General features: G+C 41.4%; 50 protein-coding genes and 1 tRNA gene (1 of these 51 running past the window's edge). 18 read left to right on the forward strand and 33 right to left on the reverse strand.

The annotated features are described in order from the left end of the window. From GQR55_RS07330 to deoC, 14 genes are all read right to left on the reverse strand, one after another. Nucleotides 1–314, reverse strand: a 314-nt coding sequence (locus GQR55_RS07330) for a GTP-binding protein (RefSeq protein WP_240916835.1), incomplete at its 3' end; no start/stop codon positions are given. 62 nt (nucleotides 315–376) lie between these two features. After that, nucleotides 377–2491: an elongation factor G gene (gene fusA, locus GQR55_RS07335; protein ID WP_165728275.1), complete on the reverse strand. Its 2115-nt coding sequence runs from the start codon at nucleotides 2489–2491 to the stop codon at nucleotides 377–379. A gap of 27 nt (nucleotides 2492–2518) precedes the next feature. Continuing rightward, nucleotides 2519–2989, reverse strand: a complete 471-nt coding sequence (rpsG, locus tag GQR55_RS07340; RefSeq protein WP_010392135.1) for a 30S ribosomal protein S7 — start codon at nucleotides 2987–2989, stop codon at nucleotides 2519–2521. A 97-nt stretch (nucleotides 2990–3086) separates the two neighbouring features. Next, nucleotides 3087–3461, reverse strand: coding sequence for a 30S ribosomal protein S12 (gene rpsL / locus GQR55_RS07345; protein ID WP_008165517.1), 375 nt, complete (start codon nucleotides 3459–3461; stop codon nucleotides 3087–3089). Nucleotides 3462–3655: 194 nt separating this feature from the next. Continuing rightward, nucleotides 3656–7831, reverse strand: a complete 4176-nt coding sequence (rpoC, locus tag GQR55_RS07350) for a DNA-directed RNA polymerase subunit beta' (protein ID WP_166420076.1) — start codon at nucleotides 7829–7831, stop codon at nucleotides 3656–3658. A gap of 104 nt (nucleotides 7832–7935) precedes the next feature. Continuing rightward, nucleotides 7936–11961: a DNA-directed RNA polymerase subunit beta gene (gene rpoB / locus GQR55_RS07355; RefSeq protein ID WP_165740515.1), complete on the reverse strand. Its 4026-nt coding sequence runs from the start codon at nucleotides 11959–11961 to the stop codon at nucleotides 7936–7938. Between the two features lie 271 nt (nucleotides 11962–12232). Next, nucleotides 12233–12595 carry a 50S ribosomal protein L7/L12 gene (gene rplL, locus GQR55_RS07360; RefSeq protein ID WP_002958882.1) on the reverse strand — a complete coding sequence of 121 codons (363 nt, stop codon included), beginning with the start codon at nucleotides 12593–12595 and terminating at the stop codon, nucleotides 12233–12235. Between the two features lie 74 nt (nucleotides 12596–12669). Then, on the reverse strand, nucleotides 12670–13164 hold the full coding sequence (gene rplJ / locus GQR55_RS07365; protein ID WP_002958881.1) for a 50S ribosomal protein L10: 495 nt from the start codon (nucleotides 13162–13164) through the stop codon (nucleotides 12670–12672). Between the two features lie 322 nt (nucleotides 13165–13486). Next, nucleotides 13487–14191: a 50S ribosomal protein L1 gene (rplA, locus tag GQR55_RS07370; RefSeq protein ID WP_165728276.1), complete on the reverse strand. Its 705-nt coding sequence runs from the start codon at nucleotides 14189–14191 to the stop codon at nucleotides 13487–13489. 3 nt (nucleotides 14192–14194) lie between these two features. After that, entirely contained in the window at nucleotides 14195–14623 is a 429-nt protein-coding gene (gene rplK / locus GQR55_RS07375; protein WP_002958879.1) for a 50S ribosomal protein L11, read from the reverse strand. 214 nt (nucleotides 14624–14837) lie between these two features. Further along, nucleotides 14838–15401, reverse strand: a complete 564-nt coding sequence (gene nusG, locus GQR55_RS07380; protein WP_166420077.1) for a transcription termination/antitermination protein NusG — start codon at nucleotides 15399–15401, stop codon at nucleotides 14838–14840. 4 nt (nucleotides 15402–15405) lie between these two features. Next, nucleotides 15406–15783, reverse strand: a complete 378-nt coding sequence (gene secE, locus GQR55_RS07385; RefSeq protein ID WP_002958877.1) for a preprotein translocase subunit SecE — start codon at nucleotides 15781–15783, stop codon at nucleotides 15406–15408. Between the two features lie 132 nt (nucleotides 15784–15915). Continuing rightward, nucleotides 15916–15992, reverse strand: a tRNA-Trp gene (locus tag GQR55_RS07390). 148 nt (nucleotides 15993–16140) lie between these two features. Next, the gene (gene deoC, locus GQR55_RS07395) at nucleotides 16141–16884 is read right to left on the reverse strand and encodes a deoxyribose-phosphate aldolase (protein WP_166420078.1); all 744 of its coding nucleotides are present in this window, start codon (nucleotides 16882–16884) and stop codon (nucleotides 16141–16143) included. A gap of 286 nt (nucleotides 16885–17170) precedes the next feature. Here deoC and cysG point away from each other — a divergent pair, with 286 nt between their 5' ends. Genes cysG through cysQ form a run of 6 tightly spaced genes read left to right on the forward strand, consistent with a single transcriptional unit; the run spans nucleotide 17171 to nucleotide 24133 of the window. Further along, on the forward strand, nucleotides 17171–18598 hold the full coding sequence (gene cysG, locus GQR55_RS07400; RefSeq protein ID WP_166420079.1) for a siroheme synthase CysG: 1428 nt from the start codon (nucleotides 17171–17173) through the stop codon (nucleotides 18596–18598). Nucleotides 18599–18647: 49 nt separating this feature from the next. Then, complete coding sequence (cysD, locus tag GQR55_RS07405) at nucleotides 18648–19547, forward strand: sulfate adenylyltransferase subunit CysD (RefSeq protein WP_166420080.1); 900 nt, start codon at nucleotides 18648–18650, stop codon at nucleotides 19545–19547. Continuing rightward, nucleotides 19547–20971: a sulfate adenylyltransferase subunit CysN gene (cysN, locus tag GQR55_RS07410; RefSeq protein ID WP_166420081.1), complete on the forward strand. Its 1425-nt coding sequence runs from the start codon at nucleotides 19547–19549 to the stop codon at nucleotides 20969–20971. Before cysD ends, cysN begins: the two co-directional genes overlap by 1 nt. A gap of 31 nt (nucleotides 20972–21002) precedes the next feature. Continuing rightward, nucleotides 21003–22727 (forward strand): SLC13 family permease, encoded by a 1725-nt coding sequence (locus GQR55_RS07415; RefSeq protein ID WP_165740257.1) that lies wholly within the window; start codon nucleotides 21003–21005, stop codon nucleotides 22725–22727. A 32-nt stretch (nucleotides 22728–22759) separates the two neighbouring features. Next, the gene (gene cysC, locus GQR55_RS07420; protein WP_007378439.1) at nucleotides 22760–23353 is read left to right on the forward strand and encodes an adenylyl-sulfate kinase; all 594 of its coding nucleotides are present in this window, start codon (nucleotides 22760–22762) and stop codon (nucleotides 23351–23353) included. 9 nt (nucleotides 23354–23362) lie between these two features. Beyond that, nucleotides 23363–24133: a 3'(2'),5'-bisphosphate nucleotidase CysQ gene (gene cysQ / locus GQR55_RS07425; RefSeq protein ID WP_166420082.1), complete on the forward strand. Its 771-nt coding sequence runs from the start codon at nucleotides 23363–23365 to the stop codon at nucleotides 24131–24133. 229 nt (nucleotides 24134–24362) lie between these two features. Here the strand turns inward: cysQ and GQR55_RS07430 are convergent, their stop codons facing one another. Further along, nucleotides 24363–25160, reverse strand: a complete 798-nt coding sequence (locus tag GQR55_RS07430) for an alpha/beta hydrolase (RefSeq protein WP_166420121.1) — start codon at nucleotides 25158–25160, stop codon at nucleotides 24363–24365. 438 nt (nucleotides 25161–25598) lie between these two features. On the opposite strand from GQR55_RS07430, the gene GQR55_RS07435 reads away from it, so the two are divergent. After that, the gene (locus tag GQR55_RS07435; RefSeq protein ID WP_166420083.1) at nucleotides 25599–26888 is read left to right on the forward strand and encodes an aromatic amino acid transport family protein; all 1290 of its coding nucleotides are present in this window, start codon (nucleotides 25599–25601) and stop codon (nucleotides 26886–26888) included. A gap of 105 nt (nucleotides 26889–26993) precedes the next feature. Here the strand turns inward: GQR55_RS07435 and speD are convergent, their stop codons facing one another. The 9 genes from speD to GQR55_RS20170 all read right to left on the reverse strand — a co-directional run bounded on the left by speD (nucleotide 26994) and on the right by GQR55_RS20170 (nucleotide 37202). Further along, complete coding sequence (gene speD, locus GQR55_RS07440) at nucleotides 26994–27806, reverse strand: adenosylmethionine decarboxylase (protein ID WP_024593800.1); 813 nt, start codon at nucleotides 27804–27806, stop codon at nucleotides 26994–26996. 88 nt (nucleotides 27807–27894) lie between these two features. Continuing rightward, nucleotides 27895–28308 (reverse strand): OsmC family protein, encoded by a 414-nt coding sequence (locus tag GQR55_RS07445; protein ID WP_024600073.1) that lies wholly within the window; start codon nucleotides 28306–28308, stop codon nucleotides 27895–27897. A gap of 86 nt (nucleotides 28309–28394) precedes the next feature. Further along, nucleotides 28395–28742 (reverse strand): DUF3802 family protein, encoded by a 348-nt coding sequence (locus GQR55_RS07450; protein ID WP_024593801.1) that lies wholly within the window; start codon nucleotides 28740–28742, stop codon nucleotides 28395–28397. Nucleotides 28743–28867: 125 nt separating this feature from the next. Further along, a complete protein-coding gene (gene astD, locus GQR55_RS07455; RefSeq protein ID WP_166420084.1) occupies nucleotides 28868–30337 on the reverse strand; it encodes a succinylglutamate-semialdehyde dehydrogenase in 1470 nt (489 codons plus the stop codon). 15 nt (nucleotides 30338–30352) lie between these two features. Next, nucleotides 30353–31369 carry an arginine N-succinyltransferase gene (gene astA, locus GQR55_RS07460; protein WP_166420085.1) on the reverse strand — a complete coding sequence of 339 codons (1017 nt, stop codon included), beginning with the start codon at nucleotides 31367–31369 and terminating at the stop codon, nucleotides 30353–30355. Nucleotides 31370–31454: 85 nt separating this feature from the next. Beyond that, entirely contained in the window at nucleotides 31455–32660 is a 1206-nt protein-coding gene (locus tag GQR55_RS07465) for an aspartate aminotransferase family protein (RefSeq protein ID WP_166420086.1), read from the reverse strand. Nucleotides 32661–33039: 379 nt separating this feature from the next. Beyond that, entirely contained in the window at nucleotides 33040–34200 is a 1161-nt protein-coding gene (locus GQR55_RS07470; RefSeq protein ID WP_166420087.1) for an HDOD domain-containing protein, read from the reverse strand. Nucleotides 34201–34243: 43 nt separating this feature from the next. Beyond that, nucleotides 34244–34825 carry an aminodeoxychorismate/anthranilate synthase component II gene (locus tag GQR55_RS07475; protein ID WP_166420088.1) on the reverse strand — a complete coding sequence of 194 codons (582 nt, stop codon included), beginning with the start codon at nucleotides 34823–34825 and terminating at the stop codon, nucleotides 34244–34246. Nucleotides 34826–34928: 103 nt separating this feature from the next. Next, nucleotides 34929–37202 (reverse strand): bifunctional diguanylate cyclase/phosphodiesterase, encoded by a 2274-nt coding sequence (locus GQR55_RS20170; RefSeq protein ID WP_166420089.1) that lies wholly within the window; start codon nucleotides 37200–37202, stop codon nucleotides 34929–34931. Nucleotides 37203–37652: 450 nt separating this feature from the next. On the opposite strand from GQR55_RS20170, the gene GQR55_RS07485 reads away from it, so the two are divergent. Continuing rightward, nucleotides 37653–38564: a LysR family transcriptional regulator gene (locus GQR55_RS07485; protein ID WP_166420090.1), complete on the forward strand. Its 912-nt coding sequence runs from the start codon at nucleotides 37653–37655 to the stop codon at nucleotides 38562–38564. Between the two features lie 128 nt (nucleotides 38565–38692). Continuing rightward, nucleotides 38693–38938 (forward strand): YdcH family protein, encoded by a 246-nt coding sequence (locus tag GQR55_RS07490; protein WP_166420091.1) that lies wholly within the window; start codon nucleotides 38693–38695, stop codon nucleotides 38936–38938. A 58-nt stretch (nucleotides 38939–38996) separates the two neighbouring features. Here GQR55_RS07490 and GQR55_RS07495 read toward each other — a convergent pair whose 3' ends face one another. Both GQR55_RS07495 and GQR55_RS07500 read right to left on the reverse strand, forming a co-directional pair. Further along, the gene (locus GQR55_RS07495; RefSeq protein ID WP_166420092.1) at nucleotides 38997–39353 is read right to left on the reverse strand and encodes an antibiotic biosynthesis monooxygenase; all 357 of its coding nucleotides are present in this window, start codon (nucleotides 39351–39353) and stop codon (nucleotides 38997–38999) included. After that, nucleotides 39353–40183 carry an SDR family NAD(P)-dependent oxidoreductase gene (locus GQR55_RS07500; protein ID WP_166420093.1) on the reverse strand — a complete coding sequence of 277 codons (831 nt, stop codon included), beginning with the start codon at nucleotides 40181–40183 and terminating at the stop codon, nucleotides 39353–39355. The genes GQR55_RS07495 and GQR55_RS07500 overlap by 1 nt, the downstream gene beginning before the upstream one ends. Before the next feature lie 267 nt (nucleotides 40184–40450). On the opposite strand from GQR55_RS07500, the gene galE reads away from it, so the two are divergent. The 7 genes from galE to glpD all read left to right on the forward strand — a co-directional run bounded on the left by galE (nucleotide 40451) and on the right by glpD (nucleotide 49468). Continuing rightward, nucleotides 40451–41464: a UDP-glucose 4-epimerase GalE gene (gene galE, locus GQR55_RS07505; protein WP_166420094.1), complete on the forward strand. Its 1014-nt coding sequence runs from the start codon at nucleotides 40451–40453 to the stop codon at nucleotides 41462–41464. Between the two features lies 1 nt (nucleotide 41465). After that, nucleotides 41466–42530, forward strand: coding sequence for a UDP-glucose--hexose-1-phosphate uridylyltransferase (locus GQR55_RS07510; protein WP_166420095.1), 1065 nt, complete (start codon nucleotides 41466–41468; stop codon nucleotides 42528–42530). Then, nucleotides 42520–43668 carry a galactokinase gene (gene galK, locus GQR55_RS07515; protein ID WP_166420096.1) on the forward strand — a complete coding sequence of 383 codons (1149 nt, stop codon included), beginning with the start codon at nucleotides 42520–42522 and terminating at the stop codon, nucleotides 43666–43668. Before GQR55_RS07510 ends, galK begins: the two co-directional genes overlap by 11 nt. Nucleotides 43669–43687: 19 nt before the next feature. Continuing rightward, nucleotides 43688–44692, forward strand: coding sequence for a Gfo/Idh/MocA family oxidoreductase (locus GQR55_RS07520; protein ID WP_166420097.1), 1005 nt, complete (start codon nucleotides 43688–43690; stop codon nucleotides 44690–44692). 29 nt (nucleotides 44693–44721) lie between these two features. Beyond that, entirely contained in the window at nucleotides 44722–46044 is a 1323-nt protein-coding gene (locus GQR55_RS07525) for a dienelactone hydrolase family protein (RefSeq protein WP_166420098.1), read from the forward strand. Nucleotides 46045–46251: 207 nt separating this feature from the next. Then, a complete protein-coding gene (gene glpK / locus GQR55_RS07530) occupies nucleotides 46252–47748 on the forward strand; it encodes a glycerol kinase GlpK (RefSeq protein WP_032826852.1) in 1497 nt (498 codons plus the stop codon). A 214-nt stretch (nucleotides 47749–47962) separates the two neighbouring features. Further along, nucleotides 47963–49468: a glycerol-3-phosphate dehydrogenase gene (glpD, locus tag GQR55_RS07535; protein ID WP_166420099.1), complete on the forward strand. Its 1506-nt coding sequence runs from the start codon at nucleotides 47963–47965 to the stop codon at nucleotides 49466–49468. A 59-nt stretch (nucleotides 49469–49527) separates the two neighbouring features. Here glpD and GQR55_RS07540 read toward each other — a convergent pair whose 3' ends face one another. Both GQR55_RS07540 and GQR55_RS07545 read right to left on the reverse strand, forming a co-directional pair. Next, nucleotides 49528–50478, reverse strand: coding sequence for a 2-dehydro-3-deoxygalactonokinase (locus tag GQR55_RS07540; RefSeq protein WP_166420100.1), 951 nt, complete (start codon nucleotides 50476–50478; stop codon nucleotides 49528–49530). Nucleotides 50479–50481: 3 nt separating this feature from the next. Continuing rightward, nucleotides 50482–51240, reverse strand: a complete 759-nt coding sequence (locus GQR55_RS07545) for an SDR family oxidoreductase (RefSeq protein ID WP_166378329.1) — start codon at nucleotides 51238–51240, stop codon at nucleotides 50482–50484. Nucleotides 51241–51426: 186 nt separating this feature from the next. Here GQR55_RS07545 and GQR55_RS07550 point away from each other — a divergent pair, with 186 nt between their 5' ends. Then, entirely contained in the window at nucleotides 51427–52128 is a 702-nt protein-coding gene (locus GQR55_RS07550) for a FadR/GntR family transcriptional regulator (RefSeq protein ID WP_165728301.1), read from the forward strand. Between the two features lie 416 nt (nucleotides 52129–52544). On the opposite strand, the gene accC is transcribed toward GQR55_RS07550, so the two are convergent. The 5 genes from accC to cutA form a co-directional block, all read right to left on the reverse strand. Next, nucleotides 52545–53885 (reverse strand): acetyl-CoA carboxylase biotin carboxylase subunit, encoded by a 1341-nt coding sequence (accC, locus tag GQR55_RS07555; protein WP_165728302.1) that lies wholly within the window; start codon nucleotides 53883–53885, stop codon nucleotides 52545–52547. A gap of 26 nt (nucleotides 53886–53911) precedes the next feature. After that, the gene (gene accB, locus GQR55_RS07560) at nucleotides 53912–54370 is read right to left on the reverse strand and encodes an acetyl-CoA carboxylase biotin carboxyl carrier protein (RefSeq protein WP_007580042.1); all 459 of its coding nucleotides are present in this window, start codon (nucleotides 54368–54370) and stop codon (nucleotides 53912–53914) included. Between the two features lie 40 nt (nucleotides 54371–54410). Continuing rightward, nucleotides 54411–54863, reverse strand: coding sequence for a type II 3-dehydroquinate dehydratase (gene aroQ / locus GQR55_RS07565; protein WP_166420101.1), 453 nt, complete (start codon nucleotides 54861–54863; stop codon nucleotides 54411–54413). Nucleotides 54864–55091: 228 nt separating this feature from the next. Beyond that, a complete protein-coding gene (locus GQR55_RS07570; RefSeq protein ID WP_166420102.1) occupies nucleotides 55092–56939 on the reverse strand; it encodes a protein-disulfide reductase DsbD in 1848 nt (615 codons plus the stop codon). Then, nucleotides 56939–57259, reverse strand: a complete 321-nt coding sequence (gene cutA / locus GQR55_RS07575) for a divalent cation tolerance protein CutA (protein WP_002958839.1) — start codon at nucleotides 57257–57259, stop codon at nucleotides 56939–56941. The genes GQR55_RS07570 and cutA overlap by 1 nt, the downstream gene beginning before the upstream one ends. A gap of 178 nt (nucleotides 57260–57437) precedes the next feature. On the opposite strand from cutA, the gene GQR55_RS07580 reads away from it, so the two are divergent. Beyond that, nucleotides 57438–57671: the beginning of an FxsA family protein gene (locus GQR55_RS07580; protein WP_007580034.1), read on the forward strand. It continues 243 nt past the right edge of the window; the window shows 234 of its 477 coding nt (coding positions 1–234); the start codon lies at nucleotides 57438–57440; its stop codon lies off the right edge, out of view.

Below are 57671 nucleotides of genomic sequence, written 5' to 3' on the forward strand. Positions count from 1 at the left end.
ACTAAGATCGCGCCGTCCATTTGAGCAGCACCAGTGATCATGTTTTTAACATAATCGGCGTGACCAGGACAATCTACGTGTGCATAGTGACGTGAAGGAGTATCGTATTCAACGTGAGACGTTGAAATAGTGATACCACGTTCGCGCTCTTCAGGAGCGTTGTCGATTGATGCGAAATCTTTAGCAACACCGCCGTATACTTTTGCAAGTACGTTAGTGATTGCTGCAGTTAGTGTAGTTTTACCGTGGTCAACGTGGCCGATTGTACCAACGTTTACGTGCGGTTTTACGCGTTCAAACTTTTCTTTTGCCATCTTAAAAAATTCCTAATAAAGAAATTAAAGCCTGACTCACTATTGAGCCAGACAAGCTAAAATTATATAACAGCGCGAGCTGAAATTATTGTATCTGCAACATTTTTAGAGGCTTCAGCGTACTTTACAAACTCCATAGAGTATGAGGCACGGCCTTGTGTTGCAGATCGTAAAGCAGTCGCATAACCAAACATTTCAGAAAGAGGAACTTGCGCATTAATTTGCTTAAGTCCACCTAATGCATCTTCCATGCCTTCGATTATGCCGCGGCGACGATTTAAGTCGCCAACTACATCACCCATATTTGAATCAGGAGTGAGTACTTCAACCTTCATTACTGGCTCTAAAAGTACAGGGTCAGCTTTACGCGCCCCATCTCTCATCGCCAATGAACCTGCTATTTTAAATGCCATTTCATTCGAATCTACATCATGGAATGAACCATCATATAAAGTCGCTTTAACGCCAAGTAATGGGTAGCCTGCCAGTACACCTTGAGACATTTGCTCTTGGATACCTTTGTCTACCGCAGGAACGAACTCTTTAGGAACAGAACCACCTACGGTTTCGTTAACGAACTCGTAAATTGGTGACTCATCATCCGTAATGTCCATCGGTTCAAGTTTAAGCCAAACGTGACCATATTGACCACGACCACCTGACTGACGTATAAACTTCCCTTCAACCTTAACAGTTGAACGAATAGCTTCTCGGTATGAGACCTGCGGCTTACCAACGTTACATTCAACACTGAATTCACGTTTCATACGGTCGACGATGATATCTAGGTGAAGCTCACCCATGCCAGAGATTATAACCTGGCCTGATTCTTCGTCAGTTTGTACGCGAAAAGAAGGGTCTTCAGCAGCTAGTTTACCTAGTGCGATACCCATCTTATCTTGGTCAGCTATAGTGCGAGGCTCAACCGCAATAGAGATTACTGGTTCAGGGAATTCCATACGCTCAAGCGTAATAATAGAATTCGGATCACACAGTGTTTCACCTGTTGTTACGTCTTTAAGACCAATAGCTGCCGCGATATCGCCTGCGAAAACTTCTTTGATCTCTTCACGAGAGTTTGAATGCATCTGTACGATACGGCCAAGTCGCTCACGCTTACTTTTTACTGGATTATATACCGTGTCACCCTGTTTAACAGTACCAGAGTAAACACGGAAAAAGGTCAAGGTTCCAACAAACGGGTCTGTAGCAATCTTAAAAGCGAGTGCAGCAAACGGCGCTTTATCATTAGCAGGACGTTCTTCCTCAGTACCATTTTCTAAGATACCTTGGATTTGTTTCACTTGCTCTGGCGACGGCATATATTCAACAACGCCATCAAGCACAGCTTGAACGCCTTTGTTTTTAAATGCGCTACCACAAGTAACTGGAACAATCTCATTAGCTAATGTTCGTTGACGTAAAGCATTTTTAATTTCTGCTTCACTTAACTCTTCACCTTCTAAGTATTTATCCATTAGTTCTTCTGTTGCTTCAGCAGCGCTTTCAACTAAATGAGAGCGCCATTCTTCAGCTAATTCCAGAAGTTCTGCCGGTATTGCCTCATATGAAAAAGTCATACCCTGGTCCGCTTCGTTCCAGTTAATCATTTTCATTTTTATGAGGTCAATAACACCTTTAAAGTCGTCCTCAGCGCCTACAGGCAACTGAATTGGAACAGGCGTTGCTCCAAGACGAGATTTCACCTGACTAACCACAGCTAAGAAGTCAGCGCCCGTGCGATCCATTTTATTTACGAAGATCATTCTCGGAACTTCGTATTTGTTCGCTTGACGCCAAACTGTCTCAGTTTGCGGCTGTACACCAGATGAAGCACAAAGAACAACTACCGCACCATCTAGTACACGTAAAGAACGCTCTACTTCGATAGTGAAATCTACGTGTCCTGGAGTATCAATAATATTGATACGATGGGCGTCAAATTGAGCGTCCATCCCTTTCCAAAAACACGTTGTTGCAGCAGAAGTGATTGTGATACCACGCTCTTGTTCCTGCTCCATCCAATCCATAGTTGCAGCGCCATCATGTACTTCACCGATCTTATGAGAAAGACCTGTGTAGAACAGAACACGTTCTGTTGTGGTGGTTTTGCCTGCATCTACGTGAGCAACAATACCTATATTACGATAGCGCTCAAGTGGAGTTGTACGTGCCATATGATCCTCTTAAAGGTTAAAGACAGATTACCAACGGTAATGAGCGAATGCTTTATTCGCTTCAGCCATACGGTGAACGTCTTCACGTTTCTTAACCGCAGTGCCTTTGTTGTCAGCAGCGTCAACGATTTCTTGAGCTAAACGTAAGCCCATAGATTTTTCGCCACGCTTACGTGCAGCGTCTACTAACCAACGCATACCTAATGCGTTACGACGAACTGGACGTACTTCAACTGGTACTTGATAAGTTGAACCACCAACACGGCGAGATTTAACTTCTACCTGTGGGCGGATGTTATCAAGTGCAGTTTCAAAGATTTCTAGGTGCGACTTGCCTGATTTCTCAGCAGCCACGTCTAGCGCACCATAAACAATTTTTTCAGCAGTAGATTTCTTGCCGTCTAACATTACGATGTTAACGAATTTAGCAAGAAGTTCCGATCCGAACTTAGGATCTGGAAGAATTTTACGTTGACCGATTACGCGTCTTCTAGGCATTTTGTATCTCCGGTTTATTCAGGTTTGCTCTTTCGAGTCAATCACCCAAAACAATAATTATATATATTTAGTGCTTGGCCTTACTAACGGAATACAATTAGCCTTTAGGGCGTTTTGTACCGTATTTAGAACGAGCTTGACGACGATCGCTAACGCCTGCACAGTCAAGTGCACCACGAACAGTGTGAAAACGCACACCTGGTAAATCTTTAACACGACCACCACGGATTAGGATTACACTATGCTCTTGAAGGTTATGACCTTCACCGCCAATGTATGAAGTTACTTCGAAACCGTTAGTTAAACGTACACGTGCTACTTTACGTAACGCCGAGTTAGGTTTCTTAGGTGTAGTTGTATATACGCGAGTACATACACCGCGCTTTTGCGGACACGCTTTTAGTGCAGCTGAGTTACTTTTCGTAACCTTGCTACGGCGTGGCTTACGCACTAGCTGGTTAATAGTTGCCATTTAAATAGCTCCTGAAATTAAAATTACTACTGAAAAAAATAAAAAATCCGCCCTTTATTTACGAGCCTGCATTGAGCACACAAGTAAATGGGTGGCGGAATTTTAATGAGCAAAGTTTAACCTGTCAACCTAAACTAACCGTAAGACAGCATATAACTGTCTCACGATTACTTAATCTATTGATTAAGAACAGTTTATTGATTTCCAGACAAATCAGCATTTAGAGCGTCTGTAAGTGCTTGAGTTGCCTCTTCTGCACTTACTGTTTGCTCTTCTACTACTACTTTGCTTTGTTTACGGCGAGCCATACGTTCTTGATGATACGCAAAACCGGTACCGGCTGGGATCAAACGACCCACAATTACGTTTTCTTTAAGACCGCGAAGCTCATCGCTCTTACCATTCACTGCCGCATCTGTAAGAACACGTGTTGTCTCTTGGAAAGACGCTGCAGAGATGAAAGATTCTGTTGCTAGTGATGCTTTTGTGATACCCATTAACTGGATTTCATACTTAGCTGGTATCTTACCTTGTTTTTCAAGGTCACGGTTTGCGATATTAACGCGCGCCACTTCGATTTGTTCACCGGCTAAGAAGTCAGTATCACCGCCGTGTATGATGGTACATTTACGAATCATCTGACGGATAATTGTTTCAATGTGCTTGTCATTGATCTTAACGCCTTGCAAACGGTAAACCTCTTGCACTTCGTTAACGATGTAGTTAGCAACATGAGTCACACCACGTAGGCGTAAGATGTCATGCGGTGATTCAGGACCATCGGCGATAACTTCACCTTTAGACACTTGCTCACCTTCAAACACGTTAAGTTGACGCCACTTAGGAATCATTTCTTCGTAATGATCACCTTCAGCTGGAGTAATAACTAAACGCTTCTTACCTTTAGTCTCTTTACCGAAGCTAATAGTACCTGTGATCTCAGCTAATATAGCTGGTTCTTTTGGCTTACGAGCTTCAAATAAGTCGGCTACGCGTGGTAGACCACCCGTGATATCACGAGTTTTCGAACCTTCTTGTGGAATACGTGCTAACACGTCACCTGGGTTTGCTGTAACGCCGTCAATAACTTCAATCGTAGTGAATGAAGGAAGACGTGTTTCTTGCAGACCGCGCTCTTCACTTTCGATGATAAGCTTTGGTTCTTTCGTATTTACTTTAGCAAGATCTTTAACAACTACACGGGTTAAACCAGTTAGTTCATCAGTCTGTGCTTCAGTATTTGAATCATCGATATCGCTGAACGATACTTTTGACTTATGCTCAAGAACGATTGGGTGACTATGCGGGTCCCAAGTAGCAACGATATCGTTACCTTGAACTTCCGTATTGTCTTGCACTGTTAATACCGCACCGTAAGGTACTTTATAGCGCTCTTTCTCACGACCATAACTATCAATGATAGTAATTTCCGTAGAACGAGAAGTAATAACAATCTTACCGTCTGTGTTAAGTACGTACTTAGAGTTATGAAGTTTTAATGTACCGTTAGTTTTAACTTGTACATTATTTTCTGCAGACGCTCTAGATGCCGCACCACCGATGTGGAAGGTACGCATTGTTAACTGTGTACCCGGCTCACCGATTGACTGTGCCGCGATAACACCCACTGATTCACCAGCGTTGATGATATGACCACGTGCTAGGTCACGACCATAACAGTTAGCACAAACACCAAAGTCATTATCACAAGTGATAACAGAACGTACACGAACTTCATCTACTGAATGCTCTTCTAAAAGATCACACAGTTTTTCGTCTAGCATGATATTACGTTCAACAAGCACTGTATTAGTACCTGGAATTACAATATCTTCAGCAACAACACGACCTAGAACACGTTCACGAAGTGGTTCTACAACATCACCACCTTCAATAAGCGGTTTCATTGTTAAGCCATCTTTTGTGCCACAGTCATCTTCATTGATTACCAAATCTTGTGCAACGTCTACTAGACGACGCGTTAGGTAACCCGAGTTAGCTGTTTTAAGTGCTGTATCGGCAAGACCTTTACGCGCACCATGCGTTGAGATGAAGTACTGAAGTACGTTTAGACCTTCACGGAAGTTAGCTGTGATTGGCGTCTCGATGATTGAACCATCTGGACGTGCCATTAGACCACGCATACCCGCCAACTGACGAATCTGTGCAGCACTACCACGAGCGCCTGAGTCGGCCATCATAAACACTGAGTTAAATGACGGTTGCTCTACTTCTTCACCTTGTGCATTGATAACTGTGTCTTTCGACAAGTTAGACATCATCTCACGTGATAAGTTTTCGTTTACACGTGACCAGATATCGATAACTTTGTTGTACTTTTCACCAGCCGTTACAAGACCTGATTGGAATTGTTGGTTGATTTCAGTAACTTCAGCTTCAGCTGATTCAATTATCTGTGCTTTAACCGGTGGGATAACTAAGTCATCAATACCGATAGAAACACCTGACTTCATTGCATAATGGAAACCGGTGTACATAACTTGGTCAGCAAAGATAACTGTATCTTTAAGACCTAGACGACGGTAACACTCATTCAATAAGCCAGAAATCTGCTTTTTACCTAGCGGCTGGTTGATTGACGCAAACGGCATGCCTTTAGGTAAAATTAGAGACAGAATTGCACGACCAACAGTTGTATCGATAACAGTGATAGTGTCTTCTACTACGCCGTCTTCGTTTTTAACTGATTGACTAATACGTACTTTCACGATTGCGTGAAGGTCTGCATTGCCACTGCGGTATGCTTTTTCTGCTTCTTTTGGATCTTTAAATATCGCGCCTTCGCCTTTAGCGTTAATGCGGTCACGAGTCATATAATAAAGACCCAATACAACATCCTGTGAAGGAACGATGATTGGCTCACCATTCGCAGGAGATAGAATGTTGTTTGTTGACATCATCAATGCACGAGCTTCAAGCTGCGCTTCGATTGTTAACGGTACGTGTACCGCCATTTGGTCACCATCGAAATCGGCGTTGTACGCCGCACATACTAATGGATGCAAATGAATCGCTTTACCTTCGATAAGCACAGGCTCAAACGCTTGGATACCCAAACGGTGAAGTGTTGGTGCACGGTTAAGTAATACTGGATGTTCACGAATTACTTCGTCAAGTACATCCCATACTTCCGGAACTTCACGTTCAACCATCTTCTTAGCAGCTTTGATTGTCGTAGCCATGCCGCGACGTTCTAGTTTGCCATAGATGAATGGTTTGAATAGCTCTAGTGCCATCTTCTTAGGAAGACCACATTGGTGAAGCTTAAGTGTAGGACCAACTGTGATTACAGAACGGCCTGAATAATCTACACGCTTACCAAGTAGATTCTGACGGAAACGACCTTGCTTACCCTTGATCATATCAGCAAGAGATTTAAGAGGACGTTTGTTAGAACCTGTAATTGCACGACCACGACGACCGTTATCAAGTAGCGCATCTACCGCTTCTTGTAACATACGTTTTTCGTTGCGTACAATAATGTCTGGTGCTGCTAAATCTAGTAGACGCTTAAGACGGTTATTACGGTTAATAACACGACGGTAAAGGTCATTTAGATCAGATGTCGCAAAACGACCACCGTCTAGTGGTACTAATGGGCGTAGATCAGGCGGCAATACTGGAAGTACTGTCATGATCATCCACTCAGGGTTATTACCTGATTGGTGGAACGATTCCATTAACTTAAGACGTTTAGTGATTTTTTTACGCTTAGTTTCAGAGTTAATTGTTGGTAACTCTTCACGCATCTCAGCAATTAATTGAGCAAGATCGAGTTCACGAAGCAAGTCTAAAACTGCTTCAGCACCCATCTTAGCTTCAAACTCATCACCATGCTCTTCTAGTGAATCTAAGTATTCTTCTTCACCTAATAGCTGACCACGCTCAAGCGTTGTCATACCAGGCTCAGTTACTACGAATGATTCGAAGTAAAGAACACGTTCAATATCACGAAGCGTCATATCTAGCATTAAGCCAATACGTGACGGTAATGATTTTAAAAACCATATATGTGCAACTGGGCTCGCAAGGTCGATATGACCCATACGATCGCGTCGCACTTTAGTGAGTGTTACTTCAACGCCACACTTTTCACAGATCACACCACGGTGTTTAAGGCGTTTATATTTACCACATAAACACTCATAATCTTTCACTGGGCCGAAAATACGGGCACAGAATAAGCCATCGCGCTCAGGCTTGAAAGTACGGTAGTTAATAGTCTCAGGTTTCTTTACTTCACCGAATGACCATGAACGAACCATGTCTGGTGAAGCAAGACCAATGCGAATTGCATCGAATTCTTCGGTCTTATTTTGTTGCTTCAGAAACTTAAGTAAGTCTTTCACCTTAGCTCTCCTGTCGGAGTTAATCTTGAGGACGGATAATTTCGTCCCTACATTCTATTCAGCCGTAACAGATGCTGCAGCGTTAACTGCAGCATCTAATTGGCTTAATTTTCTTCCAACTCGATGTTGATACCCAGTGAGCGGATTTCTTTCAACAATACGTTGAACGATTCTGGCATACCTGGTTCCATTTTATGGTTACCATCAACGATGTTTTTATACATCTTAGTACGACCGTTCACGTCATCCGATTTCACTGTTAGCATTTCTTGTAGAGTGTAAGCAGCACCGTAAGCTTCAAGTGCCCATACTTCCATCTCACCAAAACGCTGGCCACCGAACTGTGCTTTACCACCCAGCGGCTGCTGAGTAACAAGGCTGTAAGAACCAGTAGAACGTGCATGCATTTTATCATCAACTAAGTGATTCAATTTAAGCATGTACATGTAACCAACAGTTACTTGACGTTCAAACTGATCGCCAGTACGGCCATCATAAAGTGTAACCTGACCACTACGAGGATAGCCCGCAAGCTCAAGCATGTCTTTGATTTCGCTTTCTTTCGCGCCATCAAATGCAGGAGTAGCTATTGGTAAACCACCTTTTAAGTTTTCAGCTAGACGACGAATTTCGTCATCAGTGAAGCTAGCAATATCTACAACTTGGCGAGATTCGCCAATTTCGTATGCTTGCTTGATGAAGTCACGTAGCTCATGAAGCTCACGTTGTTCTTTCATCATCTCTTCAATACGTTCACCGATACCACGTGCAGCAAGACCCATATGTGTTTCAAGGATCTGACCGATGTTCATACGCGATGGTACACCTAGCGGATTCAATACGATATCTACCGTACGACCTTTGTCATCGTAAGGCATATCTTCTACTGGTACGATAGTCGAGATAACACCTTTGTTACCATGACGACCCGCCATTTTATCACCCGGTTGGATACGACGTTTAACAGCTAGGTATACTTTAACAATCTTAAGTACGCCTGGTGCTAAGTCATCACCTTGGGTAATTTTACGACGTTTGTTTTCAAACTTCTTATCGTATTCAGCTTTAAGCTCATCGTATTGTGCAGCTAGTTGCTCAAGCTCAGCTTGCTTGTCTTCTTCAGCAAGGCTTTGCGTAAGTACTTTTTCAGCATTTAGAGATGCAAGTTTATCTTCATCAAAACCAGCAGCTATAAGTAGCTTACGTGCACGGTCTAAAACGCCTGCTTCTAAAATACGGAACTCTTCGTTGAAGTCTTTCTTCGCTTCGCGAAGCTGCATGTCTTCAACTTCTAACGCGCGTTTATCTTTTTCAACACCATCACGGGTGAAAACTTGCACGTCAATTACAGTACCAGTTACAGAATTTGGTACACGTAAAGAGCTGTCTTTAACGTCAGACGCTTTTTCGCCGAAGATAGCACGCAGTAGCTTCTCTTCAGGTGTAAGCTGTGTTTCGCCTTTAGGAGTCACTTTACCTACTAGGATATCGCCGCCTTTAACTTCAGCACCAATATATACAACGCCTGATTCATCAAGCTTGCCTAGTGCAGATTCGCCCACGTTCGGGATATCTGCTGTGATCTCTTCTGGACCTAATTTAGTATCACGGGCAACACACTGTAGCTCTTGAATATGGATAGTCGTTAGACGATCTTCTTCAACTACGCGCTCTGATAACAAGATTGAATCTTCGAAGTTGTAACCGTTCCATGGCATGAATGCCACGCGAAGGTTTTGACCAAGGGCTAAGTCACCTAAGTCAGTCGAAGGACCATCTGCTAACACGTCACCACGAGTAACCGGTTCGCCAACCATACAAGTTGGTTTTTGGTTAATACATGTATTTTGGTTAGAACGTGTGTATTTGGTTAAGTTGTAGATGTCGATGCCCGCTTCACCAGGGATGCGTTCTTCTTCATGTACATTTACAACGATGCGACTTGCGTCAGCATACATTACTTCACCACCACGTTTAGCAACGATAGTTACACCAGAATCTTTCGCTAGTGTTAACTCAATACCAGTACCTACTAACGGCTTATCCGCTTTCAATGTTGGTACTGCTTGACGTTGCATGTTTGAACCCATCAATGCACGGTTAGCATCATCGTGTTCTAGGAACGGGATAAGTGCTGCCGCTACAGAGATCACCTGTTGTGGTGATACATCCATATACTGCTGGTCCATGCGACCCATAAAGGTAGATTCACCTTTGTGACGACATGGGATAAGTTCATCAACAAACTCATTGGTTTCAGTTAAGTTTGAGTTCGCCTGTGCGATAACAAACTGACCTTCTTCAATGGCTGATAAATAATCAACTTCATCAGTTACAACACCGTCTACCACTTTGCGGTAAGGTGTTTCTAAGAAACCGTAGTCATTCGTACGTGCGTACGTAGACAATGAGTTAATTAGACCGATGTTTGGACCCTCAGGAGTCTCGATTGGACATACGCGACCATAGTGAGTTACGTGAACGTCACGTACTTCAAAGCCTGCGCGTTCACGAGTTAGACCGCCCGGACCTAATGCAGAGATACGACGTTTATGCGTAACTTCTGATAGTGGGTTATTTTGGTCCATAAACTGTGATAACTGAGACGAGCCGAAGAACTCTTTAACTGCTGCCGAAATAGGCTTAGCGTTAATAAGATCTTGTGGCATTATCGCGTCAAGGTCACCTAAGCTTAAACGCTCACGTACAGCACGTTCAACACGTACTAGACCAACACGGAATTGGTTCTCAGCCATTTCGCCAACACTACGTATACGACGGTTGCCTAAGTGATCGATATCATCAACATCGCCTTGACCGTTACGAATAGCAATTAATACTTTCATAACAGACACGATGTCTTCTTTGCTTAATGTACCAGGGCCTGTGTCTGTATCGTAACCAACACGGCTATTGAACTTCATACGACCTACAGTAGATAAGTCATAACGTTCTTCAGAGAAGAACAAGTTCTGGAATAAGGCTTCAGCCGCGTCTTTCGTCGGTGGCTCGCCTGGGCGCATCATGCGGTAAATTTCTACTAGTGCTTCTAAACGGCTGCTTGCAGAGTCAATGTTCAAAGTATTTGACATGTAAGCACCGCTGTCCACTTCATTGATATATAACGTATCAATTTTAGTGTAACCGGCTTTAACCAATTCAGCCATTAGCTCTAGAGTTAGCTCGTCATTTGCATTTGCAATAACTTCACCAGTTGACTCATCAACATAGTTTTTAGCTACAATACGGCCAATGATGTACTCATGTGGTACTTCTAATTGCTTAATGCCTTTCTTCTCGATGCTCTTGATGTGGCGAGCCGTAACACGACGACCGCTTTCAACAAATACTTCACCGTCTTCGCTCTTGATATCAAAAGCGGCAGTTTCACCACGTAAACGCGAAGGTACAAGTTCCATAAGAACTTTACCATTCGTTACTTCAAACGTAGTGTTATCGAAGAACATATCTAGGATTTGTTCGCTAGAATAATCTAGTGCACGTAGGATGATAGACGCCGGTAATTTACGACGGCGGTCAATACGTACATATAAGTTATCTTTTGCATCAAATTCGAAGTCTAACCATGAACCACGGTAAGGTATAACGCGTGCGTTATATAATACTTTACCCGATGAATGGGTTTTACCGCGGTCGTTATCAAAGAATACACCAGGGCTACGGTGTAGCTGAGAAACGATAACACGCTCTGTACCATTGATTACAAAAGTACCGGTATCTGTCATGAGCGGAATTTCGCCCATGTAAACTTCTTGCTCTTTAATGTCTTTAACTGTGCCTGGTGCTTCTTTGTCCATAACAACAAGACGCAGTTTCACGCGAAGTGGAGCAGAATAAGTCACACCGCGAATTTGACATTCTTTTACATCGAAAACTGGCTCACCAATACGGTAACTTACGTATTGAAGCTCAGAATTTCCCGAGTAGCTTTTAATAGGGAACACAGAACGGAAGGCAGCTTCCAAACCATGATCGCCATCAGCGTCCGGCACTAAGAATTTTTTAAACGATTCTAACTGTGTAGACAGTAAAAAAGGTATATCCAAAACTTGTGGACGTTTACCAAAATCCTTACGGATACGTTTCTTTTCAGAATAAGAGTAAGCCATGGGGTTCCTCAGCTTGCTGATCTTTGACCCGACCTGTTCTTGTAAGAACAGACTTAACTGGCAGCTATGCCAAGATTTTACAACATTTAACTGTTGTTCTAATTAGATCCCACTTTAACACTAGCAAACTATAAAGCGTTGAAAGTAAAGATAAAATCAGATTTTATTTGAACTAAAAGAGTGCATCACTCTATAGCGCAAAAAGGCCGGTGATTAAATAATCACCAGCCCTTGCCTGATTTCTCAGGCAGCGAACTTAGCAAAAGCTAAATTACTTAACCTCAACTTCAGCACCAGCTTCAGTAAGATCTTTTGCAAGTGCTTCAGCTTCTTCTTTAGATACACCTTCTTTAACAGGTGTAGGAGCAGCTTCAACAAGAGCTTTCGCTTCTTTAAGGCCAAGGCCAGTTGCGCTACGAACAGCTTTGATTGCAGAAACCTTGTTAGCGCCAGCGCCAGTAAGGATTACGTCAAATTCTGTTTTCTCTTCAGCAGCTTCAGCAGCTGGACCAGCTACCATTGCAGCTGCAGCAGTTACGCCGAATTTTTCTTCCATTGCTTCGATAAGAGCAACAACGTCCATTACTGACATTTCAGCAATTGCGTCAAGGATTTGGTCTTTAGATACAGACATTACAAATTTCCTAATAATTAACGGACATTACGTCCAAATAAATTTTACACCGAAAGTGATTAAACAGCTTAAAATTAAGCAGCTTGCTCTTCTTTCTGTACACGTACTGCTTCAATTGTTTTACACAATTTGCCAGCAGACGCTTCTTTCATAGCACTCATTAAGCGTGCAACAGCTTCATCGTATGTAGGTAATGTAGCAAGCATTGCTGCATCAACAACATTTCCTTCAAAAGCGGCCGTTTTAAGCTCGAATTTCTCATTCTTTTTCGCGAAATCTGAAAAGATACGCGCAGCAGCACCTGGGTGCTCTGATGAGAAAGCGATTAAGCTTGGACCAACAAATGAATCAGAAAGACACTCAAAATCTGTTCCTTCAAGAGCACGTTTTGCTAAAGTGTTACGGACAACTTTCATCCAAACACCATTTGCACGAGCTTCTTTACGAAGGGCAGTGATTGCGCCAACTGTTACACCACGAGAATCTGCAACAACTGCAGATAGAGCACCATTGGCTGCTTCGTTGACTTCAGCAACTATTGCTTTTTTGCCTTGAAGATTTAAAGCCATGGGTGTTACTCCTGGTTTAATGGGGATACCGATTATCGGATTCCCCTGTTCTACTCTTCCCTACCAAACAAGGTAGAGATGCTTTTTACGGCGAGAGCCAGAAGGATTAGGAAAAATCTATCTGGGGTCTACACCGTCTACGTAGGTGAATATTAAGGCCGAAGCCACCTACGGTCTTGGACGGAAGCCCAATTTATCGTTAACCCCGAAGGCTTAACGAAATTATGGACTTCAACCCGAATTCTTTACTTTGCCAATTAATAAATTAATCAACAAAATGGCGCGAAATTATAGTACAAATTTCATGCCATGTAAACACTAATTAAGCTACAGTTGTGCTTAAAGTGCCTTGGTCAACAGAAACACCTGCGCCCATTGTTGTAGAGATAGTTACTTTCTTCAAGTAAACACCTTTAGCTTGAGAAGGTTTAGCCTTCTTAAGCGCAACAATTAGAGACTCAAGGTTTTGTTGTAATTGCTCTGCAGTGAAATCAACCTTACCAATAGTAGTATGGATGATGCCATTTTTGTCATTACGGTAACGTACTTGACCTGCTTTAGCATTTTTAACTGCTTCTGCAACGTTAGGCGTTACAGTACCAGTTTTAGGGTTTGGCATTAGACCACGTGGGCCTAAGATTTGACCTAGTTGACCAACAACACGCATAGCGTCTGGTGATGCAACAACAACGTCAAAGTTCATCTCGCCTTTTTTAACTAGTTCAGCAAGATCTTCCATGCCTACTAATTCAGCACCGGCTTCTTTTGCAGCTTCTGCATTAGCGCCTTGTGTGAATACAGCAACACGAACGTCACGACCAGTACCGTTAGGTAGTACAGTAGCACCACGAACGTTTTGATCAGATTTACGAGCATCGATACCAAGGTTAACGGCAACGTCAACACTTTCTACGAATTTAGCTGTCGCTAACTCTTTTAAAAGAGCAACTGCTTCATTGATTTCGTAATCTTTTGTTACTTCCACTTTTTCGCGGATAGTACGCATACGTTTAGTTAATTTAGCCATTTCTTAGTCCTCTACGTTCAAGCCCATCGCACGCGCAGAACCTGCGATAGTGCGAACCGCTGCGTCCATATCGGCAGCTGTAAGGTCAGTTCGTTTTGTCTCAACAATTTCTTCAAGTTGAGCACGAGTTACTGTGCCTACTTTATCAGTGTTAGGACGGCCTGAGCCTGACTTGATACCAGCAGCTTTCTTAAGTAAGTAAGCAGCAGGTGGCGTTTTCATGTCGAACGTAAATGAACGGTCACCGTAAACAGAGATCACTACAGGAACTGGAGCGCCTTTTTCGATAGACTCTGTACGTGCGTTAAACGCTTTACAGAATTCCATGATGTTTACACCGTGTTGACCTAGTGCAGGACCTACTGGAGGACTAGGATTAGCCATACCAGCGGCAACTTGTAGCTTGATTAGAGCTTCAACTTTTTTAGCCATTATAAATACCTCATTTGGTGGGTCTCAGCCTTGTGCGCGCGAGGACGCGTACTCTAACGGCTTCCCAGTTTAAAAATTGGTTTCGTACTTTTTGCACAGTAAAAATAAATTTTTACCTTAATACAAAAAGGCCGCTGATTATAAGTTAATCAGCGGCCTTTTTCAAGCTTCATACTAAAATTTAAATAAAAATCAGCGAAGCTTTTTTAATCAATTACCTATCTTGCTCAACTTGACCGAATTCAAGCTCAACTGGCGTAGAACGACCAAAAATAAGTACAGATACTTTTACGCGGCTTTTTTCGTAGTCAACTTCTTCAACTACACCACTGAAATCTGCAAATGGTCCATCAGTAACGCGTACAACTTCACCTGGTTCAAATAATGTAGCAGGTTTAGGTGCTTCAGCATTTTCTTGTAGGCGGTTAAGAATACGCTCGGCTTCTTTAGGACTGATAGGAGCAGGACGATCAGACGTTCCGCCAATAAAGCCCATTACGCGTTCAGTGCTGTTCACTAAGTGCCAGCTTGCGTCATTCATATCCATTTGTACTAATACATAACCTGGGAAGAATTTACGCTCAGACTTACGCTTTTGACCAGCGCGCATCTCAACAACTTCTTCAGTTGGTACTAATATTTCACCAAAGCTCGATTCAAGACCTTCGATTTTAATGTGTTCAGTTAACGTTTGAGCTACACGCTTTTCGTAACCAGAAAAGGCTTGTACTACATACCAACGTAACTTAATTTCTTTGTTCTCGTTCTCATCCGACATGGGATCAGATCTCCAATCCAGTTAAAAAGCCTACAGCGCGGAATAAAATGCCATCTAATCCCCAAAGGATAAGTGCCATAATCACTGTTGCAACCATTACAATTAATGTCGTGTGGGTAGTTTCTTGGCGCGTTGGCCAAATAACTTTGCGTACTTCAATCCGAGCTTCTTTAGCGAAAGCAAGAAAGTTACGTCCCTTAAATGTTTGCGAGGCAATTGCTAATCCGGCCGCTATTGCAACAACAACGCCGATAGCACGTAGTAATACAGATTGATCTGCATACATATGATTACCAACAACTGCGCCTGCAAGTAGCGCGATTGCTACTAACCACTTTACTGACTCCATCGCACTTGATGGTGTTTCTACATTCGTGCTCATAATATTATTACCTTAACTACAGACACAACAACCCTACACTACGGCAGGGTTAATCCATTAAAATCTAAACTTAAAAACAGACTTAATTTAAACCGGTTTTTAATCTCAGACTACTCAACTAACAAGTAAAACTGGCAGGGGCGGAGAGATTCGAACTCCCAACCATCGGTTTTGGAGACCGCTGTTCTACCAATTGGAACTACGCCCCTGCAAAGTGGATGCCTATTATACTTACGCAAAGCATTTACACAAGCCTAAAAGATACCCACATTGGAAAATCTAATTAATTAATTACATTATTGTTTAAACTGCTAATAATTTAATCGCTTATATAAACATACAATCCTAGAATATTGATTATTTTTCTAAGTTTTTATAAACATCATTCAACAAGCTTGAAGCCCCAAATCTAAATGTATTTGCATGCAAGTAGCCGTCACCCATTATCGTGCGTGCTAGCGCTAAATAATCACTGGCATCGGCAACAGTTTTAACACCACCGGCAGCTTTAAAGCCAACACGTTTATTCGAATTTTTAATGGCTGTTAGCATAATTTTTGTTGATTCAAGTGTGGCATTTACAGCGACCTTACCTGTACTGGTTTTTACAAAATCAGCACCGCCTTTAATTGCAAGCTCCGTGGCCTGAGTTATGAGTGCTTCAGTTTTTAGCTCTCCACTTTCTATTATTACTTTTAATTGAGCGTGCGACCCACATGCTTTTTTACTTTCGCTTACATAGCTAAGTACTGTTTGAACATCGCCCGCTATGAGTTTTTTGTAAGGAATAACCAAATCAATTTCGTCAGCGCCGCGCTCTATTGCAATAAGTGTTTCGTTAATTACATCAACCAGTGGCGCATCACCCGTTGGAAAGTTAGTGACCGTTGCAACTTTTACGTGGTTAAGCTCACGTGCTGCGAGTGCTATTTTAGCATCATCAACAAAGTCACTATAAACACATACGGCAGCAGGCGTGCCTAGCGTCGGGTTTATACTATCAACAAGCGCTTGAATGCTTTTGTTGGTATCGCTGGTATTTAAGCTTGTTAAGTCCATCAGTGCGACTGCTAATGCGGCATCTTTTTGGTGTTGTGTCATTAGAGCTCCGTTGCTTATTGAATACAAAATAGAATATGCTTCCATATTAACAAATTAAACCAAACTCGCTATAGCTCATAACCAAACACTATAAGCTGTTTATTTTACTTGTAACTCGGCGCAATCCCTTGTTAACTAACTCTTAGGCCTAAAAAGCCCACCTATTATAACTTTTGGTTATATCAACTTGGTTTTAATTATTTTTTACTTATTGATAGCCGCTATATTCTGCTTATCAGAATAAAGCGTTTTCTTATATTTGAATTTGTTTAGGGGTCTTATTAACGTGCAGTATTTACCTATCTTTACCAAACTCGACAACAAACCAGTATTGGTTGTTGGCGGTGGAGAGGTCGCATTACGCAAATGTCGCGCGTTTTTAAAAGCGAGAGCGAGCGTTACTTTAGTAGCGCCTTGGTTTTGCGACGAACTAAAAGAGCATGCACATAATAATGAAGTAACGCTTATTGATGCTTATTTTGATGAGTCGCATCTCGATGGAAAAATGCTTGTTATCGCAGCAACCGACCGCGATGAAGTAAACAACAACGTATTTGAACTTGCCAATGCCCGCAATGTATTTGTAAACGTGGTTGATGACCAACCTAAATGTACGTTTATATTCCCATCCATTGTTGACCGCGACCCAATTACGATTGCTATATCAAGTGCAGGCACAGCGCCGGTACTTGCACGTCGCTTACGCGAAAAGCTCGAAACCCTTATTCCGCATCATATTGGCCCACTTGCAACACTTGTAGGTGGCTTTAGAGACAAAGTAAAAAAACGCTTTAAACATTTTTCAGACCGCCGCCAATTTTGGGAAGGCGTATTCGACTCATCTGTCGTGAGTAAAGTGCAAACCGGTGATACCCAAGGTGCACAGCAGCAATTAGAGCAAATGCTAGATGCTAAAGCAGAACCTGAAGGCGAAGTATATGTAGTAGGTGCAGGCCCTGGCGATCCAGAGCTTTTAACACTTAAAGCACTGCAACTTATGCAACAAGCCGATGTGGTTGTATACGACTTTTTAGTCTCTGACGAAATTATGGAATTAGTGCGTCGTGATGCTGACCTTATTTGTGTAGGCAAACGTTTAGGCGATCATAGTGTTGTTCAAGACGACACCAACCAAATGTTGGTCGATCTTGCTAAACAAGGCAAAAAAGTATGCCGCATTAAAGGTGGTGACCCGTTTATTTATGGTCGTGGTGGCGAAGAAGTGCAAGTACTGGCTGCTAATAACGTAAATTATCAAATTGTACCGGGTATTACAGCCGCTGCAGGTTGTAGTGCGTATGCGGGTATTCCGCTTACACACCGCGACCACGCGCAAGCCATTCAGTTTGTAACTGGCCACTGTAAAAAAGACGGTCAAGAACTTGATTGGCAATCGCTGGCTAAGCCTAATCAAACGCTTGCTATATATATGGGTGTAATTAAATCGCCACATATACAAAGCGAGCTTTTAAAATATGGCCGCAAAGCCGACACTCCTGTCGCTATTATCGAAAACGGTACGCGTAAAAATCAGCGTGTAGTAACAGGCCAATTAGGCGAACTTGCCGACTTAATCCAGCGCAACAGCATTATATCGCCTGCGTTACTCATTATTGGTGAAGTAGCCGCCCTGCACTCGCAACTCGCGTGGTTTGGGGAAAACGAACAAACAAGCAGCTTTGCACAGCCGCTAACAGATGTATCAAATACATAACCGAATTTTAAATTTGTAACTTTTAATCATTTTAGTAGGACGACTAACAATGGCTTTAACTCACCTTCAGCAACTTGAAGCTGAAAGTATCAAAATCATGCGCGAAGTCGCCGCTGAGTTTGAGAACCCAGTAATGCTTTACTCTATTGGTAAAGATTCGTCGGTACTTTTGCACTTAGCGCGTAAAGCATTTTACCCTGCAAAAATTCCGTTTCCGTTATTACACGTAGACACCAATTGGAAGTTTCGTGAAATGATTGAGTTTCGCGACCGTATAGCTAAGGAATACGGTTTTGACCTACTGGTACATAAAAATCCAGAAGGCATTGAAATGGGTGTAGGTCCATTTACGCATGGCTCGGGTAAACATACCGACATAATGAAAACCCAAGGCTTAAAGCAAGCACTTAACAAATATGGTTTTGATGCTGCATTTGGTGGCGCACGCCGCGACGAAGAAAAATCACGTGCAAAAGAGCGTGTTTATTCGTTCCGCGACAAACACCACCGTTGGGACCCTAAAAACCAGCGTCCTGAGCTTTGGAACACTTATAACAGCCAAGTTAATCCGGGCGAAAGCATTCGTGTTTTCCCGCTGTCTAACTGGACTGAGCTGGATATTTGGCAATACATTTACCAAGAAAACATCGACATGGTTCCGCTTTACTTAGCAAAAGAGCGCCCTGTTGTTGACCGTGACGGCACCCTAATTATGGTTGACGATGAGCGTATGCCACTTAACGAAGGTGAAGTACCAATGATGAAGTCGGTACGTTTTCGTACATTAGGTTGTTACCCACTTACCGGTGCAGTTGAATCAACAGCAAGTAACCTAACTGAAATTATTGAAGAAATGCTGCTGTCTACGTCATCAGAACGTGAAGGTCGTGTTATTGACCATGATTCAGCAGGCTCAATGGAGAAGAAAAAACGTGAGGGGTATTTTTAATGTCTAGCCAAAATAACGATACATACAACGAAGTAAAAGAAATAGGCATAGACGCCTACCTAGCACGCCAACAAGACAAAAGCTTATTGCGTATGCTTACGTGTGGCAGCGTAGATGACGGTAAATCAACATTGATTGGCCGCCTACTGCACGACAGCCACCAAATTTATGAAGATCAGCTAGCTACCCTTCATAAAGATAACGAAAAAGTAGGTAATGCAGGAGAAGATCTTGACCTTGCATTACTAGTTGATGGCCTACAAGCTGAGCGTGAGCAAGGCATTACCATTGACGTAGCGTACCGTTACTTTTCAACGGCTAAGCGTAAATTTATTATTGCCGACACACCTGGGCACGAGCAATACACACGCAATATGGTAACGGGTGCATCAACAAGTGATGTCGCCATTATTTTGGTTGATGCGCGTTACGGCGTGCAAGTACAAACCAAGCGCCACAGCTTTATTTGTGACTCGCTGGGCATTAAGCAGTTTGTTGTTGCCGTTAATAAAATGGATATCGTTGATTTTGACGAAACCGTGTATGAAAAAATTAAGGCCGATTACCTTAAATTTGCTGAGCAACTTAACGTATCAAACATTAAGTTTGTGCCTATGTCGGCGCTTAAAGGCGACAACGTAGTAACGCGCTCTGCACATACACCGTATTACACCGACAAGCCGCTACTTGAATTACTAGAAGATTCGCCAGCAGCCGAAACAGATACAGGCTTTGAAGCGCGCCTGCCGGTGCAATATGTAGTGCGTCCTAACTTAAACTTCCGTGGTTTTCAGGGTACACTGACATCAGGCAAGATACACGTAGGCGATGCAATAAAAGTATTACCGTCGGGTAAAACATCAAGCATTAAAGAAATTGTTACCTTTGATGGCAACCTAGACAGCGCCGAAGCAGGCCAAGCAATTACCGTTACTCTAAATAACGAAATTGATATTAGTCGAGGTGATGTAATCGTTCCTGCAAATTCAACAGCTTTGGTTACTAACCAGCTACAAGCTAAAATTGTATGGATGCACGAATCGCCATTAGTATTAGGTAAAAGTTATAACCTAAAACTAGGCAGCAAAAATACCTCAGCGATTGTTACAAAAATTGATTACACAATTGATGTGAACACGCTTGAGCACGGCACTAGCGACTCACTGCAGTTAAACGAAATTGCGATTGTAACGCTTGAACTAACCGAAACTATTTTGGCAGACGAGTACCACAGCAATCACGAAACAGGCTCGTTTATACTAATCGATCGCTTATCAAACTTAACGGTTGGTGCGGGGATGATTGAACAAGTACTGCAAAGCCAAGCACAGCAAAGTAACTTTAGCGAATTTGAAGTTGAATTTAACAGCTTAGTACGCAAGCACTTTCCGCATTGGCAAGCGCTTGATATTTCTAAGTTATAAGTTAACTTTAGCCTGTTAGGAATTTAAAAGCATGGTAGAACAGCTCGTTTTAACAGGCATTATGCTTACCTTAGTCGGGTGCCTTTTTGGCACCCGTATTAATCCAGCATGGTTATTTGTAAGCGCCATTGGCACCAGCTACTTAGCAGGGCTAATCGATCTTGAAAGCATGTTAATTAATTATGCTAACCCGTCGCTTATCACCTTAGTACTATTGGTGTTAGTCTCGACCGCAATAGAAAAAACCACCCTAATTCAAAAGTTAGCGCAATCGCTATCTAAAGGTAGTTTAGTAAAATCGGTAACAAAATTGGGATTATCAACCGCCTTTTTATCGTCGTTTACTAACAATACCGCCGTTGTTGCATCGCTTATTACCGCGATAAAAGACAACCCTAATCACTCCCCTTCAAAGCTATTATTACCGCTGTCGTACACTGCTATTTTGGGCGGCACCATTACGCTTATTGGTACATCAACCAACTTAATCGTCAATGGCTTTGCAGTTGATGCGGGCATGGAACCACTGGGCTTTTTTGACTTTACCTTAGTGGGTTTAGGCGCGTTAAGCGTAGGCCTAATTACCATTTTAGTAATGCTTAAATACTTACCCGACAACGGTAAAAGCGACCAAGAAGTCGTGCCTTTTTACCTAGAAGGCAAAGTACAAGCAAACTCAAAATTAATAGGCCAAACCGTTGAAGAAAACGGCCTGCGTGATTTAAAAGACTTATTCCTCGCTGAAATCATTCGCGATGGCAGCCGCATTTGCGCAGTCACCCCGCAGCAAATTATTCAAAAAGATGACGTGCTGCTGTTTGTAGGTGACATAAAATCGGTGCCATTACTTACCCGTTTCGACGGCCTAAAAGTAGTGCACGAGAATCATCAAAAAGACATAGAACACTTAGTAGAAGTAGTTGTAAGTCAGTCTTCAAAATTTATAGGTAAAACCGTAAAAGAAGCCCGCTTTAGAGAGCAATTTCATGCTGCTGTTATTGCTATTCGCCGTGGTCACGACCGCTTACAAGGCGGCCTTGGGCAAGTGCAATTACAAGCTGGCGACTCGCTTATACTCGCACCAGGCAAAAACTTTTATACCTTGCCCAACTTAAAGCGCGAATTTGTGTATATTTCAGGGTTTGACTTACAAGCCCACCTTGCACCTAAGCAATCAAATATTGTGCTACTGTGCTTTGCCGCAGTACTGGGTTTAAGCATTATTGGCATAGTGCCGCTGGTTAAAGGCTTATTAGTATTACTAATTGGCCTAATGCTCAGTGGCACCATAAAACTTAACGAAGTAAAACGCCGTTTTCCTATCGAGTTACTCGTGGTCGTAGGTAGTGCCATTGGCCTTGCCAAGTTAATGATAGGCACCGGACTTGCCGGGCAAATATCCGACGCCATGTTTATGGTACTTGGGGATTTTGGCCCGTACGGCGCATTTATTGCGATATTTTTAATGACCGTATTATTTACCGAGCTTATTACTAATAACGCAGCAGCTGCCTTGTCGTTCCCTGTTGCTTACTCGCTCGCGGTTGGTTTTAATGTAGACCCGCTACCGTTTATTATGGCGGTTGCCTTTGGCGCATCAGCCAGCTTTATATCGCCATTTGGGTATCAAACTAATCTAATGGTTTATAGCGCAGGTAACTATCGCTTAAAAGATTACATAGTGATGGGCTTACCCCTTTCTATTATTTATTCAATCACGGTATTAACCTTGATCCCGCTGGTATTTCCATTTTAATACTGGCGCTTACAGCATAAGAGACATTCACTATGGATGAAAATATAGTTTGGCATAACTACGCAACTACAAAAGCACAGCGTAGTGAGCAAAAAAAACATAAGCCCGCTATTTTATGGTTTACTGGCTTTTCAGGCTCTGGCAAAAGCACCGTAGCAAACGCACTAGAAGCGGCGCTTAATCAGCAAGGTACGCACACTTACCTGCTCGATGGCGACAACGTACGCCACGGTTTATGTAAAGACCTAGGCTTTAGCGACGAAGACCGCATTGAAAACATACGCCGCGTAGGCGAAACCGCAAAGCTAATGACCGACGCTGGCTTGTTAGTACTTACTGCGTTTATATCGCCTTTTAGAGCAGAACGCGACATGGTGCGCAGCCTAGTAGACGAAGGCGAGTTTATTGAAGTATTTATCGATACCCCACTGGATGTATGCGAAAGCCGCGATCCAAAAGGCTTATACAAAAAAGCCCGCGCAGGGGAGATAAAACACTTCACTGGTATCGATTCAAGCTACGAAGTGCCAAACAATCCAGAAATAATTTTAGATACAAGTAAAAACACCCTAGACCAATCGGTTACACAACTGATAACGTATCTAAAACAAAAGCACATAATATAGGTTAACCCCATGAATCAAACCGAACTGCTAGAAGAAACCCTCATCCTTGCCCGCAAAGCAGGCCAAGCGATAATGGGAATTTACGAAAAGGACTTTAACGTTGAGTACAAAGCCGATGAAAGCCCCGTAACCGACGCCGATTTAGCAGCTCATAAACTGATTGTGGCAGGGCTTCAACAGCTCACACCCGACATTCCAATACTCAGTGAAGAAAACGCCGACATAAGCTGGGATGTACGCCAAACGTGGAAAAGCTACTGGTTAGTTGACCCAATCGACGGTACTAAAGAATTTATTAAAAAGAACGGTGAATTTACCGTAAACATCGCCCTAATTAAAAACGGCACTCCTATTTTAGCCGTAGTAGATGCACCTGCCCTTGGCGTATCGTACCTTGCCGCAGAGGCCATTGGCGCATTTAAAGATAAAGGCGATGAGCGAATTGAGCTTAAAGTAACGACTAAACCTAACAAAGGGTTAATTCGAGTTGTAGGCAGCCGCTCGCACCCATCACCCGATTTAGCCGAGTTTGTAAAACGCTTTGACGAGGTTGAAATGGTGTCTAAAGGTAGCTCACTTAAGCTGTGTTTAGTCGCTGAGGGCAGCGCCGATATTTACCCGCGCTTAGGTCCAACCTGCGAATGGGATACCGGAGCAGGCCATGCAATCGCCGAAATAGCCGGTGCTAGAGTCACTAAGCTTGATGGCAGCCCGCTTATTTATAACACCAAAGATGAATACTTGAACCCGTATTTTGTAGTGAGTGCGATAGAAGAGTAAGAGCCTAGAGCTGCGAGTTTTAGCTACTAGCAGCTCGATGTAAACCTAAACACCGTAGATACCATCTCTTCTAACCAGCCTCAAGCTTTCTTTAAATAGCTTGAGGCTGGTTAGAAGAGATGGTATCTACGCTTTGATATAAAAATGGAGTTTTATTCCTTTAGGTCTTGTTTTGAGTTTAGGGCGAAAATCCAAAAAGAATGTACCGATCCGATTCCTTCTACAACCCTTAACGATTTTGCTGGGCGATAAAAGCAAGCGAGTGCTGATTGAATAAGTCTGGGCGTTCCACATTACAAACATGGCCGCAATGGTGAATAGTTTGCAGTACGCTGTTTTTATGACGCTTAACCATTTCTTTAACAGGGCCAAGGAACATATGATCTTCCTTACCCATAATGTACAGAATGGGAATATCAATGTCTTTTTCTTTGAAATATTGCATTAAAGGATTTACGTCCATGGCTAATTTAAACCATTTTATAAACTCTTTTTGGCACAAGCGTTTTGCTTCACGAACAAACAAAAGTCGAGATTCTTTATGACGCTTTTTCGGCATCATAATAAAAGCAAATAAGCGATACAGCCACATATAAGGCAGGAAGTGTTTAAAAGTATTACCTAAATAAACCAATGTATTACTGCGAGTATTAAAACGAGTAACCGCTCCACCTAGCACCATGCTAGAAACATATTGCGGCGCAATTTCAGCAATATTTCGAATAATAATTGTGCCCAATGAAATGCCAACAAAGTGTGCGCTGGTGATATTGTTATGATCTAACACGTCAATAATATCTTTTGAGACATTATTAAACGAATAATTATTATCAACAAAGTGTTGTACTAAGTTATTCGATTTACCGTGACCGCGAAGATCTAGCAACAACACATTATATTCTTTTTTATACGCTTTAAGCTGACGAAACCAGATTGCCGAACTACCACCTGCGCCATGGACAAATACAACCCATGTTTTACTGGTTTCGTGCGCAAAAGTAGTATGGAAAAGAATGTCTTTGCTCATTGCAGTTAGCGGCCTATTTACTTCGTTTGGCATATTCAATTGCTGGAAGTATAACGGAGTTTAATAAAAATCTCTTATGAAGTTGAGATCAATGGCTTCTACTTAATAGCTTTTGGCAGCAGATTTTGATTTTTAAATGAAAACCAATAAAAATGACCCGCCCTTATTTTCACGTTATGGAAATCGCCTTCCTCGGCTTTGCTGCTCGCGTGGCGTGTTGGGTTTCGCTCCAACTAATCAACCTACAGTAAATTGTAATGTGGTGTTGCCATTTAAGGGATTTGCTCACTTTTACACCGCTGTTTAGTATTCATGACACTTCCCATCCAATTGGGTCTAATTAATTAGTCTACAAACACCCTCAAAACATGAAATTTTTAACTAAAAACTATACCCTTCGGCGCAGTTATTATTTAAATAATGGATGAACACACACACATGACAACATCTCAAGATGCAACGCTTTCAAATGCATCAACAAACACACACACTAATTCAAGCAAAAATTCAAACACAAAAACTAAATGGAACCTGCACGATACACAGTGGACATTAAGCTTATTTGGTACCGCAGTAGGCGCGGGTATTTTATTTTTGCCTATTAACATTGGTATTGGCGGTTTTTGGCCGTTAATTATTATGGCGTGTTTAGCGTTCCCTATGACCTTTTGTGCGCATCGTGGATTAGCACGTTTTGTACTGTCGTCAAAAAATAAAGATGCCGATTTTACCGATGTAGTTGAAGAACACTTTGGTGTGACTGCGGGCCGGTTAATTTCTTTATTGTACTTTTTATCTATATTCCCAATTTTGCTTATTTACGGTGTGGGCTTAACCAATACTGTTGATAGTTTTATGGTTAATCAAATGGGGATGGAATCACCTTCTCGCGTGCTACTTTCAGGTGTATTAGTTGCAGGTATGATTAGCTTAATGATGGGCGGCGAGCGCTTGATGCTACGTGCCTTTGCTATCTTAGTGTATCCGCTTGTGGGCATATTGTTGTTTTTATCGCTTTATTTAATCCCTAGCTGGCAGATGCCAGATATGACAGTGCCTGAAATGGGCAGCTTTGGTAAAACGCTGTGGTTGTCGATTCCTATAATTGTGTTTTCGTTTAGTCACGCAGCGGCTATATCTAGCTTTGTAAACGTACAACGTGGTCATTATGGCGAACAAGCTACACGTAAGTCTGAGGCGATTTTAAAGCGTACTAGCTTGCTACTTATTACCTTTGTACTGTTATTTGTGTTCTCTTGCGTGCTGTCGCTTACAGGCGAGCAAATGGCGGCGGCTAAAGCAGCTAACGTGTCGGTTTTATCCTACCTTGCTAATATTACTGACAACTCATTTATTGCCACACTTGGGCCGCTTGTTGCTTTTATTGCTATTACGTCGTCGTTTTTGGGTCACTTTTTAGGGGCACGCGAAAGCTTTACAGGTTTAGTAACTAAGCAAACAAGCTTAAGCGCAAAAGCTGCCGATAAAATTGGTGTGTTAATCATGTTTTTAGCTATTTGGTTTTGTGCTGTTAAAAACCCAAGTATTTTAGACATGATGGATCAGTTATCGGGCCCTATCATCGCGATGATTTTATTTATTATGCCAATGATTGCGGTTTATAAAGTACCTGCACTTTACAAATACCGTAACCGCTTAAGCACGCTATTTATACTAGCGGTTGGCTCACTTGCTGTGTTTGCACTTTTGTACGGTATGCTCAAGTAGCCTTTTGTTAATAAGTAAAAAGCCCAGCTAATCTAATTAGTTGAGCTTTTTAAACATAAAAAAATGGCGCTCACTGAGCGCCATTTTTAGTTTAATTCGTTGCTATTATTCTGTATCTGGCAGGTTACGGCCATAGAATATTTCTTGCATTTCGCGAGTCAGCTTTGAGCGAATTTGTTCTTCTTCGCCCTCTGATAAGTCTGCTGTCGAAATACCGAATAGGTACGTGTTTAAATCGGTTTCTTTTAACATCATTTTGGTGTGAAACAGGTTTTCTTGATACACGTTCACGTCCATCATTTGGTACGCTTCTTTTGTATCTTCTGTCATGAAGTTTTGAATCGAGCTAATCGCGTGATCAATGTAGTGTTTAACACCGTTTATGTCGCGGGTAAAACCACGAACGCGGTAATCAATAGTTACTACATCTGACTCAAGGCTATGAATTAAGAAGTTTAACGCTTTAAGTGGCGAAATAATGCCACACGTAGACACTTCAATATCAGCACGGAATGTACAAATACCATCATCAGGGTGAGCTTCTGGGTATGTGTGTACACAAATGTGGCTTTTATCTAGGTGCGCAACAACTGAATCAGGTAATGGGCCTGGTGCTTCGTCAGCATCGTAATTTTGCTGCTCTTCTACTGGTTCTTCTGAAACCAAAATAGTTACACTTGCGCCTTGCGGTTCATAATCTTGGCGCGCTACATTTAGAATGTTAGCACCAATAATATCAACAACTTCACCTAAAATGTCGGTTAGTCTATCTGCACTGTACTGCTCATCGATATATTCAATATATTCTTTACGTTGTTGCTCGGTCTTTGCGTAACAAATATCATAAATACTAAAGCTTAAACTTTTGGTTAAATTGTTAAAGCCATGAAGTTTAAGTTTATCGAAGGGTTTGTTCATAATAAACCAACCTATAAATTAGTGGGTTCTGCACCTGCAGAATGAAAAGTTCGCGGATTTTATACGAATTTTCCTCGTGGAAAAAGCGTTATTTTGCTTGTTCTTGCACAACTTCGTGGCTATGCGTAATTTCTACTGTTTTATCAAGCATTAATGCAACCGAGCAATACTTTTCAGCAGAGAGTGAAACTGCACGTGCAAGGTGTTTTTCAGACACATTATTGCCTTTAACAACAAAGTGTAAGTTAATTTTGGTAAACACGCGTGGGGCTGTTTCGGCGCGCTCTGCACTTAGTTGAACCTGTACATCAGAAAAATCTTGTTTAGCTTTTTTTAAAATACTAACCACATCAACTGATGAACAACAGCCAACTGACATTAAAACCATTTCCATTGGGCTTGGTGCTGCGCTATCGCTGCCGCCATCAAACACAACATTGTGGTTAGAATTAGAACGGCCAATGAATGTATCGCCTTCAACCCATTTTACATTTGCTTGCATTGTTATATCTCAAAAAAATATTTTCTTGATTGTAAGCAAGTTAGCCGTAGTTGCAAATGAAAATACAACGCAGGGCTATAAAATGGCTAAGATTGTTGCGTTAAAGCGCTATCAAAGAGGTTTTTTACTAAACCTGCAAATTCATCTATAAAGGCATGCTGTTCAGCCGTGACAGGCTGTGAGGTGATGCTACTGAGGACTTCTTCTAAATCGTAAACTATGCCGTCAACTTCGCGTACAATTTGACTACGCTGCTCTGTGTTGAGGTTTGTGTGCTGCTCGCAAATAAGCATCACATTTTGTGCAATAACGTCTTCGATTAATTCCATTACTGTTGGGGCACCTGGTTTTATTTCGCCTGGCTTCTCAAACAATGCTAAATTTTGAGTTAGATACATGATCAAATCATCGTACCCTTGCCTATCTAAAACCATTTTTGTACCACCTTTGTATAATTAATTATTTTGATTTAAGCAGAAAGCGCTGCTGATTACTAGCTTTGCACGATAGCAATACAAAAAAAGCAGCCGAAGCTGCTTTTTTAGTGATTAAGTACTGCTTAATCTATTTTTAAGCCTGGGCTTAATGTTGCTGGCATCGCTACTTTTTCAAGCTCTACTGAAGCTACAGGGTATGCACAGTAGTCGGCTGCGTAATATGCGCTTGCTCTGTGATTGCCCGATGCGCCAATACCACCAAATGGTGCTGCGCTTGATGCGCCAGTAATTGGGCGGTTCCAGTTAACAATACCGGCACGAATACGACGTAAAAAGTGGTCGTAATCTGCTGCACTATCACTTAATAAACCAGCCGATAAACCAAAGGTTGTATCGTTTGCTTTATCAATGGCTTGATCAAAGTCATCAAAGCGGAATACTTTTAAAAGTGGTCCAAAATGCTCTTCGTCTGGGAAGTCATTAATATTTGTACACTCAATAATACCTGGTGTTACAAAGCCGGTATTGGCTGTGTGATCAAGCTCTACTAATACTTGACCGCCAAGCTCAACAAGCTCGTTTTGCGCTTTAACCATGCCCGCTGCTGCAGCTGATGAGATCATAGAGCCCATAAATGGCTGATCTGCATCGTCGTAGTTACCTACTTTAATCGCTTTAGTTGCTGTGATTAAACGCTCCAGTATCACATCGCCTTTGCTACCTGTTGGTAAAAATAGTTTACGTGCACACGTACAACGCTGACCACTTGAGATAAACGCAGATTGAATAATATCGTGAACAACGGCTTTAGTGTCTTCAACGTCAGTAATAATAAGTGGGTTATTACCACCCATTTCTAATGCTAAAATTTTACCAGGTTGACCCGCAAACTGTTCATGTAAAATATGACCAGTACGAGAAGACCCCGTGAAGAACAAGCCATCAATACCTTTGTGAGCAGCAAGGGCTTTACCCGTTTCTACTTCACCTTGTACAAGGTTAATGACACCTGCTGGTAAACCTGCTTTTTCCCATAGCTTAAGTGTAAGCTCTGCAACTTTAGGAGTAAGCTCAGACGGTTTAAATACCACTGTGTTACCTGCTAAAAGCGCTGGCACAATGTGGCCATTAGGTAAGTGACCCGGAAAGTTATACGGACCAAATACAGCTACAACACCATGTGGCTTATGACGGATCATTGCACGGCCAAGTGGCATTGCGTTTTCTACGTCGCCAGTGCGCTCTAAAAATGCTTTTTCAGAAATGGCAATTTTACCAACCATAGCACCCGCTTCTGTGCGAGTTTCCCACAGTGGCTTACCAGTTTCTTGTGCGATAGTTACGGCTAGCTCTTCGCTGTTTTCTTTTAATTGCGCTGCGAATGCTTTAATTATTTCCAAACGCTCAGTAAAGCTTTTATCAGCCCATGCATAAAACGCTTCGCGCGCTGAATTTACTGCGGTATCTACTTGCGCCGCAGTGGCTGATGAAGCCTGCCAAATAACGTCGTTATTTGCAGGGTTTACTGAATTAAATTCTGTGCCTTGGCCTGCTGACCATTGACCATTTATAAATTGTGCAGGATGAGTCATATACTTTCTCCTAAATTAAATCGTGGTTGCACTAACAATATCGCCAGCTTGCAAATGCAATGCATTTGCTATTTCTTGCGATAAAATAAGGCTTTTTGCGCGCTCGTCGAATGTCATTGGTGTAACGGTTGCTCTGAAATCTTCAAGCTTTTCGTTTGCTAGTAACACCATGGTGTCGCCAGTCATTTCGCCAATTTCAACGTTAAAGTCGTTAGCATTACGAATTGTTGCAATGTTATCTACTTTTGCTTCAACCGTTGGACCGCCGTCAAAAATATCTACGTAGCCATTAAACGTAAAGCCTTCGCTTTTTAATAATTCAATTGCTGGGCGTGTGTTGTCGTGTACTTTACCTATTACAGCTTGCGCATCTTTACTTAGTAAATTTACGTAAATTGGGTATTTAGGCATTAGTTCTGCGATGAATACCTTTTGGCCAATACCTGTTAGGTAATCGGCTGTTGGAAAATCCATTGAGAAAAAGTGCTCTTCAAGCCACTGCCAAAAAGGGCTACTGCCATTTTCGTCAGACACGCCACGCATTTCTGCGATCACTGTTTGTGCAAAACGCTCTTGATGCTGTTTTATAAACATAAAACGCGCTTTTGAAAGTAGCTTACCGTTACAATTTTTACGATAGCCATCTTTTAAAAACAATGTGCAAAGCTCTGTCGCACCTGTGTAGTCGTTACATAGCGTTAAAATATCAACGGCTTTGTATACGTCTAATGTACGCGAAGAGTGAATCACTTTACTTAAGTGATAATGATAAAATGCATCATCAAGCCCTACCGCCGCTTCAATTGCAGATGTTCCTACAACTTCACCGGTTTCGCTATCTTCAAGAACAAACAGGTAGCCTTCGTCACCAGGTTGTGACGTTTGTTTAGCAAATGAGCTTACTGAATGGTCGATCTTCTTTTGTAATAGCTCTTCGTTTAAAGGCAAAGACGTAAAACCATGCCCAGATTCGTGGGCAATTTTCAGTAATGCTGAATAATCATTTTGCTGGATTGGGCGAAGGATCATCATGAGTCCGCTTGCTCCCTTATAAATAACGGTAAATAGGAATTGCAGGGCAAGCAGTGCTTGCCCTTAATTGGTTGACTTGGGTAGCTTATGCGTTTACTACGCTTGCTACTGCTTTTTCAAAGCGTGCCATACCTTCGCGAATGTCCGCATCAGGAATTACTAAAGATGGAGTGAAACGTACTACGTCTGCGCCAGCAACTAATGACATAAGACCTTGCTCGGTACCAGCCACTAAAAACTCTTTTGCACGACCTTTGTATTGCTCGCTTACTACTGCACCAATTAATAAACCTTGGCCACGGATTTCACTAAATACGTTGTATTTTTCGTTAACCGCATTAAGTAGCTCAGTAAATAATGCTGCTTTAGCTTTTACGCCAGCAAGTACTTCAGGTGTATTTACTGTATCGAATGCAGCTTCTGCAACGGCACACGCTAATGGGTTACCGCCATAAGTAGAACCATGAGTACCTACTTTAAGGTGCTGTGCAATCTCAGTTGTTGTGATCATAGCGCCAATTGGGAAACCGCCGCCAAGTGCTTTAGCTGAAGTTAAAATATCAGGTACTACGTTTAAGCCTTGGTATGCGTATAAATCGCCAGTACGGCCAACACCTGTTTGTACTTCATCAAAAATAAGCAGTGCGTTGTGTTTAGTACATAAATCGCGAACGCCTTGAGCAAACTCATCTGTCGGTGAAATGATTCCGCCTTCGCCTTGAAGTGGTTCCATCATTACGGCACATGTATTGTCGCTAATAAGTGCTTCAAAAGCAGCTAGGTCGTTGTAATCACAATGTACAATGTCGCCAGGCTTAGGACCAAAACCATCTGAGTAAGCCGCTTGGCCGCCAACAGTTACGGTAAAGAATGTACGACCGTGGAAACCTTTGTTGAACGCGATGATTTGTGATTTTTCTGCGCCAAATTGATCAAGTGCAAAACGACGCGCTAGTTTAAGCGCTGCTTCGTTTGCTTCTGCGCCTGAGTTGGCAAAGTAAACTTTTTCAGCAAATGTAGCATCAACCATTTTTTTAGCTAGGCGAAGTGCCGGCTCATTGGTCATTACATTTGATAGATGCCAGATTTTTTCGCCTTGCTCTTTTAATGCACCTACTAATGCAGGGTGGCAATGGCCAAGACAGTTAACGGCAATACCACCAGCAAAGTCGATAAACTCTCGACCTTCTTGATCCCATACGCGAGAGCCTTCGCCTCGAACTGGGATTACGCTTGAAGGTGCATAGTTAGGTACCATTACTTGATCAAATAATTCGCGATTGACTGTCATTTTATTTCCTCTTAATTGTGAGCAACACAAAACATCAAAATAGGTGTTTGGTTAATATTTGTAACCAACTTTATAGGCAAGATCAGTAACCTGATAATTGCGCAAAATTGCTTTGTGGTTCAATTTTCAGACGCACATTATTTCAGAATTACTTATATCTGTCTCGTTAAAAACTTTCATGTATCCCTTTAAAATAAAGGGCTAAAGATATTATTTCATAGATAGTGAATAACTATTTGCATAGCTATTTATGCTTATTTTTAGACAACTAACCGCATGAGCACCAAGGCGCGCACGCTTTAATCGGCAAATATGCAATATAACAATAGAGTGAGAATGAATGGTTAGTCGCAAAAAAATTAACAAAAAATTCAGATTTTTAGTCAATTTGAATAGCTAAATTGGTAAAATTACTCGATTGGAGGGTTTTTAGTTCCGTTTTAGTGAACTTAAAGTGCGAAAACCAGCTTAGAGTTTCATCGGGCTCAATAAGTTGATGCTCTTTTAAATTAAGATATTGAGAGTAACAACGTGCTTTTAGCATTACCTCTGTTAACGGCAGTAATGTATCGCCTTTATCTACCCCATTTACCAACTGCTGCATTACACCTTTAAACGGTAAATATTTAAAAGCCATTTTGTCTATTACCTTAGCGCTTACTTCTATCGATTTATTACAAAGCAACGTGGTTAAAAATAATGGATCGGGCTTTAGTTCTAATAATGCGGTGTGTAAGTTTTTTTGGTTTTCATTTCGGGCTAGTTGTACTTTGCGTTGCCATACTTGCTCAAACGTTTTTAAGTACAAGCGCACTAATGCAACTCGCCCTACATCTAAAAGCATTCCAAGGGTAAATGCATGCACGTCATTCACATTATTTATTTGTGCAATTTTTTGCGCGGCAATGGCATTTGCCATTGCACTGTCACGTAGCCGGCGTTTTAAAAGTGAAAAAGGTTCGGTGCTATGTGGCATCCAATGACGCACGGCAAATGTAGGTATAACTAGCTGTAAGTTATCAAGGCCAATATAACGAAGGGCTAGCGACGGTTTATCTACTTTTACAGATGTGTTTTTACTACGCTGATTACGGTAGTAAGGTAAATTAACGAGCGTTACTAACTCTCTACCCAACCAGCCTATGTCATTCACCAATGGTTCTAAACGCCCTACTGATGCCGACTTTACAGCTAATATATCGAGTATATTGGCAATGCCATCTTCAATACCTATAGTGCTATGAATTACGCCATCTATATCTTCGAGCTGCTTATATATAGCAGTTTCAATTGTTTTGTGTAATTGCTCACTCGCTTGAGCGCGGTACTTATGATGTGCAGTACTGCTTTGCTGACGCTTTTGTTGAGCGGCCACTTCAACCTGAAGCAAGGTGCGCTGCTTCATGGGTTCGCCGTAATCTATATCTAATGTATGAATGAAACCAATTTGCTGGTGCGCAAAGCTATGCCCAAGCAATAAGTCATGAGCTCGTTGGCTTAGTATTTTGGCAGTGCGCTGCTGGGCTACAAGTTCGGTCATGTCATCCATTAATAAAGTATTAAATGCTTTGTGTATTATAACATTAGAAGCGAGTTAAAAAGTTATCAAGCAGTTCTAAGCCTTGATCAGTTAAAATAGCTTCGGGATGAAACTGCACACCTTCGATAGCGAGTTCATTGTGTAACAACCCCATAATTTCGTCAAACTCGCCTTGCTCAGTTTGAGTCCATGCGGTTACTTCAAGCTCTTTAGGTAGTGTTTGTGCTTTAACCACTAAAGAATGATAACGACACACAGTTAACGGATTAGCTAAACCTTTAAACACCCCTTTATTAGTATGCACTATAGGAGATGTTTTACCGTGCATTACTTTTTTAGCACGAATTACATCGCCTCCTAAGGCTTGCGCAATAGTTTGATGCCCCAAGCAAATCCCTAAAATAGGATACTGCCCTTTTAGCTGCTCAACAACATTTAACGAAATCCCCGCTTCGTTAGGCGTACATGGCCCTGGCGACAACACAATGTGCTGCGGGTTTAACTGTTTTATTTGTGCAATGCTTAGCTCGTCATTACGTTTTACTAACACGTCTTGATCTAATCGCTGAAAATATTGCACCAAGTTGTAAGTAAACGAATCGTAGTTATCGATCATTAACAGCATTACACAACAAACCTTATAAATTATTGACCACTACTTTACACAAGTGGTGCTAAGCGCTGCATTCTACCACTATTAATTAGCCAACATAAATTAGCAAAAAGCGTTAAAAATTAACTCCTTTAGCTAAAAAGGCTTCAAAGTCTTTGGCGGGTATTGGCTTACTCAGTAAATAGCCTTGTATTTGATCGCATTCATAGTCGCTTAACTGCTGTAGTTGCTCAACTTCCTCTACGCCTTCGGCAATAATATCGAGCCCTAAGTTTTTAGCTAATTGGCAAATACTTAATACTAATGCTTGGTCACGGGTGTCGGTTACCATATTGCGTATAAAAGACTGATCAATTTTTAATTTATTCACCGGAAAACGCTGCAAATAACCCAGTGATGAATACCCAGTACCAAAATCGTCAATCGATAAGCTAATACCTAATTCGCTTAATTCACGTAGTACGCTAATACCAAATTCTTCATCGTCCATAATAGCGGTTTCAGTTATTTCAAGCTCAATTAACTCAGCCGGCACAGCAAAGTGCGCTAGGCGGTCTTTAATACTTTGCACAAAATACTGCTGAGTAAATTGCCTAGCCGATATGTTTATTGCTAAACGTATATTTAAGTTTTGTTGATGCCATTTTTTAGCTTGCTCAAACGCAGTATCGAGTATCCACTCCCCTAGCGGTAGTATAAAACCGCTATGCTCTGCAATAGGAATAAACTGCGCAGGAGATATAAATTCACCATTATCAAACCAGCGAATTAAACACTCACAGCTGTCTATTTGTTGTGTCTTTATTTGCATTTTAGGCTGAAAGTAAAGCTCAAATTGCTGCTTTTCGATTGCTGTTTCAAGGCGTCTGGCAATATATATTTTACGTGCATGCTTAGCACCGCTTTCACTATCAAAATGAGCAAATGGTACATTACGCTTTACAGCCTCTTCTAGCGCTATATTTGCATGCAGTAGTAGCTCATTATAATTATTACTGGTAGGAAAGCGCGTTACACCACAATTAAAACCCATGCGCATTTCGCCAAAAGGGGTTGATATAGCTTGGCTTAAACGACTTTGAACTCCGCTGAGTAAATCATCTATAGTGATTGAACAGTCTTGCGCGGTATAAACAACCACAAAGTTGGCATCTGCAATATGGTAAATAGTCAGCTTATTTGTACTATTTAAACGCTTAGAGAAATCACGCGCACTTTTAGATAAATGCTTAGCAAATGCATTTATACACTCGTTTGCACCGGTTAACCCATATTGCTCTAATAGTAATTTAAAGTGATTTACATCAATCAGCATTAAGCTGAAAGGTTGCTCTAAAGTAATAAGCTCATTGGTGTAGCTTTCTAAGCTCGCTTGATTAGGTACTTTTGAATACGGATGATGAAATGCTAAATACTCAAGTGAACGTTCGGCTTCGAACTGCTCAGTTACATCACGTATGTGCACATCAAAGGCATCTATTTCTTGTAGCCAATGTATTTGATAGGTGAGGTAATGGTTGTCCAACTGAGTATAAAAGCGCTTTACAAAGCTCGATGTTTGCTTAGCCTCAAGTAGTTGTTGCTCTATATTACGGCTCAATAATGCAATGGGTGTGCTGTTTTTATCTGCTACATACTCTTTATGCATCGCGATAGCCGCAGGGTTGCAATAATTGAGCTTTAAGTCTGCGCTTAAACTAACAATGGGGTTTGGATTGCGCGTAGGAAATAGCGCTAAACGCTCATTATGGGCGCTGAGTTTAATAAACTTTGATGCGTATCTGCCTGTATATATACTTACAAATATTAAAAATAATGAAAATACAATGACCACTTGTACTGTAGTTTGTAAGTCAGTTTCGGTTTCAAGGTAACCTTCTTTAACGCCTAACGATATTTGCGATTCAACTACTTTTAATATGTGGACCAATTTAACCTGTAATGCTGTTAACTGCTCCAACTGCTGCCTTGCTAAATCCCAAGCAACACTGGGCCCCGATAAATTATTATGTAACTCTAAAGCAAGGCTCAATCCACCTTTTAGTGGCTCAGCTAACTTTTGCTGTAGCTGCGCTTCTTTATTGTTTGCATCAATGGCGTTGAGCAGTAATAGCAGCTCGGCATGATTATTTAAAAAGTGAGTTAGGTATAACTGCTGATCGTTCGTTGCGTAATATTCATAAAGTAATCGTTCTTGCTTAACAATAAGTGTTTCTACAAATCGAATATCGCGAAGCGAAGGGATTTGCTGCTCCATAAGCTTAGATGAGGTATTTTTTATTGAATTCGCCTGTAAGTAAACAATGGCAGATACCACAATACCTACGATTACTACCCCAAGGTAAAATTGACGCGCTTTACTGGCAAACTTATTATTGAAGATTTTCATGTCAATTTTGCAACGACCTCATAATTATTAACAACAAATATAAAAACGTAATTATATACAATTAAAGTGGATACTGTTGTTTATATTTTGCTATATAAAAGGATCGATTTTGAAGGGGGTTTGTAAATAAAAAGTGTGATAAAAATAGTGACTAATTAAACGATCAGTCTTGTTATTTAATTATTATACGCTTATCCAATATTCTTTATTACTTGGCCACTTGTTAAATTGATATGTACTTTAGCTGCATCGACAAACGTAAAGCCTTGTTAAGCGGCTACAAATTCTTCAGCACCACCAAAACCATGAACACTCATTGCTTTTATGAGCGTTACCCCTACTAGCCGTTTATAAATAATCTATAATGAGGTTTTATTGTAGCTTTGCCTTTAATAAATGATAATAAGGCTAAATACACAGTCAGTTTCAACATAATACTGGGAATAAAGTATGAATAACGACCACCTGGCTTTGTTTGTACGCATTGCTAATACATATAATATAAGCCTTGCAGGAAGAGAGCTTGATTTATCACCAGCAGTCGCTAGTGCATATATTAGTAAGCTTGAGGAAAACTTAGGAGTACGCCTTATTCATCGTACTACACGTAAGGTGTCGCTGACCGAAGAAGGTGAGGCATTTTTACCTCATGCACAAGAAGTGTTAGCAACGCTTGAAACTGCCCGTGCGTCTGTAGGTGCAGGAAGTTTAGTACCACAAGGTACATTACGTATCACGGCTCCTGCTTCATTTGGACGCATGCATATAGTTCCTGCATTAAAAAGCTTTATGCAAGAATACCCAGGATTGACTATCGATTGTCGCTTTAGCGATACCATTGTTGATTTAGTAGAAGGCGGTTTTGATATTGCAATTCGCGATGCGGCACTTAAAGATTCAAATCTAATTGCTCGTAAACTGGCATCAGATAACCGTATTGTATGCGCATCACCTGAATACATAGCTAAAAACGGCTTGCCTAAAACGCCACAAGACTTAGTTAATCATCAAACGATTAACTTAGCCAGTGTAGAAAGTTGGGCTTTTAAATCAGGTAAAGACACTCTTAATATTAAAACCAAAGGCGCACTTCGTTTTGATAACGGCGAAGCGGTTCGTGATGCATGTGTACAAGGGTTAGGTATTACTATTAGTTCTAATTGGTGTAGCTATAAATGTTTAGAGGATGGCAGCCTAATAGAAGTGTTAAAAGACTTCCCGCTGGTAGCTAATGCCGATATTTGGGCTGTATATCCAAGCAATAGATTATTAGCTCCTAAGGTGCGTGCGTTTATCGATCATTTTATTGCTTACTTTGGTGAAGTCCCTTATTGGGAAAAAGCAGCAACTGCTAAAAAGTAAAAGCGGTTGTTTGCGCTATATCAAATTAAGTTGCCAATGGTTGATTTATGATTGTTTAAACCCCAGTGTATTATATGAAGGCAGTAATTCACTTAAACAACTCATTTATATCCTACTAAGGAGCAAATATGTTAGGCGAAGACCACTCACTCACAAATGACTTTCCAGAGTATTTAAATACCATTGCCAAGCTAAATGAAAGCGATACTGAGTTTGCAAAAAAAGCAGATAAGTACGATAAGCTAGACAAAGAAATTAGAATGTTAGAACTTAAAGATGCGCCAATTAGCGACGAGCAAATGCATCTATTAAAACACGACCGATCAGAGTTAAAAGATTGGCTGTATGAGCACTTACAACAAGCTACACAATAAGCAAAAAAAAGAGCTCACTGATGAGGTGAGCTCTTTAGATCAACAATGGGTATTTTCTCTAAAACTTTACAAAGCCACCCACTGGTTTCATAAATACTGTGCTTGGGCCTGCAAAAGCTTGCGCAAACTCTTCTGATAATTGACTAAATACCGTTACTTTATCCATATCAACTACGCTTAAAAATAATGGCCCACTTTTGGCCCAACCAGCAAGATGTGTTTTAGCTGCGTCTTCATTTTGGTAGCGCTCGTAAATGTGCACACTGCGTTTATCTTCACTTACTGTCCACTCATATATTAAAGTCCCAGCTTCACTTTTAGCTGAAGCAATTAGTTGTGCCATTACCAGTAAAAACTCGTCATATTTACCTTCTTTAATTTGGCCTTGTACAGTCCACGCAACGTGATTTTTCATTATGCTTTACCTAATTTAAGTTGCGTTAAAATACTGTTTAACGTGTCTACTAGCTGTTGGTTTTTAACATTATTAAGTGCATCAACATGAGGAGGCGCAAAGCGTCCTGTATCGTTATCAAAATACAGACCTGCGGCATCTTTAAATTCATCGCTAAGCGCTGCGCGACAAAAAATATCTGCGCCAATTTTTAAATCGCCGCCATCTATACCGTAAGCGTCTTTTACCATTTTACTACCCAGTAATGATTTAGGATTTACCGATACAACTAATGGCCCAGTATCTTTAAGCTCCAGCCCTAAATGACGCGACCACATAGTAATAGCCAATTTACTTTGTGCATAAGCCGCACTATCTGAAAGTTCAGTGTTACCTACTAGCGCGTCTAGCTTAACGCTTGATTGCGCAGCTGATGACACATTAACCACTCGAGAATCACGGCCAAGAACAGGTAATAATAGTTTTGTAAGAAGATAAGGTGCAATCGTGTTTACAACAAAGCGAGCATCAATACCATCAACCGTTGTAATATCAGCTAATTGATAAACGCCTGCATTATTAATCAGTACGTCGAGCTGCTTATTATTTTCGGCCAAGTCGGCTAATACTATTTGTGCCAATACCTGTACTTGGCTCATATCGCTTAAGTCAGCAATATAGGTATGTGTACTCGCACTTGGGTATTGCTCGGTTAAAGCTATTTGTAGCGCACTGAGTTTTGCTTGGCTGCGGCCATGCAATAATACAGTGTGACCTTGTGCTAATAACATTTTGGCGGTTTCAAGCCCAATGCCATCGGTAGCACCGGTAAGTAAAATTGTTTTGTTCATGTTGATCTCCCCTTACTTTATTTTCGCTATGTTAGCACCCCAACTTACTGCTGATAATTAGGCCAATAGTTGAATCAGTTTATAGAATTAATTGATAAAGCTAAGCCTATGTTAGTTAATGTAAAAATATTACTTTAAAAGGCAGATGAGTATTTAAGCTGAATGTTTTTTATGCTTTTATTTGAATTACCCAACAATCATAACTATTGTTTTTAAACCACCTTAATAGTAGTATTTATCATATAAATACACTTTTCGAGAAAACACATGAAAGTTTTAGTTACTGGCGGCATGGGTTACATAGGTAGCCACACATGTATTGCATTGCATGAAGCGGGCATTACACCTGTTATTTACGATAATTTGTCTAATGCTAGCCCTCGTGTACTTGACCAACTCGAAAAGATTACTGGTACTCGATTTGAGTTTATCTTGGGTGATATTCAAGACGAACAACAATTTAAGCTTGCTCTAAAACATACTCAAGCTAAGGCTGTATTTCACTTTGCTGCTTTAAAAGCCGTTGGCGAATCAACTGAGCAACCACTGCGTTATTATCAAAATAATGTGTCGGGTACATTAAGTATGTTACAAAGCATGCAAGAAGCCGATGTTAACCACATTATATTTAGCTCATCAGCTACTGTGTATGGCGAGCCAGATTACCTCCCTATTGATGAAAAGCACCCTATACGCGCTACTAATCCATATGGTTGGACTAAAGTCATGGTTGAACAAGCCATGCAAGACGTATGTAATGCCAACAGTCAATTTATGGGGATTGCGCTTCGTTACTTTAACCCAGTAGGTGCGCACCCAAGTGGTTTATTAGGTGAAAGCCCTAATGGTATTCCTAATAACTTAATGCCATTTATTGCTCAAACGGCGGTAGGTAAACGCGACGTGGTTAATATTTTTGGTGACGACTATGACACTGAAGATGGCACGGGCGTACGTGACTATATTCACGTTTTAGATTTAGCTAAAGGCCATGTAGCGGCATTTATGCAGCATAAAACAGATACCGCCTTCCATGCTTACAACCTAGGCACAGGGCAAGGTTATTCTGTGCTTGATATGATCAAAGCATTTAGCGCATCAGCCAATAAAGATATTCCTTATCAAATTGCACCGCGCCGAGCAGGTGATATTGCCTGTAACTACGCCGATGCCACAAAAGCGCAAAACACACTTAACTGGCACGCAGAACTAACACTTAGCGACATGACAAATGACACATGGCGCTGGCAAACTAATTACCCAAGTGGGTTGGAGAGTTAATATGGCTTTATTAGAAAGTACTCACAGACGTAAAAATCCGCTAACGGGTCGTTGGGTATTAGTGTCACCACATCGTAATAACCGCCCATGGTTAGGCGCAACAGAAGCCGTTAACGAAAACGTATTACCAAAACATGATGACAGCTGCCCACTTTGCCCAAGTAATACCCGTGCAAATGGCGACAGTAACCCTGATTACAAATACACACACGTATTTAGAAATGACTTTGGCGCATTAACGCCTAATGCCAGCAAGCAATTACAAAGCTTAGAGTCAGACAGCGATTTATTTATTGCCGACGAAGCCAGTGGCGAATGCCGCGTAATTTGTTTTTCTCCAGAGCATAATAAAACACTACCAGAGCTTAGCCAAAACGCATTGCACGAAGTAGTAAAAACCTGGAAACAAAATTACACAGAGCTTGCACAGCAGTACGAATGCGTACAAGTTTTTGAAAATAAAGGCGAGATCATGGGTTGTTCGCAACCTCATCCTCACGGCCAAGTATGGGCTCACTCGCATTTATCAACCGAAATTGAAGCCGAAGATAACCAGCAGCTTGCCTATTATAAAAAGCATGGCACAGCCATGCTTGCCGATTACGCGCAAAAAGAGCAAGCAGATCAAACACGTGTTGTATTTGAAAACGAACATTGGCTTGTTGTTGTGCCATTTTGGGCAGCATGGCCGTTTGAAACAATGCTAGTAACTAAAGATAACATTCAAAATTTTAGCCAGCTAAACGATGCGCAAACCGACTCTTTGGCTCAGGCACTTAAAGTATTAACCACTAAGTACGACAACGTATTTAATTGCAGCTTCCCGTATTCTATGGGATGGCACAATGCACCGGCTAATCGAGGCTCAGATGAGCAACATTGGCGCTTGCACGCCCATTTTTATCCGCCGCTACTTCGCTCAGCTACCGTGAAAAAACACATGGTTGGCTACGAAATGCTAGGCGAAAGCCAGCGCGATTTAAGCGCAGAAACCGCCGCTTCTATTTTACAAGCAGCCAGTACCACACACTATAAAGATACAGCAGGACACACAGATGAAGCTTAACGAATTCCAACAACAATTTTTGTCACTGTATGACGTGCCTGCTCAAGGTATTGCAGCCGCTCCAGGGCGTGTAAACCTAATTGGCGAATTTACCGACTACAACGACGGTTTTGTTTTACCGTGCTCGTTAGAGTTTCGGACCCAAATAATGTTTAAGGAGCGCGACGATAACATTATCACTGTGCATTCTTTAAATTACCCAGGCGAAAAAGACAGCTTTAGTGTTGATGAAGCAATCACTGAAGGCCAATCGCAATGGGGTAACTATATTCGTGCCGTGTCATTTGTATTAAAGCGTGCGGGCCATACTTTACGCGGCGCCGATTTACTTATCGACAGTAACTTACCGCAAGGCAGTGGCTTGTCGTCATCGGCAGCACTAGAAGTTGCTGTTGGCGGTATGTTTAACCATATTGCACAGCTTGGTTTAAGCGAAGAAAAAATTGCACTGCTAGGCCAAGAAGCCGAAAACGACTTTATGCATTGCCAATGCGGCATTATGGATCAGCTTATTTCAGCTAAAGGCGAAAACGGTCATGCGCTATTAATCGACTGTGAAAACCTCGCAACTAAATCAGTAAAAGTACCGGATGATTTAAATATTGTTATTGTTAACTCTAACTACCCACGTAAATTGGTAGATAGCGAATACAACCAGCGCCGTATTGATTGCGAACAAGCAGCTGTAAAAATGGGTGTAAAAACACTTCGCCAAGCAACCATGACTGGCCTGCAAGCAGTAAAAGCAACATTAAGCGAAAACGAATATAAACGTGCACACCACGTAATTAGCGAAAACGACCGTGTAATTGCAGCAACTACTGCACTACAAAATAATGATATGGATACACTTCGCACGCTAATGGCTGCATCGCACCAATCACTTAAACACGACTTTGAAGTAACCGTACCTGCAACCGATGGCCTAGTAGAAATTTGTAAAGAAGCGATGGGCGATCGCGGTGCAGTTCGTATGACGGGTGGCGGCTTTGGTGGTGCTATTGTATGTTTATGTCGTGATGCAGAAGTGCCACTAATTAAAGCAGCGGTTGAGCAGCATTACTTTGAACGCTTTAACTTAAATGCCGATATTTACGTATGTTCAGCGGGTTCAGGGTTACAAATTACGTCTTTTTAAATAAAGTTAAGGAATAAGCATGGCAAAGGTTAATTGGGGAATTATTGGGTGTGGCAATATTGCTCACACCTTTGCTAAGAGTATTGCGCATTGCGCTGATGCTCAACTTATTGGCGCAGCATCGACTAGCGAGCAGCGTGCAAAAGAGTTTGCCACACACTATTCAATTAAAGGTTATGAGAGCTATCAAGCTCTTATGCAATGCCCAAATATTGATGCCATTTATATAGCTAATACCCACGAGCAACATTTTAAAGCCATAGCGCAATGCTTAACACACAATAAGCACGTGCTAAGCGAAAAACCTATTACCGTTAATGCTCAGCAGTTGCAAAGCCTCACTGAGCTTGCCAAGCAACAAAACTGCTTTTTAATGGAAGGCGTTTGGATGCGTTTTTTACCGGCCATAGTAAAATTACAACAGCTCCTAAGTGAAGGTGTTATTGGTAATGTGCACAGTGTTAATGCCAACTTTAGTTTACCTGGCAGCTTTGCCGACACTCACCGCTTAATGAACCCTGCAACAGCAGGTGGCGCCCTGCTCGATTTAGGTATTTATCCTATTTCGATTGCCGATGTGGTATTTAATAAAGCCCCAGAACACATCAAATCCTTTGTACACAAAAGCACAACCGGTGTTGATGAGCGAAGCACTGCTATAGTTGATTACGGTAACGGGCAATTTGCATCACTTACCAGCGCACTTCAGCAAAACGGCCCAACAGAAGCATGTATTAATGGTGAGCTTGGCTATATGCGTATTCCTGAATTTGTAGGCGCGCAATCTATAGAACTGCATATAAATGGCCAAGATCCGCAACACTTTGAATACGACTTTAGTGACGATGAAAACTTTAAGTTTGAAATTGCACATGTCACGCAGTGTATATTACAAAAACAAACCCAAAGCAGCGTATTACCACTGGGTACTAGCTTACGGGTTATGAACATAATGGATACCTTGCGAACACAATGGCAGCTGCAATATAGCAATGCCGTCGAGTCGGCTGAACTGACTAATTAAAAGATAAAAATACACAACAAGGACACACAATGACACACACACTCAAAGCGCTTTCAAAAGCCATATTACTTGCTACGTGCAGTTTATCTGCCAGTGCAGCCTTTGCTGAATCTAATAAACCAGAGCAGCTATATCCGCCAATCACTAGCGAAGTACTTCCAGAACTTGCGGCAAAAGGTAATTACAATGTGGGTGTGCAAACACTTGATTTAGTTAACCCCGCGCAATTTGATCCCGCCACACAAGGTCAAAAAGATCGCCCTTTAAAAGTAGAAGTATGGTATCCGGCTGCAAATACAGCAAAATCGCCACTTACCAGCTACACCAATGAAACTCGCTCAGGTAAAGAGTTTACTTTGCAAGCTGATGCTATGCGCGATGTAGCCATTAATAATAAAGAGCATTACCCTGTTATTGTGCTTTCTCACGGTTATACCGGTTACCGTACGATTATGTACTACCTAGGCGAGCATTTAGCGTCGCATGGTTACATTGTGGTAGCGATTGATCATACCGACTCAACCAATGCTGATGTTGATTTTAAAAACGCACCGTTTTCGGGCTTTTTTAGCACGCTTATAAATCGCTCACGCGATCAGCAGTTTGTTATTAATTACTTTAATGAGCAAAACAACTTTGCAAGCAAGCAAGTAGATAACAAAAGCGCAGGCGTAATTGGTTACTCAATGGGTGGCTATGGCGCGGTAAATACAATAGGTGGTTGTTACTCTTTTAATGAGCAAACTACCGCTATGTTTACAGGTATGAAAGACTCAGCTCAAATTGAAAAAGTACAGCAATTACTAAACAGCTGCGCTGGTGGGCAATACCAAAACCCAAAAGTAGACCCGCGTATAAAAGCGATGGTGGCCTTTGCACCATGGGGCGGACAGCATAATATATTTGATGCCAAAGCGATGAAAAATATTAAAGTACCGTCGCTTTATATAGCCGGTAGTTTAGATGACATATCAGGCTATGAAGGTATTAAAAGCCTTTATAACCAAACAGGTAGCAAAGATAAGTACATGCTTACTTACAAAAATGCACGCCATAATATTGCACCTCACCCAGCTCCGGCTATTGCACAAAGCAGCAGTGAATTAGATATAGGCCATTACTACGAGCCATCGTGGTCTATGCGCACACTAAACGAAATCAACAAACACTTTGTACTTGCCATGATGGATTGCCACGTAAAAGGTATCGCCAGCGAGTGTAAATACTTAGATTTACCACAAAACGGCGACCAAGCTGTTGTTGATGGTAAGCCGCTGCCACAGTGGCGCGGGTTTGATAAGCGCTTTTCAACGGGTATGGATTGGCAACAAGCCAAACCTCACACCAAGTAACAATAAGCTTTAAGCGGCTGTTTTAATCAATAGCCGCGTACGCCCTTAAAATAATGCCAAAACAAAACGCCTTTTATATAAAAGAGTTACCAGTAAATATTGGCGCGTTTGTTTTTTAATCGGCTATTTTAAGAAAAAACCATTGCCATTAACTTCGGTTAAAGGCAATCTAGTCATATATAAGATAAGATAAATAACATAAATATCATGTCCAAATACATACTCTCAATTGATCAAGGAACCACAAGCTCTCGGGCCATCTTGTTTACAAAAGATGCAGACGTTTTTGGTACAGCACAACAAGAATTTTCGCAGCATTTTCCACAAAATGGTTGGGTAGAACACGACCCTAACGATATTTGGCAAACAGTGCTTAGCACTAGTCGCGAAGTGTTAACTAAAAACGATGTAAAGCCTGAAGAAATTATTGCCATTGGTATCACCAACCAGCGCGAAACCACTTTAGTGTGGAACAAAAAAACAGGCAAAACAATTTATAACGCTATTGTATGGCAAGACCGTCGCACAAGTGACTATTGCGAAAGCCTAACAACTGATGAGCTTTGCCAAACGATAAGCGAAAAAACAGGCTTATTGCTCGACCCTTATTTTTCGGCCACTAAAATTCGTTGGATTTTAGATAACGTTGAAGGCGCACGCGAACAAGCCCTTGCAGGTGAGCTCGCCTTCGGTACGGTTGACACTTACCTACTTTGGCAGCTAACAGGCGGCAAAGAGCACCGCACCGATGCAACCAACGCGTCACGCACCATGTTATTTAATATTCACACCCAGCAGTGGGATCAAGAGCTTCTAGAGTTATTCGATATTCCAGAATCTATGCTGCCAGAAGTAATGGATTCAGCTGACGAGTTTGGTTCAACCAGTGCTGACATTTTTGGCGCGCCAATTCGTGTTTGTGGTATTGCAGGCGATCAACAAGCTGCGCTTGTTGGCCACGCATGTTTTGAACAAGGCATGGCTAAAAGTACTTACGGTACTGGCTGTTTTTTAATGCTTAACACTGGCGAAAAAGCACTGACCTCAGAAAACCGCTTACTGACCACTGTTGCTTATAGATTAAACGGCAAGCCAACTTACGCCATTGAAGGCAGTATATTTATGGCTGGCGCAACTATGCAGTGGATTGTTGAAGGCTTAAAACTACTTAGCCATGCTGGCGAAAGTGAATCGATGGTTAAAGATGTACCGCTCGATCATGGTGTATTTTTAGTGCCTTCGTTTACGGGTTTAGGTGCTCCTTATTGGGACCCTAATGCACGTGGCGCTATTTTAGGGCTAACACGCGATTCGGGTATTAGCACCATAGTTGCCGCAGCGCTGCAATCAGTTGGTTACCAGACCAAAGATTTACAAAAAGCGATGGAGCGTGATGGTCTTCGCCCAAGTGTGCTTCGTGTAGATGGCGGTATGGTAAAAAATAATTGGGTTATGACCTTTTTATCAAACATTTTAGGCGCAACAGTTGAGCGCCCAACTGTGACCGAAACCACTTCTTTAGGCGTAGCATATTTAGCTGGCTTACAAACAGGTGTGTACGAGTCGACTGAGCAGTTATCTAAAATGTGGACATGCGACCGTCGCTTTGAGCCAACCATGAGTGCCGACGAGCGTAACGATCTATACGCAAAATGGCAGCACTGCGTAGCTCAAGTATGCTTAACGAATAAAAACTGCCCATAGTAAATACTAAGTGGTTAAGGCTAATACTTTAACCACTTTGCTTTTTTAACTTAGCTAAATGCTAGATTTAAAAAGCATGCTTTACTGCTTTAAATTGAAAATGGATTGGCGTCAAAATTAACGAATAAAAATCTGGGTTTTCTATTGTCAAATGAAAACAGCAGCTTTATGATGCTTATGTCTTATTTATATTACAAATAAAAAGGTTAGCTCGGTGGAATTAGCAGATAACGAATATGACTTACTAGTCATCGGTGGCGGTGTAAACGGCACTGGAATAGCAGCTGATGCAGCAGGCAGAGGATTAAAAGTACTCTTGTGCGAACAATCAGACCTTGCCTGTGCAACATCTTCAAACAGTTCTAAGCTGATCCACGGTGGTCTGCGCTACCTTGAGCATTACGAATTTAGATTAGTAAAAGAAGCCCTAGCAGAGCGAGAAGTGCTACTTAAAAACGCACCTCATATTATGTGGCCGCTAACCTTTAGATTGCCGCATCAAAAGCATTTACGCCCTGCGTGGATGATTCGCATTGGTTTGTTTATGTATGACAACCTAGCGAAACGCGAAACACTAGCGGGTTCTCGAAGCATTAAATTTGGCGAAAATAGTGTTTTAGAACCCTCTATTACCAAAGGGTTTGAATACTCTGATGGCTGGGTTGACGATTCTCGCTTAGTCGTTTTAAACGCCCTTGCAGCGCAACAAAAAGGCGCCGTTATTACCACACAAACTAAGTGTGTAAATGCTAAACGTGAGCAAGGTAAATGGCAGGTAACGCTTGAGCAGCAAAAGAGCAAAGCTAAATACACCATTTCTGCCAAAGGCATTGTTAATGCTGCGGGTCCTTGGGTAGCTAAATTATTTGATGAAGCCCTAACAGAAAAATCACCACAAAATATTCGCCTTGTAAAAGGTAGTCACATTGTAGTGCCTCGCATTCACGATGAGAAACAAGCTTATATTTTACAAAATAAAGATCAGCGTATTGTGTTTGTTATTCCGTTTGAAGATGACTTCTCACTTATTGGCACAACCGATGTAGAACACAAAGGTGAAGCACAAGACGTTAAAATTAGTGATGAAGAAATTGATTACTTAATTGATATTACTAATACCTACTTTAAACAACCGATTAAACGCGAAGACATAGTACATACCTTTTCAGGCGTACGCCCATTACTTGATGACGAATCAGTTAATGCACAAGCCGTTACTCGCGATTATAAATTAGAGCTTTCGAGTGATGCTAAGCAAGCACCTCTATTGAGTGTGTTTGGTGGAAAAATTACAACTTATCGCAAACTTGCCGAAGCTGCGGTTAATAAGCTTGAAGACTTTTACCCACAAATGAGCAAAGCGTGGACCAAGTATAGCTCGCTCCCTGGTGGTAATTTTAGCTCTGTAGAAGCACTTAAATCAGAGCTAAAAGCAAAATATGAATGGCTACCTGAAATAACACTTAAACGCTTTGTACGCACTTATGGTACTCGTGCTAAAAATATATTAGGTAGTGCAACTGGGTTGAGTGATTTAGGCCAAGATTTTGGCCATGGTTTATTTGCAGCAGAAGTAGATTACTTGCTAAATGAAGAGTGGGCAGAAAACGCATACAATATTTTATGGCGCCGCAGCAAATTAGGACTACGTTTTAATGAGGCACAAGTTGCTGCGCTCAATGATTACATTGAGCATAACCAAGCAGCTAAAAGCGCTTAACTATTAAGTTATAATAGCTTCCTGTTAACCCCTTTATAATTTAATTTTTATAGAGGGGTTTATTTTTTTGACTCTAAATTAAATAAATAATTAAAACCGCTAAGCGTCGCTGTTTTAATATCAAACTCAACACACTTCACACCTATTTGATTAAGCGCCGTAGTAAAACACTTATTCAGCTGCTTTGTGCCAATCACTACAACTTGTGTATCACTCAATAATTGCCATTCGCTAGCATGGCGAGCTGCTCGTACATCGCTGCCAATTAATACACCCGACAAATAGGCTTTGGCTTGTACTGGCGTTAACTCCTTTGAAAGCTGGCGTGTACGCACACTAAAAATACCATGTGCCAAGTTACCGCTATCACTACCTAAAGTTAGCTCACAGCCTTGCTCAAATGCTTTAAAGTCAAACTCACCTTCTGCACAGTCGTTAGGAATTAAAACACTTTGATGACATAACAAATCATATAACTCGCCGGTCATGGCTGTTTTAAAGCAAATGATTTCGCCGTTGTTTATAAGCACCCATTTAGTATGTGTACCCGGCAAACATAATAATATTTTACCTTGTTGATACTGTGTATTTTGTTTTAAAAAGCCGAGTATTTGCAGCTCTTCACCACGCATTACATCAAATAAGCCATTTTGCAGCGTACATTTTGTACCTGGGAATGCCTTAATAATATGCCCATCGCAATCAAAGCTAATAGCCGCATTAAGGAGTTCTTCGGGATTAATTGGGCATTCTAAATAAGGGGTTTTGTGCCAGCCAATACTTGAGGTAATTTGCCCTGCAATATATATAGGTAAACTGCCATATTGTTGCTTCCACACCGCAACAGTGTCTATTAAGGTTTGTTCAAAATTTTGATTCGCCTTAACCACACCCGGGCCATCACGCTGTGCTAATAATGTAAGTTTTGACTGTGCTTGCACTTCGCACAAATAAGCGCGTAAATGACTTGTGCCCCAGTCAACGGCAATAAAAAGAGATGAAGTAGCCAAACTTTACAGCCTCCCACCGTCAATTTTAATACTTTGCCCGGTAATCATACTGCTTTCGTCGGCGGCTAAAAAGAGTGCCAAATTAGCAACATCTTCAGGTGTTACTAACTTTTTAAGCGCCATGGCTTCCATCCACTTAACTTGCTCTTCTTCGGTAAACCAACTTGCTAGTTGACGGTCGGTGGCAACCCACCCTGGTAAAATAGCGTTAACGCGAATACCAAACTCGCCATAATCGCGTGCAAGTGCCTTAGTCATACCAATTAACCCTGCTTTTGCTGTTACATAACCGGCCATTTGTGGCTGGCCCATAATCGCGTTAATAGAGCTAAAGTTAATGATACTGCCCGCCTCATCACCTTTCATAAAAGACATAGCAACTTGAGAAGCAAAAAAAGCAGGGTTTAAGTTTATTTGTAAGCACTGATCCCAGTCTTGCACTGTAACGTCTTCGCTTGCTTGGCGGCGGTCGTTCGCTACATTATTAACTAGTACATTAATGGCACCAAAAGCGGCGCATGCATCTACAAGTGATTGCTGAAGTGCATGCGAATCAGTGACATCTACTTGTCTGTACCATAGTTTTGCATCGGGTAAATCACTAATGAGCGATTGTGCAGCCTTATCATCAATATCAATAAACGCTACTTTTGCATTTTGGTTTACAAAGGATTTAACCATTGCTCTGCCAATGCCTGATGCACCACCGGTAATAAACACAACTTTGCCAGAAATACTATGATATTGAGCTAGGGTGTCCAAATTAAACTCTCCAAACAACAACTTACAATAGTGTTTTGCTTATTAAAAACGCCAATAGACGTTATAAAGAACTAAAACGCTGTGCTAAAATAATTAGCCAATTAAAACTTTATATCATATCCTCAAGTACATTAATATGATATATGATATATAATAAAGCAATATATCAACTCGGAATCCTGCGCAATGAAAAGCCAACCTCGTCAAAATTTAACACAACAATTAACCCACGATTTGGGTTTTGCTATTGTGCGTGGTGTTTACCCTGTAAGCGAAGGCCTGCCTTCTGAAGCCGATTTATGTATAAAATACGATGTGAGTCGCAGTGCTACTCGCGAAGCCGTAAAAATGCTCTCTGCTAAAGGATTAATTTCTTCTCGTCCTAAGCAAGGTATTCGCGTACTACCAGAAAGTAGCTGGAATATGTTTGACACCGACGTACTGCGTTGGATTTTAAGCAGTAAGCCATCTTTATCATTATTAAAAGAGTTTACTCAAGTGCGTGTTGCGCTTGAGCCACAAGCAGCCGCGCTTGCAGCAGTAAATGCCACTGCTGAACAGCTCGCTGAAATTGATAACGCCTTAGCTCGTATGGCTGAAGCTGACGAAGGCTTAGACGACCCACTAGAAGCTGACATTGCTTTTCATACCAGCATATTAGTGGCCAGTAACAATCGCTTTTTTGTACAGTTAACTGAGTTTATTAGTACTGCGCTTAGAGTAAGTATTCGCTACACAAACCACATTAAAGGTGTACCGGGCGCAGACGTGGCTAAGCATGCTGATATTTTAGAAACTATAAAATCACGCGACCCTGAACGCGCAAAAAAAGCAGTAGAAACAATTTTAGAAGAAGCACTACAGTTAATTGAATCTAAATTAGTTTAATGTTAGTTCAACATATTGTATGAATATTGAGTCCATCGAATTTACTCTTTGCAGTATATTCAATGGACTTTTTTATTGCCTATAAGGCTTAATACCAATCCGCAATAATACTTAATCATTTTGCGGGGCTAAACGTGTCGCTACCTGCGTTAAAAAATTCTCATTTACGACTGCATGGATGCAGAAGGTAGAGCAATGCAGGAGCAATTGCCGAGAACAACTAAATAGCGAATTTTTTGCCTAGCTACCAACACGTTTTTCCGCCCTCAAAATAGATCATTTAATTAAGCGAATTAGTATAAATTACAGACATTAAAAAATCCGATATCAGTCACCTGATATCGGATTTTTAATTATTTAAATCAGATTAATAACTCTGGTTATTAACTCCGATAAAACACCTTTTTAGGCTCGAATTATAATCCTAATTTCTTCTCAAGATAGTGGATGTTAGTGCCACCATTTTTGAAGTTTTCATCTGCAAGAATTCTTTTATGCAAAGGAGTATTAGTTTTAATTCCGTCAATTACTAGCTCGTTAAGTGCATTGCGCGCGCGGGCAATAGCTACGTCACGGTTTTCACCGTAAGTAATTAACTTACCAATCATTGAATCGTAATGTGGTGGAACCGTATAGTCAGCGTAAATATGGCTGTCCCAACGAATACCTAAACCACCAGCAGGATGGAAACGTGTAATTTTACCCGGTGAAGGAATAAACGTTTCAGGATCCTCAGCATTAATACGACACTCAATAGCATGACCACGAATAACAACGTCGTCTTGAGTGAATGATAAAGGCTGGCCCGCTGCAATTTTTAATTGCTCTTTTACTAAATCGATACCAGTAACCATTTCAGTTACAGGGTGTTCAACCTGAATACGCGTATTCATTTCGATGAAGTAAAACTCGCCGTTTTCGTATAAAAACTCAAACGTACCTGCACCGCGGTATCCAATTTCGATACATGCACGTGTACAGCGCTCGCCAATGAATTTACGCGTTTCAGCAGTAATTCCTGGTGCTGGCGCTTCTTCAACTACTTTTTGGTGACGACGTTGCATAGAACAATCACGTTCACCTAAATGTACTGCATTACCTTGGCCGTCAGCTAATACTTGAACTTCGATATGGCGTGGGTTTTCTAGGAATTTTTCCATGTAAACCATGCTATTACCAAAGAATTGCTTAGCTTCTTGCTGTGTTAATGCAATTGAATCAATAAGTTCAGATTCGCTGCGAACAACACGCATACCACGACCACCACCGCCACCAGCGGCTTTGATGATTACCGGGTAACCGATACGCTTAGCGATTTGCATGTTGCGTTCTTTATCATCTGATACCGGGCCGTCTGAGCCTGGTACACATGGAACGCCTGCTTTACGCATTGCTGCGATAGCAGATACTTTATCGCCCATAAGACGAATAGTGTCGCCACGAGGACCAATAAATACAAAACCACTTTGCTCAACTTGGTCGGCAAAATCAGCATTTTCTGCAAGGAAACCGTAACCAGGGTGAATCGCTACAGCGTCAGTTATTTCAGCCGCAGCAATAATGCGCGGAATATCTAAATAACTTTCAGTTGCTGATGGTCTACCAATACAGATGGTTTCATCTGCAAGCAATACATGCTTAAGATCGCGATCTGCCGTTGAATGCACAGCAACCGTTTTGATCCCAAGCTCTTTGCAGGCGCGCAATATACGAAGTGCAATTTCACCTCGGTTTGCAATGACTACTTTATCTAACATTAGAGTTGGCCTTTTAGGTTACGCTATTATTCAATGATGAATAGAGGTTGATCAAATTCTATTGGCTCGCCATTTTCAGCTAAGATAGCTCTTACTGTACCGGCTTTATCTGATTCAATTTGGTTCATCATTTTCATAGCTTCGATAATACAAAGCGTGTCGCCAACTTTAACTTGTTGACCAACTTCTACATATGCTGGCGCTTCTGGAGAAGCTGCAGAGTAAAAAGAACCAACCATTGGTGATTTAACTTGATGACCAGTAGGTTCTGCTGGTGCTGCCGCTTCAACTGCTACAGGAGCCGCTGCAACTGGTGCTGCTGGCGCTGGTGCATATTGCTGTGGAGCAAATTGCGGGTAACCTGGGCCTGCGCTCATGTTGTTACGATTAATACGTACTGATTCTTCACCTTCAGTGATTTCTAGCTCAGCAATACCTGATTCTTCTACTAATTCGATAAGCTTCTTTATCTTGCGAATATCCATTACACGACCCGCCTGTTAGTTGTTTGTGTGTTAATTTAAATTAAATTGCGTTTTGCAACCGGCTCACAGCGGCATTTAATGCTGCGTGATAACCCATTGCACCTAATCCACATATCACGCCTTGCGCTACATCAGAAAAGTACGAATGATGACGAAAGGCTTCACGTGCGTGCACATTACTTAAATGCACTTCAAAAAACGGAATATCAACACTTAGCAATGCATCACGTAATGCAACGCTTGTATGCGTAAATGCAGCAGGGTTAATTATTATGTAATCAACCGCTTGCCAAGCACTGTGTATTCGTTCAATGAGGGCTTGCTCACTATTACTTTGAAAATGCGTTAACTCAACATCTAGACTATCAGCGGCACTTGTTAGTTCGCTCATAATTTCACTTAGCGTTTGAAAACCGTATTTATCCGGTTCACGTTTGCCAAGCATGTTTAAATTTGGACCATTTATAACCAAAAGGTTAAATTTTGCAGTCATAATACGCGATATATCCTATAAGTAATGAGTTAAGCGGTTACTAACTAGTTTTTCACTTTTAAGTAAGCAGAAAAAGCAATGTAGCAACAAATTCTCACGTTAACCAACTATTATAGTGATTTCGATGTAAATAGCAGCAAAATACTGGTCCAATCTCTATTTTGGGAACGCGAGGGGAGGCATGAATTAGAAAGCCACTCGGTATACCCAAGTGGCTGTGTTGCACTATTATTGTGCGCTGGCGCGCACTGTAGCAAGGTGTTTAGCAAAATCGTCAGCGTTTAAAAAGCCGGTTACACGTTGTGTACTTAACTCTTTACCTTGGGTGTTAAAAAACAAAATACTCGGTAAACCAAACACGGTGTACTCTTCCATTAGCTCAATTGTTTTATTATCACTGTCCGTTAAATCAACTTGAATTAGCTGATAATGGCTAAATTCACTTTGCACTTGGGCATCTGGAAACGTGTAATGTTCAAACTCTTTACACGCCACGCACCAATCTGCATATAAGTCGACCATAACCATTCGACCTTCATTATTCGCTTGCGCTACCGCTTCTTTTAGTTCAGCTAAATCAGCAACCTGTTTAAACTCATTACTTTGCGAGCTTACCTGTACAGATCGTACTTGTGCCGGCCAAAAGTAGTTTTTAGTTAACGTAAAGCCTGTAATAACGAGTAGCGTTGCAGCAAACCACAGCGCTGTTTTTAACTTGCTTTGCGTTTGACTGCTTTGCCAATGGTGTAAGTAAAGTGCTGTTGCTAATGCAAGCACACCTGCCATTAATAATATAATGTCGGCGCTTACTAGTCGCTCAAGTAATATCAGTGGCACTACAAGCATCACAAAACCAAACAAGGTTTTAACTTGCTCCATCCAACCACCCGCTTTAGGCAGCAATTTACCGCCAGATGTACCAAGTAATAACAATGGTAACCCCATACCTAAACTAAGCACGTACAGTGTTAAACCACCTACCAAGTAATCGCCGCTTTGCGCTACAAATAACAGAGCAGCCGACAACGGCGCCGTAGTACAAGGTGATGCTATTAAGCCCGAAAGTACACCCATTAAAAATACGCCAACGTAGTTGCCGCCTTTTTGGTTATTACTTACTTGGGTTAACTTGCTCATCATACTGCTTGGCAGTTTAATTTCGTACCAACCAAACATCGACATAGCCAATAATACAAATAATAAACTAAAGCTAATTAATACAAATGGATGCTGTAAATACCCCTGCACTTGCCCACCAAGTGCCGCAACAACTAAACCAAGCGCTGCATAGGTAACTGCCATACCCTGTATATATACAAACGACAGTGCAAAGGCTTTTTTAGTTGAAAGGTTTTGCTGGCCCGCAATTAAGCTCGACAAAATAGGAAACATAGGAAATACGCACGGCGTAAAAGCAAGGCCTACACCCACTATAAAAAATATGAGTAAATTAGTTATCAAGCTCTGACTTGCTAATTGCTCAGTAAAGGTGAGCTCTTTTTTGGTGTCATCTGAATTTGTTATGGGTTCAGTAGTAGGTTCAGTAGTTGGCTCATTAAGTGCTGCAAACGTATTGGTCGCAGACGCCGCTTCATCTGTAGCGCTATTTTGATCTACATTTTTAATCTGCGCGCCACTAATTACACTTAACGGAATACTAATAACTTCAGGCGGATAACAAAGCCCTGCTTTTGCACAGCCCTGATAACGAACTTTAACAACAGCGCCTTCGGTTATATTGCTTAGCTTACTTACAACACTCGCAGAATTGAAAAAGACTTCTGTTTTACCAAAAAATTCATCTTCAATAATTTCGCCACTACCAGAGTCACCTACTTGAATGCTTGCACCCTTGGCAATGATTTCTATTTTCTTTTTATATAAATAATAGTCTGGCGCTATATCCCAACCCACAAACAAGGTGCTGCCTTGCTGATCAAAGTCAAATACAAACGCTTGGTCTACAGGTAAAAAAGTGTGTTGAGGAGGCCCAAGTAGATCACCAAGCACATTATTAGTCGCAGCCTTTACAGGTACAGTTAATAATGTAACCAACAATAAAAAGAAAAAACGCATTAATTCAGTACCTCGTCCATCCAATTAAAATATGCCAAATTACCTGTTGATACTTCTACAACCTGAATCTCTGGCACTTCGTAGCTATGTAACTCTTTTATTGTTAAAAACACATCATTCATTTTATCTGCTTTTGTTTTTATAAGTAGCTTGGCTTCAGTTGCTTCTGCCACTTCGCCTTCCCACATATAAATAGAGCCCATGTTAGGTAAAATATTTACACAAGCAGCCAGTTTTTTTTCTACTAACGCCCTTGCTAGACTGCGTGCTTCTGCTTCGTCTTTGCAGGTCGTAAAAATCATTTTAAAATGCGTAGTCATTATGAACCTATACTTATTTAACAGTGTCTAGCTTCATAGTATCTGATAGCCGATACAATGTGTAGACGCTAAAATATCAGTAAAATGACGATACCTATGCCCTAACCTTGAAAAGAGACCTCGTCACCCTCATTTATATTTCATCAACTCTTTTGAGTGTCATTATTTAGAGAGCGTTATGTTTAGATTTTTATTTGTGTTGTTTATCATCATTCCTATTATCGAAATCGCCTTGCTGATTCAAGTAAGCGACGTGATTGGCGGATTTGCAACAATAGCACTGGTTGTTATTACTGCGATTTTAGGTGCCAAAATGGTTAAAACACAAGGTATGGGTGCGCTGCAAAATGTACAAGCGCAAATGGCGCAAGGGCAAATGCCAGCCAAAGAATTATTTACCGGAATATGCGTG

Source organism: Pseudoalteromonas sp. Z1A8 (genome assembly GCF_011378855.1).
GTDB lineage: Bacteria > Pseudomonadota > Gammaproteobacteria > Enterobacterales > Alteromonadaceae > Pseudoalteromonas.

What these genes read in the sequence shown, in the direction of transcription:
- fusA (WP_165728275.1), bottom strand. Translation starts at nt 2,491, where the DNA reads ATGGCACGTACAACTCCACTTGAGCGCTATCGTAATATAGGTATTGTT.
- rpsG (WP_010392135.1), bottom strand. Translation starts at nt 2,989, where the DNA reads ATGCCTAGAAGACGCGTAATCGGTCAACGTAAAATTCTTCCAGATCCT.
- rpsL (WP_008165517.1), bottom strand. Translation starts at nt 3,461, where the DNA reads ATGGCAACTATTAACCAGCTAGTGCGTAAGCCACGCCGTAGCAAGGTT.
- rpoB (WP_165740515.1), bottom strand. Translation starts at nt 11,961, where the DNA reads ATGGCTTACTCTTATTCTGAAAAGAAACGTATCCGTAAGGATTTTGGT.
- rplL (WP_002958882.1), bottom strand. Translation starts at nt 12,595, where the DNA reads ATGTCTGTATCTAAAGACCAAATCCTTGACGCAATTGCTGAAATGTCA.
- rplJ (WP_002958881.1), bottom strand. Translation starts at nt 13,164, where the DNA reads ATGGCTTTAAATCTTCAAGGCAAAAAAGCAATAGTTGCTGAAGTCAAC.
- rplA (WP_165728276.1), bottom strand. Translation starts at nt 14,191, where the DNA reads ATGGCTAAATTAACTAAACGTATGCGTACTATCCGCGAAAAAGTGGAA.
- rplK (WP_002958879.1), bottom strand. Translation starts at nt 14,623, where the DNA reads ATGGCTAAAAAAGTTGAAGCTCTAATCAAGCTACAAGTTGCCGCTGGT.
- nusG (WP_166420077.1), bottom strand. Translation starts at nt 15,401, where the DNA reads ATGTCGGATGAGAACGAGAACAAAGAAATTAAGTTACGTTGGTATGTA.
- secE (WP_002958877.1), bottom strand. Translation starts at nt 15,783, where the DNA reads ATGAGCACGAATGTAGAAACACCATCAAGTGCGATGGAGTCAGTAAAG.
- deoC (WP_166420078.1), bottom strand. Translation starts at nt 16,884, where the DNA reads ATGACACAACACCAAAAAGATGCCGCATTAGCAGTCGCACTGATGGAC.
- cysD (WP_166420080.1), top strand. Translation starts at nt 18,648, where the DNA reads ATGGCTTTAACTCACCTTCAGCAACTTGAAGCTGAAAGTATCAAAATC.
- cysN (WP_166420081.1), top strand. Translation starts at nt 19,547, where the DNA reads ATGTCTAGCCAAAATAACGATACATACAACGAAGTAAAAGAAATAGGC.
- GQR55_RS07415 (WP_165740257.1), top strand. Translation starts at nt 21,003, where the DNA reads ATGGTAGAACAGCTCGTTTTAACAGGCATTATGCTTACCTTAGTCGGG.
- cysC (WP_007378439.1), top strand. Translation starts at nt 22,760, where the DNA reads ATGGATGAAAATATAGTTTGGCATAACTACGCAACTACAAAAGCACAG.
- cysQ (WP_166420082.1), top strand. Translation starts at nt 23,363, where the DNA reads ATGAATCAAACCGAACTGCTAGAAGAAACCCTCATCCTTGCCCGCAAA.
- GQR55_RS07430 (WP_166420121.1), bottom strand. Translation starts at nt 25,160, where the DNA reads ATGAGCAAAGACATTCTTTTCCATACTACTTTTGCGCACGAAACCAGT.
- GQR55_RS07435 (WP_166420083.1), top strand. Translation starts at nt 25,599, where the DNA reads ATGACAACATCTCAAGATGCAACGCTTTCAAATGCATCAACAAACACA.
- speD (WP_024593800.1), bottom strand. Translation starts at nt 27,806, where the DNA reads ATGAACAAACCCTTCGATAAACTTAAACTTCATGGCTTTAACAATTTA.
- GQR55_RS07445 (WP_024600073.1), bottom strand. Translation starts at nt 28,308, where the DNA reads ATGCAAGCAAATGTAAAATGGGTTGAAGGCGATACATTCATTGGCCGT.
- GQR55_RS07450 (WP_024593801.1), bottom strand. Translation starts at nt 28,742, where the DNA reads ATGGTTTTAGATAGGCAAGGGTACGATGATTTGATCATGTATCTAACT.
- astD (WP_166420084.1), bottom strand. Translation starts at nt 30,337, where the DNA reads ATGACTCATCCTGCACAATTTATAAATGGTCAATGGTCAGCAGGCCAA.
- astA (WP_166420085.1), bottom strand. Translation starts at nt 31,369, where the DNA reads ATGATGATCCTTCGCCCAATCCAGCAAAATGATTATTCAGCATTACTG.
- GQR55_RS07465 (WP_166420086.1), bottom strand. Translation starts at nt 32,660, where the DNA reads ATGACAGTCAATCGCGAATTATTTGATCAAGTAATGGTACCTAACTAT.
- GQR55_RS07470 (WP_166420087.1), bottom strand. Translation starts at nt 34,200, where the DNA reads ATGACCGAACTTGTAGCCCAGCAGCGCACTGCCAAAATACTAAGCCAA.
- GQR55_RS07475 (WP_166420088.1), bottom strand. Translation starts at nt 34,825, where the DNA reads ATGCTGTTAATGATCGATAACTACGATTCGTTTACTTACAACTTGGTG.
- GQR55_RS20170 (WP_166420089.1), bottom strand. Translation starts at nt 37,202, where the DNA reads ATGAAAATCTTCAATAATAAGTTTGCCAGTAAAGCGCGTCAATTTTAC.
- GQR55_RS07485 (WP_166420090.1), top strand. Translation starts at nt 37,653, where the DNA reads ATGAATAACGACCACCTGGCTTTGTTTGTACGCATTGCTAATACATAT.
- GQR55_RS07490 (WP_166420091.1), top strand. Translation starts at nt 38,693, where the DNA reads ATGTTAGGCGAAGACCACTCACTCACAAATGACTTTCCAGAGTATTTA.
- GQR55_RS07495 (WP_166420092.1), bottom strand. Translation starts at nt 39,353, where the DNA reads ATGAAAAATCACGTTGCGTGGACTGTACAAGGCCAAATTAAAGAAGGT.
- GQR55_RS07500 (WP_166420093.1), bottom strand. Translation starts at nt 40,183, where the DNA reads ATGAACAAAACAATTTTACTTACCGGTGCTACCGATGGCATTGGGCTT.
- galE (WP_166420094.1), top strand. Translation starts at nt 40,451, where the DNA reads ATGAAAGTTTTAGTTACTGGCGGCATGGGTTACATAGGTAGCCACACA.
- GQR55_RS07510 (WP_166420095.1), top strand. Translation starts at nt 41,466, where the DNA reads ATGGCTTTATTAGAAAGTACTCACAGACGTAAAAATCCGCTAACGGGT.
- galK (WP_166420096.1), top strand. Translation starts at nt 42,520, where the DNA reads ATGAAGCTTAACGAATTCCAACAACAATTTTTGTCACTGTATGACGTG.
- GQR55_RS07520 (WP_166420097.1), top strand. Translation starts at nt 43,688, where the DNA reads ATGGCAAAGGTTAATTGGGGAATTATTGGGTGTGGCAATATTGCTCAC.
- GQR55_RS07525 (WP_166420098.1), top strand. Translation starts at nt 44,722, where the DNA reads ATGACACACACACTCAAAGCGCTTTCAAAAGCCATATTACTTGCTACG.
- glpK (WP_032826852.1), top strand. Translation starts at nt 46,252, where the DNA reads ATGTCCAAATACATACTCTCAATTGATCAAGGAACCACAAGCTCTCGG.
- GQR55_RS07550 (WP_165728301.1), top strand. Translation starts at nt 51,427, where the DNA reads ATGAAAAGCCAACCTCGTCAAAATTTAACACAACAATTAACCCACGAT.
- accC (WP_165728302.1), bottom strand. Translation starts at nt 53,885, where the DNA reads ATGTTAGATAAAGTAGTCATTGCAAACCGAGGTGAAATTGCACTTCGT.
- accB (WP_007580042.1), bottom strand. Translation starts at nt 54,370, where the DNA reads ATGGATATTCGCAAGATAAAGAAGCTTATCGAATTAGTAGAAGAATCA.
- aroQ (WP_166420101.1), bottom strand. Translation starts at nt 54,863, where the DNA reads ATGACTGCAAAATTTAACCTTTTGGTTATAAATGGTCCAAATTTAAAC.
- GQR55_RS07570 (WP_166420102.1), bottom strand. Translation starts at nt 56,939, where the DNA reads ATGCGTTTTTTCTTTTTATTGTTGGTTACATTATTAACTGTACCTGTA.
- cutA (WP_002958839.1), bottom strand. Translation starts at nt 57,259, where the DNA reads ATGACTACGCATTTTAAAATGATTTTTACGACCTGCAAAGACGAAGCA.